Origin of the sequence: Bradyrhizobium sp. SZCCHNS1022 (genome assembly GCF_032484835.1) — a bacterium.
Lineage (GTDB): Bacteria > Pseudomonadota > Alphaproteobacteria > Rhizobiales > Xanthobacteraceae > Bradyrhizobium.
The window spans coordinates 114,606-171,193 of sequence record NZ_JAUETT010000001.1; the positions used below are offsets into that span (position 1 = coordinate 114,606).

Annotated in this window: 55 protein-coding genes, 1 tRNA gene and 1 riboswitch (1 of these 57 only partly in view); of the genes, 22 read left to right on the forward strand and 34 right to left on the reverse strand. The window is 64.2% G+C overall.

What is annotated here, in order from left to right; genetic code table 11:
* Positions 1–63: 63 nt before the first annotated feature.
* A complete protein-coding gene (locus QX071_RS00505) occupies positions 64–825 on the reverse strand; it encodes an MBL fold metallo-hydrolase (protein ID WP_315702793.1) in 762 nt (253 codons plus the stop codon).
* The gene (locus QX071_RS00510; RefSeq protein WP_315702792.1) at positions 822–1,754 is read right to left on the reverse strand and encodes a DMT family transporter; all 933 of its coding nucleotides are present in this window, start codon (positions 1,752–1,754) and stop codon (positions 822–824) included. The genes QX071_RS00505 and QX071_RS00510 overlap by 4 nt, the downstream gene beginning before the upstream one ends.
* Before the next feature lie 96 nt (positions 1,755–1,850).
* On the opposite strand from QX071_RS00510, the gene QX071_RS00515 reads away from it, so the two are divergent.
* Complete coding sequence (locus tag QX071_RS00515; RefSeq protein WP_315702791.1) at positions 1,851–2,717, forward strand: LysR family transcriptional regulator; 867 nt, start codon at positions 1,851–1,853, stop codon at positions 2,715–2,717.
* A gap of 184 nt (positions 2,718–2,901) precedes the next feature.
* Here the strand turns inward: QX071_RS00515 and pdeM are convergent, their stop codons facing one another.
* From pdeM to QX071_RS00535, 4 genes are all read right to left on the reverse strand, one after another.
* On the reverse strand, positions 2,902–3,597 hold the full coding sequence (gene pdeM / locus QX071_RS00520; protein WP_315702790.1) for a ligase-associated DNA damage response endonuclease PdeM: 696 nt from the start codon (positions 3,595–3,597) through the stop codon (positions 2,902–2,904).
* Between the two features lie 174 nt (positions 3,598–3,771).
* Complete coding sequence (locus QX071_RS00525; protein ID WP_315702789.1) at positions 3,772–6,456, reverse strand: ligase-associated DNA damage response DEXH box helicase; 2,685 nt, start codon at positions 6,454–6,456, stop codon at positions 3,772–3,774.
* Between the two features lie 187 nt (positions 6,457–6,643).
* A complete protein-coding gene (locus tag QX071_RS00530) occupies positions 6,644–7,873 on the reverse strand; it encodes an ABC transporter substrate-binding protein (protein ID WP_315702788.1) in 1,230 nt (409 codons plus the stop codon).
* 114 nt (positions 7,874–7,987) lie between these two features.
* Positions 7,988–8,914 carry a class I SAM-dependent DNA methyltransferase gene (locus QX071_RS00535; protein ID WP_315702787.1) on the reverse strand — a complete coding sequence of 309 codons (927 nt, stop codon included), beginning with the start codon at positions 8,912–8,914 and terminating at the stop codon, positions 7,988–7,990.
* A 59-nt stretch (positions 8,915–8,973) separates the two neighbouring features.
* Here QX071_RS00535 and QX071_RS00540 point away from each other — a divergent pair, with 59 nt between their 5' ends.
* From QX071_RS00540 to QX071_RS00560, 5 genes are all read left to right on the forward strand, one after another.
* The gene (locus QX071_RS00540) at positions 8,974–10,014 is read left to right on the forward strand and encodes a ligase-associated DNA damage response exonuclease (RefSeq protein WP_315703180.1); all 1,041 of its coding nucleotides are present in this window, start codon (positions 8,974–8,976) and stop codon (positions 10,012–10,014) included.
* Entirely contained in the window at positions 10,011–11,888 is a 1,878-nt protein-coding gene (locus QX071_RS00545; protein ID WP_315702786.1) for a cisplatin damage response ATP-dependent DNA ligase, read from the forward strand. Before QX071_RS00540 ends, QX071_RS00545 begins: the two co-directional genes overlap by 4 nt.
* 108 nt (positions 11,889–11,996) lie before the next feature.
* Positions 11,997–12,302, forward strand: coding sequence for a DUF6460 domain-containing protein (locus tag QX071_RS00550; protein WP_315702785.1), 306 nt, complete (start codon positions 11,997–11,999; stop codon positions 12,300–12,302).
* A gap of 13 nt (positions 12,303–12,315) precedes the next feature.
* Positions 12,316–13,050: an MBL fold metallo-hydrolase gene (locus tag QX071_RS00555; RefSeq protein WP_315702784.1), complete on the forward strand. Its 735-nt coding sequence runs from the start codon at positions 12,316–12,318 to the stop codon at positions 13,048–13,050.
* A gap of 141 nt (positions 13,051–13,191) precedes the next feature.
* Entirely contained in the window at positions 13,192–14,454 is a 1,263-nt protein-coding gene (locus tag QX071_RS00560) for an MATE family efflux transporter (RefSeq protein ID WP_315703179.1), read from the forward strand.
* A gap of 53 nt (positions 14,455–14,507) precedes the next feature.
* Here the strand turns inward: QX071_RS00560 and QX071_RS00565 are convergent, their stop codons facing one another.
* Both QX071_RS00565 and QX071_RS00570 read right to left on the reverse strand, forming a co-directional pair.
* Complete coding sequence (locus tag QX071_RS00565; RefSeq protein WP_315702783.1) at positions 14,508–15,602, reverse strand: quinone-dependent dihydroorotate dehydrogenase; 1,095 nt, start codon at positions 15,600–15,602, stop codon at positions 14,508–14,510.
* A complete protein-coding gene (locus QX071_RS00570) occupies positions 15,599–15,943 on the reverse strand; it encodes a DUF952 domain-containing protein (RefSeq protein WP_315702782.1) in 345 nt (114 codons plus the stop codon). Before QX071_RS00570 ends, QX071_RS00565 begins: the two co-directional genes overlap by 4 nt.
* Before the next feature lie 284 nt (positions 15,944–16,227).
* Here QX071_RS00570 and QX071_RS00575 point away from each other — a divergent pair, with 284 nt between their 5' ends.
* Both QX071_RS00575 and QX071_RS00580 read left to right on the forward strand, forming a co-directional pair.
* Complete coding sequence (locus tag QX071_RS00575; RefSeq protein ID WP_315702781.1) at positions 16,228–16,986, forward strand: carbonic anhydrase family protein; 759 nt, start codon at positions 16,228–16,230, stop codon at positions 16,984–16,986.
* Positions 16,987–17,150: 164 nt separating this feature from the next.
* Complete coding sequence (locus tag QX071_RS00580; protein WP_315702780.1) at positions 17,151–18,092, forward strand: 2-dehydropantoate 2-reductase; 942 nt, start codon at positions 17,151–17,153, stop codon at positions 18,090–18,092.
* Between the two features lie 27 nt (positions 18,093–18,119).
* Here the strand turns inward: QX071_RS00580 and QX071_RS00585 are convergent, their stop codons facing one another.
* The 6 genes from QX071_RS00585 to QX071_RS00610 form a co-directional block, all read right to left on the reverse strand.
* The gene (locus tag QX071_RS00585) at positions 18,120–19,763 is read right to left on the reverse strand and encodes a lysine--tRNA ligase (RefSeq protein WP_315702779.1); all 1,644 of its coding nucleotides are present in this window, start codon (positions 19,761–19,763) and stop codon (positions 18,120–18,122) included.
* Between the two features lie 195 nt (positions 19,764–19,958).
* Positions 19,959–20,867, reverse strand: a complete 909-nt coding sequence (locus QX071_RS00590; RefSeq protein ID WP_315702778.1) for a transporter substrate-binding domain-containing protein — start codon at positions 20,865–20,867, stop codon at positions 19,959–19,961.
* Positions 20,868–20,965: 98 nt separating this feature from the next.
* On the reverse strand, positions 20,966–21,565 hold the full coding sequence (locus QX071_RS00595; protein ID WP_315702777.1) for an SCO family protein: 600 nt from the start codon (positions 21,563–21,565) through the stop codon (positions 20,966–20,968).
* An 18-nt stretch (positions 21,566–21,583) separates the two neighbouring features.
* Positions 21,584–21,778: a hypothetical protein gene (locus tag QX071_RS00600; protein WP_315702776.1), complete on the reverse strand. Its 195-nt coding sequence runs from the start codon at positions 21,776–21,778 to the stop codon at positions 21,584–21,586.
* A 109-nt stretch (positions 21,779–21,887) separates the two neighbouring features.
* On the reverse strand, positions 21,888–22,412 hold the full coding sequence (locus QX071_RS00605; protein WP_315703178.1) for a hypothetical protein: 525 nt from the start codon (positions 22,410–22,412) through the stop codon (positions 21,888–21,890).
* Between the two features lie 588 nt (positions 22,413–23,000).
* The gene (locus QX071_RS00610; protein ID WP_315702775.1) at positions 23,001–23,414 is read right to left on the reverse strand and encodes a hypothetical protein; all 414 of its coding nucleotides are present in this window, start codon (positions 23,412–23,414) and stop codon (positions 23,001–23,003) included.
* 135 nt (positions 23,415–23,549) lie between these two features.
* On the opposite strand from QX071_RS00610, the gene QX071_RS00615 reads away from it, so the two are divergent.
* Both QX071_RS00615 and QX071_RS00620 read left to right on the forward strand, forming a co-directional pair.
* On the forward strand, positions 23,550–23,915 hold the full coding sequence (locus tag QX071_RS00615; protein WP_315702774.1) for a nuclear transport factor 2 family protein: 366 nt from the start codon (positions 23,550–23,552) through the stop codon (positions 23,913–23,915).
* Positions 23,916–24,184: 269 nt separating this feature from the next.
* A complete protein-coding gene (locus tag QX071_RS00620; protein ID WP_315703177.1) occupies positions 24,185–26,047 on the forward strand; it encodes an AMP-dependent synthetase/ligase in 1,863 nt (620 codons plus the stop codon).
* A 26-nt stretch (positions 26,048–26,073) separates the two neighbouring features.
* On the opposite strand, the gene QX071_RS00625 is transcribed toward QX071_RS00620, so the two are convergent.
* Positions 26,074–26,147, reverse strand: a tRNA-Gly gene (locus QX071_RS00625).
* Between the two features lie 231 nt (positions 26,148–26,378).
* On the opposite strand from QX071_RS00625, the gene QX071_RS00630 reads away from it, so the two are divergent.
* From QX071_RS00630 to QX071_RS00655, 6 genes are all read left to right on the forward strand, one after another.
* A complete protein-coding gene (locus tag QX071_RS00630; RefSeq protein ID WP_315702773.1) occupies positions 26,379–26,804 on the forward strand; it encodes an SPW repeat protein in 426 nt (141 codons plus the stop codon).
* 136 nt (positions 26,805–26,940) lie between these two features.
* A complete protein-coding gene (locus QX071_RS00635; protein WP_315702772.1) occupies positions 26,941–27,513 on the forward strand; it encodes a methylated-DNA--[protein]-cysteine S-methyltransferase in 573 nt (190 codons plus the stop codon).
* A 9-nt stretch (positions 27,514–27,522) separates the two neighbouring features.
* A complete protein-coding gene (locus tag QX071_RS00640) occupies positions 27,523–28,362 on the forward strand; it encodes a helix-turn-helix transcriptional regulator (protein ID WP_315702771.1) in 840 nt (279 codons plus the stop codon).
* 51 nt (positions 28,363–28,413) lie between these two features.
* Positions 28,414–28,773, forward strand: a complete 360-nt coding sequence (locus QX071_RS00645; protein ID WP_315702770.1) for a VOC family protein — start codon at positions 28,414–28,416, stop codon at positions 28,771–28,773.
* 15 nt (positions 28,774–28,788) lie between these two features.
* On the forward strand, positions 28,789–29,187 hold the full coding sequence (locus QX071_RS00650) for an SRPBCC family protein (protein WP_315702769.1): 399 nt from the start codon (positions 28,789–28,791) through the stop codon (positions 29,185–29,187).
* Positions 29,184–29,711 (forward strand): hypothetical protein, encoded by a 528-nt coding sequence (locus QX071_RS00655; RefSeq protein WP_315702768.1) that lies wholly within the window; start codon positions 29,184–29,186, stop codon positions 29,709–29,711. The genes QX071_RS00650 and QX071_RS00655 overlap by 4 nt, the downstream gene beginning before the upstream one ends.
* 18 nt (positions 29,712–29,729) lie before the next feature.
* Here the strand turns inward: QX071_RS00655 and QX071_RS00660 are convergent, their stop codons facing one another.
* On the reverse strand, positions 29,730–30,836 hold the full coding sequence (locus QX071_RS00660) for a 2'-deoxycytidine 5'-triphosphate deaminase (RefSeq protein ID WP_315702767.1): 1,107 nt from the start codon (positions 30,834–30,836) through the stop codon (positions 29,730–29,732).
* 113 nt (positions 30,837–30,949) lie between these two features.
* Positions 30,950–31,029, forward strand: a riboswitch (SAM riboswitch).
* A 73-nt stretch (positions 31,030–31,102) separates the two neighbouring features.
* Between QX071_RS00660 and QX071_RS00665 the strand changes: the two genes are divergently transcribed.
* The gene (locus QX071_RS00665) at positions 31,103–32,305 is read left to right on the forward strand and encodes an O-succinylhomoserine sulfhydrylase (RefSeq protein ID WP_315702766.1); all 1,203 of its coding nucleotides are present in this window, start codon (positions 31,103–31,105) and stop codon (positions 32,303–32,305) included.
* A 111-nt stretch (positions 32,306–32,416) separates the two neighbouring features.
* On the opposite strand, the gene QX071_RS00670 is transcribed toward QX071_RS00665, so the two are convergent.
* The 3 genes from QX071_RS00670 to QX071_RS00680 form a co-directional block, all read right to left on the reverse strand.
* Complete coding sequence (locus tag QX071_RS00670) at positions 32,417–33,496, reverse strand: GDSL-type esterase/lipase family protein (protein ID WP_409977459.1); 1,080 nt, start codon at positions 33,494–33,496, stop codon at positions 32,417–32,419.
* 74 nt (positions 33,497–33,570) lie between these two features.
* On the reverse strand, positions 33,571–34,356 hold the full coding sequence (locus QX071_RS00675; RefSeq protein WP_315702764.1) for an SGNH/GDSL hydrolase family protein: 786 nt from the start codon (positions 34,354–34,356) through the stop codon (positions 33,571–33,573).
* The gene (locus tag QX071_RS00680; RefSeq protein WP_315702763.1) at positions 34,356–35,618 is read right to left on the reverse strand and encodes an OpgC domain-containing protein; all 1,263 of its coding nucleotides are present in this window, start codon (positions 35,616–35,618) and stop codon (positions 34,356–34,358) included. Before QX071_RS00680 ends, QX071_RS00675 begins: the two co-directional genes overlap by 1 nt.
* 326 nt (positions 35,619–35,944) lie before the next feature.
* Here QX071_RS00680 and apaG point away from each other — a divergent pair, with 326 nt between their 5' ends.
* On the forward strand, positions 35,945–36,337 hold the full coding sequence (apaG, locus tag QX071_RS00685; protein ID WP_315702762.1) for a Co2+/Mg2+ efflux protein ApaG: 393 nt from the start codon (positions 35,945–35,947) through the stop codon (positions 36,335–36,337).
* A 425-nt stretch (positions 36,338–36,762) separates the two neighbouring features.
* On the opposite strand, the gene QX071_RS00690 is transcribed toward apaG, so the two are convergent.
* Entirely contained in the window at positions 36,763–37,863 is a 1,101-nt protein-coding gene (locus QX071_RS00690) for an IS4 family transposase (protein WP_315701243.1), read from the reverse strand.
* 644 nt (positions 37,864–38,507) lie between these two features.
* Here QX071_RS00690 and QX071_RS00695 point away from each other — a divergent pair.
* Positions 38,508–40,835 carry a molybdopterin-dependent oxidoreductase gene (locus QX071_RS00695; protein ID WP_315702761.1) on the forward strand — a complete coding sequence of 776 codons (2,328 nt, stop codon included), beginning with the start codon at positions 38,508–38,510 and terminating at the stop codon, positions 40,833–40,835.
* Positions 40,836–40,986: 151 nt separating this feature from the next.
* Here the strand turns inward: QX071_RS00695 and QX071_RS00700 are convergent, their stop codons facing one another.
* Together QX071_RS00700 and QX071_RS00705 are read right to left on the reverse strand one after the other, a co-directional pair.
* A complete protein-coding gene (locus QX071_RS00700) occupies positions 40,987–41,985 on the reverse strand; it encodes an Hsp33 family molecular chaperone (protein ID WP_315702760.1) in 999 nt (332 codons plus the stop codon).
* Positions 41,986–42,127: 142 nt separating this feature from the next.
* The gene (locus QX071_RS00705) at positions 42,128–42,328 is read right to left on the reverse strand and encodes a DUF559 domain-containing protein (protein WP_315759777.1); all 201 of its coding nucleotides are present in this window, start codon (positions 42,326–42,328) and stop codon (positions 42,128–42,130) included.
* On the opposite strand from QX071_RS00705, the gene QX071_RS00710 reads away from it, so the two are divergent.
* Positions 42,269–42,409: a hypothetical protein gene (locus tag QX071_RS00710; protein WP_315703202.1), complete on the forward strand. Its 141-nt coding sequence runs from the start codon at positions 42,269–42,271 to the stop codon at positions 42,407–42,409. The two genes, QX071_RS00705 and QX071_RS00710, sit on opposite strands and share 60 nt — an antisense overlap.
* On the opposite strand, the gene argF is transcribed toward QX071_RS00710, so the two are convergent.
* The gene (gene argF / locus QX071_RS00715; RefSeq protein ID WP_315702759.1) at positions 42,406–43,332 is read right to left on the reverse strand and encodes an ornithine carbamoyltransferase; all 927 of its coding nucleotides are present in this window, start codon (positions 43,330–43,332) and stop codon (positions 42,406–42,408) included. The genes QX071_RS00710 and argF overlap by 4 nt on opposite strands.
* Positions 43,329–44,537, reverse strand: a complete 1,209-nt coding sequence (locus tag QX071_RS00720) for an aspartate aminotransferase family protein (protein ID WP_315702758.1) — start codon at positions 44,535–44,537, stop codon at positions 43,329–43,331. The genes argF and QX071_RS00720 overlap by 4 nt, the downstream gene beginning before the upstream one ends.
* A 487-nt stretch (positions 44,538–45,024) precedes the next feature.
* Between QX071_RS00720 and QX071_RS00725 the strand changes: the two genes are divergently transcribed.
* Positions 45,025–45,537, forward strand: a complete 513-nt coding sequence (locus tag QX071_RS00725; protein WP_315702757.1) for a GcrA family cell cycle regulator — start codon at positions 45,025–45,027, stop codon at positions 45,535–45,537.
* 266 nt (positions 45,538–45,803) lie between these two features.
* Here QX071_RS00725 and phoB read toward each other — a convergent pair whose 3' ends face one another.
* From phoB to QX071_RS00775, 10 genes are all read right to left on the reverse strand, one after another.
* A complete protein-coding gene (gene phoB / locus QX071_RS00730) occupies positions 45,804–46,508 on the reverse strand; it encodes a phosphate regulon transcriptional regulator PhoB (RefSeq protein WP_008972608.1) in 705 nt (234 codons plus the stop codon).
* Between the two features lie 15 nt (positions 46,509–46,523).
* A complete protein-coding gene (gene phoU, locus QX071_RS00735) occupies positions 46,524–47,240 on the reverse strand; it encodes a phosphate signaling complex protein PhoU (RefSeq protein WP_315702756.1) in 717 nt (238 codons plus the stop codon).
* A 105-nt stretch (positions 47,241–47,345) separates the two neighbouring features.
* Entirely contained in the window at positions 47,346–48,167 is an 822-nt protein-coding gene (gene pstB, locus QX071_RS00740) for a phosphate ABC transporter ATP-binding protein PstB (RefSeq protein WP_315702755.1), read from the reverse strand.
* Positions 48,164–49,039: a phosphate ABC transporter permease PstA gene (pstA, locus tag QX071_RS00745; protein ID WP_315702754.1), complete on the reverse strand. Its 876-nt coding sequence runs from the start codon at positions 49,037–49,039 to the stop codon at positions 48,164–48,166. Before pstA ends, pstB begins: the two co-directional genes overlap by 4 nt.
* Before the next feature lie 28 nt (positions 49,040–49,067).
* Positions 49,068–50,066, reverse strand: coding sequence for a phosphate ABC transporter permease subunit PstC (gene pstC / locus QX071_RS00750; protein ID WP_315702753.1), 999 nt, complete (start codon positions 50,064–50,066; stop codon positions 49,068–49,070).
* A gap of 155 nt (positions 50,067–50,221) precedes the next feature.
* The gene (gene pstS, locus QX071_RS00755) at positions 50,222–51,232 is read right to left on the reverse strand and encodes a phosphate ABC transporter substrate-binding protein PstS (protein ID WP_315702752.1); all 1,011 of its coding nucleotides are present in this window, start codon (positions 51,230–51,232) and stop codon (positions 50,222–50,224) included.
* Positions 51,233–51,375: 143 nt separating this feature from the next.
* Positions 51,376–52,686 carry an ATP-binding protein gene (locus tag QX071_RS00760; RefSeq protein WP_315703175.1) on the reverse strand — a complete coding sequence of 437 codons (1,311 nt, stop codon included), beginning with the start codon at positions 52,684–52,686 and terminating at the stop codon, positions 51,376–51,378.
* A 147-nt stretch (positions 52,687–52,833) separates the two neighbouring features.
* On the reverse strand, positions 52,834–53,889 hold the full coding sequence (locus QX071_RS00765) for a UPF0104 family protein (protein ID WP_315702751.1): 1,056 nt from the start codon (positions 53,887–53,889) through the stop codon (positions 52,834–52,836).
* Positions 53,890–54,419: 530 nt separating this feature from the next.
* A complete protein-coding gene (locus tag QX071_RS00770; protein WP_315702750.1) occupies positions 54,420–54,725 on the reverse strand; it encodes a hypothetical protein in 306 nt (101 codons plus the stop codon).
* A 5-nt stretch (positions 54,726–54,730) separates the two neighbouring features.
* Complete coding sequence (locus tag QX071_RS00775) at positions 54,731–56,125, reverse strand: OmpA family protein (protein ID WP_315702749.1); 1,395 nt, start codon at positions 56,123–56,125, stop codon at positions 54,731–54,733.
* Between the two features lie 327 nt (positions 56,126–56,452).
* Here QX071_RS00775 and QX071_RS00780 point away from each other — a divergent pair, with 327 nt between their 5' ends.
* Positions 56,453–56,588: the beginning of a polysaccharide deacetylase family protein gene (locus QX071_RS00780; RefSeq protein WP_315702748.1), read on the forward strand. 923 nt of this gene lie beyond the right edge of the window; the window shows 136 of its 1,059 coding nt (coding positions 1–136); the start codon lies at positions 56,453–56,455; the stop codon falls past the right edge of the window.

The window sequence follows — 56,588 nt, forward strand, 5'->3', positions numbered from 1 at the left end:
TCCTGTCCATCGTTGCCAGCGAGGCTTCGTCGCTGACGCTCCTCGACATGACGGAATCGACCACTACACCTCGATCGCGGTCCGCACCCCCGGCTCCAGCAGCTTCAACCGCGGGCCGAAGCCGAGTGCATCGAAGGTGGCTCGCAGGTCCTGCGCGCTCTGCCGGAAATGCGCCCAGCCGTCGGTGTGAACGGGCACGATCAGCGCGTCGGGAAAGACGCGTGCCGTCTCGATCGTGTCGTTGGTATCCATCGTCAGATGAAACGGCCCGCGGGTCTGCGCCGCGCCCGCGAACGGCAGCACCACACCCGCCTTGAAGCGACGCGCGACTTCGGCAACTCCGTCATAGAACACCGTGTCGCCGCTGACATAGATCGGTGCGCTTTGCTGCGGCTGCAGCACGAAGCCGATGACGTCGCCGGCGAACGGCTCGATACCGGCCGGACCGTGACGCGCTGGCGTCGCGGTGACCGTCAGCGTCTTGCCCTCCTTGGTGAGTTGCGTCGTTGCCCAGGGCGCAAGCCCCTCCGCATGACCTTCCAGCCGCTTGGCGCCGATCTCCGTGGTCAGCACCCGGGCTGCTCGCCTGAGAAAATCGCGGCCACCATGATCGAGATTGTCCGAATGCTGGTCATGGCTCAACAGCACCGCATCGATCTCACCGACCGTATCAGGCCCGAGCGCCGGACCGATCAGCTTCTCCAGCTTCACGTGAGGCAGTTGATAACTGCCCGGCTGGTCGAAGGTCGGATCGGTGAGAAGGCGAAAGCCGTCGATCTCGATCAAGGCGGTCGGGCCGCCGATCAGCGTGATGGAAAGGTTCATGCTTTGACTCCCACAGCTTGGACCGCCCGAGCCGGCGCGCGCGTCACCAGATAGATGCCGAGCGCGACGGGAACGACGCCGAACAGATCCTGCAACGCGACGTGCTCCCCGAGCACGAGGAAGGCGAAGATCATCGCCAGGGGCGGCATCAGGAAGTGATAGGCGCTGGCGGCGATCGCGCCACACACTTTCAGGAGATGGAACCACAGCACATAGGCGAGGATTGATCCGCCGAAGACGAGGAAGGCGAAAGCGCCGATCAGCTGCGGGTTCAGCGTGACCGCATCCGCGCTGGAAAAGGCATACGCAAACGGCCACAGCACGATGCCGGCCGAAAGGTTCTGAATGCCGTTGCCGATCCACAGGCTTCCCTTCGGCGCGAGCTGCTTGAACAGGATGGTGCCGGATACGATCGAGGCCAGCGCAGCCAAAGTGTAGAGGATGCCGTCAAGCTGGTCGGTGCCGACCGACATCCGGTGCCAGACGATCATGGCGACGCCGACGATGCCGAGCGTGAGGCCTGCGACCTTGCGCCAGGTGAGTGCCTCGCCGAGCAACAGTGCGGCGAATACAGCGGTGAACACTGGATTGGCCGATACGATGAGGCCGCCGAGCCCGGCCGAGACCGTCTTCAGGCCGGTATAGCCGAGACCGAGATAGAGCGCGTTGTTGGCGATGCCGATCACGGCGAACACGATCGCATCGCGCCAGGACATCGCCCAGGCGTCGCGGCGGATGGCCGAAACCACCAGAATCAAGATGCCGGCCAGAGAGAACCGCGCGGCCAGCAGCAGCAGCGGCGGGCAATAGGTCACGCCGATCTTGCCGGCGACGAAGGCAAAGCTCCAGAGCAGGCAGAACAGGCCGATCTCGACCGGCAGGTAATTCAACCCAGAGCGCGAGATGGGAACCGAGGGGGCAAGCGACACCGGCATTCTCCTTTACCCACCCATGTACGGCCGCCGCTTCCCATTTGGAAATTAAATGATAAACTTAACTCCAGTGGTTTTTTGAATGGGGCAGATATGCTCGATCTCGACCTGCTTCGCAGCTTCGTCTCGGTGGTGGAAGCCGGCGGCTTCACCCGGGCGAGCGAGCGCGTCCACCGCACCCAATCGACCGTCAGCCAGCAGATCAAACGCCTAGAGGAGGATCTCGGCCAGATCCTGCTCAACCGCAACGGCAAGGACGTCACCCCGACCGAAGCCGGCGAACGGCTGCTGTCCTACGCGCGGCGGCTGCTGGCGCTGGCCGAAGAGGCCCGCGACGTGGTCGGGCGGCCGGGGGCCGATGGCGCGGTGAAGCTCGGCATCCCCGAGGATTTCGCCGCCTACCGGTTGGCGAGGCTGCTGGCCTCGTTTTCCCGCGCGCATCCTCACCTGCGGCTCGACGTACGGGCCGACCAGAGCCTCTATCTGAAACGCGATCTCGAGCGCGGCGATCTCGATCTCGCGCTGCTCAAGCGCAGCGCCGACGACGAAAGGGCGGCGATCGCGGCCTGGCCGGAAGAGGTCTACTGGGTGACGAGCAAGGGCCACCCGGTCGACCTCGACAGCCCGTCGCTGCCGCTGATTGGGTTCCCGCCCGGCTGCCTTTATCGCAGGCGCGCCATCCACGCGCTCGAAACCGCCGGCCGCGCCTGGCACATGGCCTATACGTCGTCGAGCTTGGCCGGCATCCAGGCCGCGGTCGCCGCCGGTCTCGGCTTGGGCATTCTCAGCGACATGTCGGTGCAAGCCGACCATCGCGTGCTCACCACCAAGGAAGGCTTCGCGCCGATCGAGCACACCGAACTCGCGCTGGTCGCCTCGCCCGATGCGAGCTCGGCGACCTTGCGTTTGGCTGAGCGGCTGGCGGAGTTCTGCGACAAGGCCCAGGCCAAGGCGGCGTAGGCCGTTGCCGACGATCGCGAGCGTCGCGCCCCACGGACAGTAAGTTCCCTCTCCCGCTTGCGGGGGAGGGTTAGGGAGGGGGCCGTCACACGAGCGGTGCTAGTGGCGCCCCCACTCCGACTCTCCCCCGCAAGCGGGGGAGAGGGCGCACCGGATTCGCGGGCGCTTACGATAAACCCTAATTCTAATAGCACCGCGCCGCGGCGATGCTGTGCAGCCTGGTGTCGCCGAGCACATGGGCGATGAAGGATCGCTTCGGAAAAATCTTTGCAAATGCCGCGTCGCGCACGCTCAGGCCGCCGGCATAGGCGCCGAAGGCCGGCATCACCGCGCGCTCGCCGTCGGAGACGAAGCAACGCCGCTCCACGCTGCGCGCCCGAGTCGCCACGCGTGCCTTGGGATGCAGGTGCCCCGCGATCTCGCCTCGCGCGCCGGTCGGCTCGTGGCGGAAGGTCACTGCGCCGATCGCGATTTCATCCGCCACACTGCCGCCGACATCGCGCGGCGAAGGATCGTGATTACCCGCAATCCAGAGCCAGTCGCGCCCGACCTGCAGATCGGCGATCAAGGCGCGGTCATCGCTCGATAGCCGCATGTGCGCATCGCGATCATGAAAGCTGTCGCCGAGTGCGATCACGAGCTTCGGATTGTAGCGCGCAATCGCGCCAGCGAGCCGCGCGAGAGTGGCTGCGGTGTCGAAGGGCGGAAGCAAAGTGCCGCGCGCGGCGTAGCTTGAGCCTTTCTCCAGATGCAAATCGGAAACGACGAGCAGCCGCTCGTCGTCCCACCACAAGGCGCCGGAGAGATCGGCGAGCAGCGAGACGCCAGCGACATCCACTCTGCCGGAGGAAACAACCGGTCGAACCACAGAGTTCGTCATGGCCGGGCTTGGCCCGGCCATCCACGTCTTTGCTCGGCAAAGAAAGACGTGGATGCCCGGCACAAGGCCGGGCATGACGATGTGGATGAATTATCGCCCCGCAACTTCATTGTTCCCTGCCGTGCTTCTCCAACGGCTCTTTCGTGCCGCGAAGCGACGCTTGGAGCAATGCGCTTACCCCATCGCTTCCCTGACCAGTTCGTCGGCGGCTTCGGCCAGGAGCTCGTCGGCCGCCTCGCCATAGACCGACTCCCGGCCGATTTCCAGCATCACCGGCACTGCGAGCGGCGAAACGTGATCGAGTTCCCGATGGGTGATTCGCCCCTCGATGCGTTTGAGCATATCACCAAGCCGGCGCAGGTCGAGCAAGCCCGTCGCGGCATCGGCGCGCGCAGCCCGCAGCAGCACGTGATCCGGCTGATGCTTGCGCAGCACGTCATAGACGAGATCGGTCGAGAACAGCACCTGGCGTCGCGTCTTCTCCTCCGTGGTGGAGCGGCGCGCGATCAGGCCGGAAATGATCGCACACGATCGAAACGTGCGCTTCATGAGCGCCGATTCGGCAAGCCAGGCCTCGAGATCGTCGCCCAGCATGTCCGGATCGAACAAAGCGGCGAGATCGAGTCGGCCGTCGCGAACCATCAGCGACATGTCACCGAGCCCCCAGACCGCAAGCGCATATTCGTTGGCGACGAAGCCGAGCGGACGCACCCGCGCCCGCTCCAGCCGACGCGTCAGCAACATGCCGAGCGTCTGATGCGCGAGCCGGCCTTCGAAGGGATAGCAGACCAGGTAGTGCTTGTTGCCGCGTGGAAAGGTCTCGACCAGGAGCTCGCGTCGCGCCGGCACGCGCGAGACATCCTTCTGCAGCGAGAGCCAGTCGCGCACCTGCTCCGGCAACGCTCTCCACGAGCTGCTATCATCGAGCAGCCGGCGCACGCGATCGGCGAGATAGGTCGAGAGTGGAAACTTGCCGCCCATATAGGACGGCACCTTGGGATCGCTGTCATTGGCCCGGCTGACATAGACCTGATCCTCGACCAGCGCCTCGTAACGCACGATCTCGCCGCTGAACACAAAGGTGTCGCCGAAGGTGAGGCCTTCGATGAACGCCTCCTCGATCTCGCCAAGCAGTCGCCCGCCGCGCGCAATCGCGCTCGCCGAGCCGGCAGCGCCTCCGCGCGATCGCACCAGCCGTACCTTCAGCATCGCTTCTTCGACGATGGTGCCGACGTTCAGACGATAGCTCTGCCGCACCTTGGGATTGGCGACGCGCCAGCGACCCTGGCTGTCCTGCTTGATGCGCGCGAAGCGCTCATAGGTCTTGAGCGCGTAGCCGCCGGTGGAGACGAAATCGAGCACGTCGTCGAAATCACTGCGCGACAGCGCCGCATAGGGCACAGCCGTGATCACCTCCGAATAAAGCTCGTCGGCGAGAAACGGCTCAGCGCAGGCGCACCCCAGTACATGCTGCGCCAGCACGTCGAGGGCGCCGGTGCGCAACGGCGGCGTATCTTGGGCATTGTCGGCGATCGCATCGATCGCGACGCTGCATTCCAGCACCTCGAAGCGGTTGGCGGGCACCAGAACAGCGCGGGAGGCCTCGTCGAGCCGATGATTGGCGCGGCCGATTCGTTGCATCAGCCGCGAGCAGCCCTTCGGTGCGCCGACATTGATGACGAGATCGACGTCGCCCCAGTCGACGCCGAGATCGAGCGAGGAGGTACAGACCACGCCGCGCAACCTGCCGGCCGCCATCGCCTCCTCGACCTTGCGGCGCTGCGCGACGTCGAGCGAACCATGATGCAGCGCGATCGCAAGATTATCGTCATTCATGCGCCAGAATTCCTGGAACAGCATCTCGGCCTGGCTGCGGGTGTTGACGAAGATCAGCGTGGTCTTGTTGGCCTTGATCAGCTCGTACATCTCAGCCAGTGCGTGGCGCGCGCTGTGGCCGGCCCACGGCAGCCGCTCGCGCGTATCGAGCATCTGTACGACCGGCGGCGCGGCGCCGCCGGCGAGCACGACATCGGCGGCCTCGGACCTTCCGGCCGGCTGCGGCATAAGGAAGCGCGCCAGCTGCTCCGGTTCGGCCACCGTCGCCGACAGGCCGATCATGCGCAACTCAGGGGCAATCCGCCATAAGCGGGCGAGACCGAGCGACAGCAGGTCGCCCCGCTTGGACGTGACGAGCGCGTGCAGTTCGTCGAGCACGACTCGCCTGAGCGAGGAAAACAGATAGGGCGCGTCCGCCGACGATAGCAGCAGCGCCAGCTGCTCCGGCGTCGTCAGCAGGATGTCCGGCGGATAGCGGCGCTGGCGCTGCTTGCGCGAGGCCGGGGTATCGCCGGTGCGGGTCTCGACCTTGATCGGCAGGCCCATCTCGGCGATCGGAGTCTGCAGATTACGGGCGATGTCGACCGCAAGCGCCTTCAAAGGCGAGATATAGAGCGTATGCAGGCCGCTGCTACGGATGACACCGCGGCCGGTGCTCGTGACGCCTCCCCGCTCTTGAGAGCGAGAGCGAGCTTCGCTCGCCTCGGAGCCCACAAGGGGTGACGCAGCGGAAAGAGCAGGCTGTGCGGCGGGCGAGGCTGCGGCTCGGCGATCCGCTCGCGGGTCCAGCTCCACCAATGTCGGCAGAAATCCCGCCAGTGTCTTGCCGGCCCCCGTCGGCGCGATCAGGAGCGCCGAGCGGTTTGCGCGCGCCTTCTCCAGCAAGGCCAGCTGATGCGCGCGCGGCGCCCATCCGCGCGTCGCAAACCATTTCAGGAAATGGTCCGGCAACGGCGCGGCGGCGTCATCGGTCAGCACTGGTTTGACGCGGAGCGGCACCTGCAACAGGTAAGCCGTCCCCATGGTTTCGTCGAGGGCAGACTGGTCACGGTCTTCCGGGTCGCGTTTCGCGCTTTCCCCTCACCCTGAGGAGCTCACCAATTTGGCGGGCGTCAAGGGTGAGGCCGCATCGAGACCTCATGGTTCACGAGGCAATGCGCAGCATCGTCCGGAGACGCGCTGACGCGCTCCCCACCATGAGGATCACTCATTATTCCGTCACCGGCCTGTCCGAGATCTGCCAGTCCTTGCCGTCGAAGATGGAGATATAGAGCGTCTTCATCGGTGTGTAGTCGTCCGGCGTGTAGTCGTAATTGATGCCGTCGATGAAGAACGGCGAGTGGAATCCTGCCAGGGTCGAGGCCTGTTTCAGCACATTCTCGCGGGTCAGCGTCTCGCCGCAGCGGCGCAGGATCTCGGCCATCGTGGCCGCCTGGCCGTAGCCGGCATAGGCGATGGTGTTGTCGGGATCGATATTGGGCAGGTATTTGGCCCGCAGCGCCTCGAAGCCTTTCACCTCCGGATCGCCCTTCCAGCGCGGCACGCCGGCATCCTTGGAGTAGCGGATGGCGACGATACCGGCCGCGTTCTCGAAGCCGGCCGCGCTCAGGATGGAGCGTCCCGTCGAACCGGCCGACAGCAGTTGCAGCGGCTTCCAGCCGAGCTCAGCCACCTTGCGGATCGATTGCGACGTCGCCTTGCCGGTGGTGATGTTGTAGAAGACGTCCGCGCCCGATTTCGACAGGTTGATCAGCTGCGAATCGATGGTCGGATCGGTGAGATCATAGGTCTGCTCCATGATCACCTCCGCCTTGCCGCCGGCATCAGCCAGCACCTTCTTGAATGGCCCCAGAAAATCGCGGCCGAAATCATCGTTCTGATAGAGGATGCCGATCTTGGCTTCGGGCTTCACGCTGATCACGTGCCTGGCGAGGATGCGCGCTTCGGTCGGATAGAGCGGCAGCCCGGCCATGGTCCATTTGTAGTTCTTCGGATCGTTCCATTTCGAGGCGCCGGTGTTGAGCAGAAGCTGCGGCACGCCCTTGGCGTTGAGATATTTGTGCACGGCGGTCTGCGGTGCGGTGCCGAGCGAGCCGTACAGCGCCAGCACCTCCTCCTGCTCCACCAGCCGCCGCGTCGCCTCGACACATTTCGGGGCACTATAGGCATCGTCCATGGTGAGGAACTTGATCTTGCGACCGTTGATCCCGCCCTGTTCGTTCAGCATCTGAAAATAGGCTTCGCCGACGCGCCCAAGCACGCCGTACAGCGAGCCGGGTCCGGAATGCGGCACGGTCTGCCCGAGCCGGATCTCGGTGTCGCTGGCGCCAGCGTCGTATTTCTTCTCGGCAGCCCAGACGCAAGGGGCGGCAATGGTCGCAACACCAACGGCAGTAAGTGCGGTCGCGCAGAATTGGCGCCGTGTCTGACGATTTTTCATTTGTTGTGTCCTCCCTAGGCGCTCATCCTTCGACATCGGGAAGCACGCGGCAAGCATGAAGTTGCCGCACGTCGCAGAGTGCAGTGCGATCAACTCATGATGTCGCGCAACAACTCAAGCTTTCGTCGCGACCACAACGAGGCCGCGCACCGGCACTTGATCTTCCGTGCGCGGGCTCGCCGGCACGAGATGTGAAAGCGTCAATCCCGCTGACGCGGTCGCATTGCGGATATATTCCGCAGCGTGGGCATAACGCAGCCCACCGCCCATGATCACGCCATCCCCGTCGTGAGACTCGACGGTAAAGGCAAGCAGACCGCCGGGCATGAGCACGCGCTGCACCTGCTGCAGAACCGGCGCGAGCTCGCCGACATAGACCATCGCGTCGGCTGCGAGCACGAGATCGGCGCTTGCATCCCGCTGCCTTAGCAAGGCCGCGGTCATGTCATCGACGTCGAGCTCGGCATAGAGGCCGGTGGCTCGGGCCTGCTCGATCATGCCCGGAGACAGATCGACGCCGATGAACGTATCGACATTCTTGGCGAAAGCCGCAGCGCCGAGGCCGGTGCCACAGCCGAGATCCACGGCGCGTTTGAAAAAGGCGGTCTTCTTCTGCGCCGCGCGCACCGAAAGCACCGCCTTGAACAGGATCTCAGGCGCGCAGTAGTGCAGCCGCTCGATCAACTCCTGTTCGAAGCGCGGGGCATATTGATCGAACAGCGATTGCACATAGGCCTTGGGCATGTCCGAAAGCGGCTTGGCGCCAAGACGCATCAAGCGCACGCCGGCGCCGTGATGATCATCCGGATCGGCGACGCAGGCCTTCTGAAAGGCGGCGATCGCCGCATCGGCTTCGCCCATGTCGTCCCGGATTTCCCCCAATGCAAACCAGGCGGACGCGAAATTCGGCGCCACCTCGAGCGCCTGCTCCAGCACCTCGGCCGCGGCGGCGAGATCCCCCTTCAGCTGCAGGTCACGCGCGAATTCATAGCGGCGATCGGCGATCAGATCGCCGGAGGACAGGAACAAGCGGCCGGGCATGACGGAACTGAGTTGAGGCGGTCTCGATTGATGCATCGAGGTTCCTATATATGATCGACATGCGCCCGCAAGACATCCTGATGCCCGTCCCCGCCGGCCTGTGCTGCAAGGCCGGCGGCTTCCATATCGATCCGACGCGACCGGTCGAACGTGCCCTGATCACCCACGGCCATTCCGACCATGCCCGCGCCGGCCACGGTGCGGTGCTGGCCACGCAGGAAACCCTCGACATCATGCGGCTGCGTTACGGCGATCATTTTGCCGGCTCGACGCAGGCGATACGCTATGGGGAGACGATCAAGCTCGGCGATGTCACGGTCAGCTTCCACCCGGCCGGGCATGTGCTGGGCTCGGCCCAGATCAAGGTATCGTGCAAGGATACCTGCATCATCGCCTCCGGTGACTACAAGGATGCGCGCGACCCGACCTGCGCACCCTTCGAGCTCGTGCAATGCGATGTCTTCATTACCGAAGCAACGTTCGGCCTGCCGGTGTTCCGGCATGGCGATGCCGCGGCGGAGGTGAAAAAGCTGCTGGCATCCGTCGCACTGTTTCCGGAGCGCGCCCATCTCGTCGGCGCATACTCGCTTGGGAAAGCCCAACGTGTGATCGCGCTGATCCGCGAGGCCGGCTACGATGCGCCGATCTATCTGCACGGCGCGATGGAGAAGATTACCCGCTACTATGAGGCACAGGGCGTCCCGCTCGGCGAGTTGCGTCCCGTGAAGGGCAGGAAGAAGGCCGAGCTTGCCGGCACGATCACGCTGGCGCCGCCGAGCGCGACCTCCGATCTGTGGACCCGGCGCTTTCCCGATCCGGTCACGGCCTTTGCGTCTGGATGGATGCGGGTGCGCGCCCGCGCCCGGCAACGCGGCGTGGAGCTGCCGCTGGTGATTTCGGACCATGCCGATTGGGACGGGCTGACTGCGACCATTGCGGCGACCGGCGCCCGCGAGGTCTGGGTCACGCATGGGCAGGAAGACGCGCTGGTGCATTGGTGCCGATCGCAGGGGCTCGCCGCACGGCCGCTCGATCTCGTCGGCTATGGCGATGAGGAAGAGACCGAGGTGCTGACAGCGGCAGAGGAAGCAGAGGCATGAACCGCTTTGCCGAACTGCTCGACCGTCTCGCCTACGAGCCCGGGCGCAACAACAAGCTGCGCCTCATCACGTCCTATTTCCGCGAGGTCGAGGATCCCGATCGCGGCTATGCGCTGGCGGCGCTGACCGGCGCGCTGTCGTTCAAGCACGCCAAGCCCGCACTGATCCGCGACCTCATTGCCGCCCGCACCGACCCGATGCTGTTTGCGCTGTCCTATGATTATGTCGGCGACCTCTCCGAGACGGTGGCGCTGATGTGGCCGAAGGGCGATCATGGGCAATCTTTCCTGAGCCCTCCTCCCCACCCCTCCCCCGCAAGGGGGGAGGGAGCCGCGTTGCGTACGGAGTTTCCATCTCGGACAATTTCGAGCACGGGCTCGACCAACACGCATTCCGCCTCGATCACTGCTCTCACCGTTCCCTCCCCCCTTGTGGGGGAGGGTCAGGAAGGGGGGTACCGCGAGTCCGATGCGAGTGAAGAACCGCGGCCACCCTACTTCCACAACAGCCCTCCGCCACCGACTCTCACCGACGTCGTCACCACGCTGCGCACGCTCGGCAAGACCGACCTGCCGCGGCAGCTGGCGCGGTGGCTCGACGAACTCGATGAGACCGGACGCTGGGCGCTGCTGAAGCTCGTCACCGGCGCTCTGCGGATCGGCATCTCCGCGCGGCTCGCCAAGACCGCGGCCGCCGCGCTCGGCGACAAGGACCCGCACGAGATCGAGCTGATCTGGCCCGGCCTGTCGCCGCCTTATCTGGACCTGTTCGCCTGGCTCGAAGGCCGCGGCGAGAAGCCGGAGAACCGTGATCCCGCACCGTTCCGCCCGGTGATGCTGGCCCATGCGCTGGAGGACGAGGACTTCACCAATATGGATCCCACTGACTACATCGCGGAATGGAAGTGGGACGGCATCCGCGTCCAGGCCGTCAGCGGACGTGACCCACAAGGCCACATGGTCACGCGGCTCTATTCGCGCAGCGGCGAGGACATCACCGGCAGCTTCCCGGACCTCTTGCCCTCGCTGCATCTGCCGGCCGCTATCGACGGCGAATTGCTGGTGCTTCGCGACGGCCGTGTGCAGAGCTTCAACGTGCTACAGCAGCGGCTGAACCGGAAAACGGTCTCGCCGAAGCTGCTGAAGGAGTATCCCATCCATCTGCGTGCTTACGACCTGCTGGCCGACGAGGAGAACGACCTGCGCGAACTGACCTTCGCCGAACGCCGCGAGCACCTTGAAGCCTTCGTCAAGCGGCTCGACGATATCAGGCTCGATCTGTCGCCGACCATTGCGTTTGCAAGCTGGGGCGAGCTGAAGGCGGCACGCGCCAATCCCGCCGCGGCCGGCGCAGGGGAGGACGCCGACGCGGTCGAAGGCGTCATGCTGAAGCGGCGTGACGCGGTCTATCTGCCGGGCCGGCCGAAGGGACAATGGTGGAAGTGGAAGCACGATCCCGATATCATCGACGCCGTGCTGATGTATGCGCAGCGCGGCCACGGCAAGCGCTCATCCTACTACTCCGACTACACGTTCGGCGTTTGGACCGCAGGCGATGACGGCGACCAGTTGGTGCCGGTCGGCAAGGCCTATTTCGGCTTCACCGACGAGGAGCTATTGCAGATCGACCGCTTCGTCCGGCGCAACACGGTCGAGAAGTTCGGCCCGGTGCGCGAGGTCGTGCACGAGCCCGACCAGGGGCTGGTCCTCGAGGTCGCCTTCGAGGGACTGCAGCGTTCGGCGCGGCACAAATCCGGTATCGCCATGCGCTTTCCGCGCATCAACCGGCTGCGCTGGGACAAGCCGCCGCGCGAAGCTGACCGGCTAGAGACGCTGGAGCGGATGCTGAAGGCAGAAAGCGTGGCCGCACCATGATCTCGCATTAAAAGCCGGTAAGCCGCTTGCGGCGACGCGGCGGGTTCCCCACCTGCTCCGCGTTGCCTATAATGGGCTTCACGCATTTGCCCCCGGGGAGACGATGGCATGTCGAACGACGTCAGGGATTATCCGGCTCGCAGCAGCCAGGATGGCCTCTACCGCTTTCTCGGCGGCTCGCCGCTGTCGGTCGCTTTCCGGCTCATTCTCCTGTCGATCCTGGTCGGCGTCGTGCTGTCGGCGATCGGCTTCGATCCGCTCAACATTCTCAACAGCATTCGCCTCCTGGTCCGGCGGCTCTATGAGCTCGGCTTCGACGCGATCAACTGGCTTTGGCGCTATTTCCTGCTCGGCGCCGTCATCGTGATCCCGATCTGGCTCCTGTCGCGGATCTTCACGCCGCGCGGCAGATGAGGGATCGTTGCCGATGCAGCTCCGCTTTGTCGGCTGCGGCGATGCCTTCGGCTCCGGCGGCCGCTTCAACACCTGCTTCCATCTCACCGGCGAAAGCACCAACCTGCTGATCGATTGCGGCACGTCGTCATTGGCGGCGCTGAAGCGGCTCGACATCGTCCGCAACGATGTCGAGCTGATCCTGATCACGCATTTCCATGGCGATCATTTCGCCGGCCTGCCCTTCTTCCTGCTGGATGCGCAATTTTCGCGCCGAACGAAGCCGCTCGTCATTGCCGGCCCGACGAGCATCGCAACGCGTCTGACGCAGGTCATGGAGGCGCTGTTCGAGAATTCGTCCAAGACTCGGCAGAAATTCGAACTCTCGGTCGTGAGCCTCGAACCCGAGCAGACAGTCCGCTTCGGCGAGGTCGCCGTGACGCCTTACCCCGTCGTCCATGGCGAATCCGGCGGTCCGTTCCTGGGCTACCGGATCGAGGCTGAAGGCCGCATCGTCGCCTACAGCGCCGACACCGAGTGGACGGATACGCTGGTTCCGCTTGGGCGGCAGGCCGACCTGTTCATTGCCGAAGCCTATACTTACGACAAGGCCGTCAAGAATCATCTCAGCCTTGCCACCTTGGAAGCGCATCTCGACGAGATCCGTCCCAAGCGCCTCGTCCTCACCCATATGAGCGACGACATGCTGTCTCGCCTGGACGCGCTGCCCTACACAGCCGCGCATGACGGCATGAGCATCGCGCTCTAGCGGCGGTAGGGAATCGCCGATAAACGAGCGCTCACGCCGCAAGAGTCCGGCGAACGAACAAGCGAGCGTCCATTGCATTCCCCGGGACTCACAAAGTCCAACGTGACCAGCGCGCAGGTATTCGCGATCGCGGGCCCGGCCATGGTCGCAAACCTGACCACGCCGCTGATCGGCATCGTCGCGACATCCGCGATCGGACGTCTCGGCGAAGCCAGCCTGCTCGGCGGCGTCGCCATGGCTTCCGTGATCTTCGATTGCCTGTTCTGGCTGTTCGGCTTCCTGCGGATGAGCACGCTCGCCTTCACCGCGCAAGCGCTCGGAGCTGGCGAACGCGACGCATTGCAGGTGGTGCTGGTGCGCGGTCTCGCACTCGCTACGGGGATCGGCAGCATCCTGATCGTGCTGCAATTGCCGCTCTTCGGCGTGCTTTTCAGCGCGATGGGCGGAAGCGAGGCGGTGACCCGCGCCGGCAGGACCTACTTCACCATCCGCATCTGGTCATCGCCGCTCGCCCTCGCCAATTACGTCGTGCTCGGCTGGCTGATCGGCCAGGCCCGCGCGCGGCTGGCGCTCGCGGTACAGATCGCCATTAACCTGACCAATGTCGCGGTGACCTTGCTCCTCGTCCTGGTGCTGGACGCCGGGATCGCCGGGGCCGCGATCGCCGCCGTGGTCGCGGAAGCGGTCGGCCTCATCCTGGGCGTCGCATTGGCGCGACGGCTGTTGCCGGACGGCATCGCGCTATCGCGGAAGGCGCTGCTCGACGGCGACGGCGTGAGGCGGATGCTCGCGGTGAACCGCGACATCATGATCCGCACCGCAGCGCTGATCACGGTGTTCTTGTTCTTCAATGCCCAAGGCGCGCGCGCCGGCGATATCACATTGGCTGCCAACGCGGTGCTGAACAATTTCCTCCTCGTCAGCGCCTTCTTTCTCGATGGTCTCGCCAACGCCGCCGAGCAGCTCTGCGGCTACGCCATCGGCGCCCGCGACCGGCGCGCCTTCAGCGGCGCGACCCGGCTGATCCTCGCCTGGGGTTTTGGCTTCTCGCTCATGGTCAGCACGACCCTGGCCTTGTTCGGCCCGGCGCTGATCGAGCTGATGACGGCGAGTCCTGCTGTGCGCTTCGCCGCCCGCGACTTCCTCGTCTTCGTGATCGTATCGCCGCTGCTCGCGGTGTTCGCCTTCGCGTTTGACGGAATCTATATCGGCGCGACCTGGGTGCGCGACATGCGCAACCTCATGATCGCGTCGCTCGGCATCTTCCTGCTTACCTGGTTCGCACTGCGCAGCACCGGCAACACCGGGCTATGGTTCGCCTTCCTCGCTCACTACGCCGCGCGCGGCGGTTTGCAGGGCCTGCGCTATCCGGCGCTGATGAAGGCATCGTTTGGGAAGGCCTGAACTCTCGCCATCTCCAGCGCTTGTCGGGGAATGGCAGCGGAATAGGACGGAGGCTAAACTGGCCAATCTTCCGCAGTAATGGTCGCCGCGTCGGCACCGACGATCTCCGACAGCGACTCTCGTCCGGTGCGCAATAAGGTCGAGGCGAGGTCGGCCTTGATGCTCTCGATCAAACCCAGCCCTTTATAGACCAGCGACGAATAGAGCTGGATCAGGCTGGCCCCGGCACGAATCTTGGTCAGCGCCGCGCCGCCGGAATCGATGCCACCGACCCCGATCAGCGGAAACGCGCCCTCCGCGCGCACGAACGTCTCTGCGACCATCCGCGTCGACAACCGGAACAGCGGCCGTCCGGACAGCCCGCCCTGCTCCTTGGCCCGCACCTGCTCACGCAGGCTCTTGGGCCGCGACAGCGTCGTGTTGGAGACGATCATGCCGTCGACCTTCCGCGAACGCGCAACATGGACCACGTCGTCGAGCTCGGCGAGGCTGAGATCGGGCGCGATCTTCAGCAGTACCGGCGTATCGCCCGCCTTCGCCTTCACGCGATCGCGCGCCTCCAGCACTTTGGCCAAGAGATCGTCGAGTTGCGCTGCCTGCTGCAGGTTGCGCAGGCCCGGGGTGTTGGGTGAGGAGATGTTGACCGTGAAGTAGCTCGCGACCGGCGCGAAGGTCTCGATCAGCCGCACATAATCGGCCACACGGTCCGTGGAATCCTTGTTGGCCCCGACATTGACCCCGACGATGCCGCCCTGATGAGCGCGGCCGGCAAGCCGCCGCAGCACGAGCTCAGCGCCGTCATTGTTGAAGCCCATCCGGTTGATCACCGCTTCGTCCCGCTCCAGCCGGAATAGCCGCGGCCGTGGATTGCCGCTCTGCGGCTTCGGTGTCACCGAGCCGATCTCGACGAAGCCAAAGCCGAGCCGCAGCAGCGCGTCCGGCACCTCGGCGTTCTTGTCGAAGCCCGCGGCCATGCCGACCGGGTTGGGAAAGTTCAGCCCAAAAGCGCGCACCGCCAGCTTGGGATCGTCAGCACGCGGCCGGATCGCCGGCAGCAGCTTCAGGCCCTGGATCGCCAGCCGATGCGCATCCTCGGCATCGAGCCAGCGCAGCAGCGGTAATGACACGGTATCGAAGGCGCGAATCACGGCACGAGCCCGGAAATGTCGTGGGTGCCGTCCGGACGCGCATGCATCTGGTGCACCGCGGTAACCGCGACGAGATCGAGCTCGCCATAGAGATGCGGAAACAGCTCGTCATTACGCGAAGGCTCCCAGCGCAGGCGGTCGCCGAGGGTATCCGCCTCGACCTCAACCAGGAACAGCGCCGTCTGCCCGAAGAAATGCTTGCGCGCCGTCTCCGGCACCTGCGCCGCGGTGGAAAAATGGATGAAGCCATCGCGCAGATCATCCGCGCTGCCGCGATAGACGCCCTGCCGCTCGGCCTCGCGCCAAGCAGGCGCGGGACAGATCTTGTAGATTTTGGGCATCTCGCAGCGGTCCTGCCGGGGTGTTGAGTTCGTTGACGTTTTTGTCGAGCCGGGACCGTATCGGCAGGTGCGACCGAACTCAAGAACCGTTTGCCCGGGTGGCTGCCTAAAAACGCTCGCAGAGATTGTCCCCTGTCCTCACCATGGCGGGAGGACGAGGATGGCCCGATCAGCAAAGATTAACGCGTTTCATGCGTTCCTGGGACCGGCGATTCGCCCAATGGCGGGCCCCGCTGATGTCGCCCCCTTTATTTTTTTCATCACACTTCGTCCGGAGATTGCCCATGAACCGTCGTCACGCATTGAAGGCCCTTGCCGGCCTCGCGCTCTGCCCCGTCTGCGCCACGCCCGGCTTCGCAGCGGAAGGCGAACATTGGAGCTATGAGGGCAATACCGGCCCTGCGAAATGGGGCGACCTCGACGCGGCCAGCAAGGTCTGCGCGGTCGGGACCCAGCAATCCCCGGTCGATATCGAAAACCCGACCAAGGCCCGCCTGCCGAACCTGAAACTCTCCTGGGGCAAAACCGCGGAGACCATCGTCAACAACGGCCATACGATCCAGCTCAATTTCGCCGACGGCAGCAGCACGCTGAAGCTCGATGACACCACCTACAAGCTGCTGCAGGTGCATTTCCACCGGCCGAGCGAACATCAGATCGGCGGCAAGAATTTTCCGATGGAAGCCCATTTCGTGCACCGGGCTGCGTCGGGCGGCCTCGCCGTTGTCGGTGTGCTGATGACCACGGGACGTCCCAATCCTGCCTTTGCGCAGATCGTCGCGACGATGCCGCAGCAGGAAGGGCCCGCGATCAAGGCGGATGCCCGCATCAACCCGAATGCGCTGTTGCCGATGCGGCGCTCATATTATCGCTACGCCGGCTCGCTGACGACGCCGCCTTGTTCGGAAGTCGTCGAGTGGCTGCTGCTGACCGATCCGATCGAGGTCGCGGAGGCGGATGTGGCGAAATTCGCAAAGCTCTATCCGATGAACGCGCGCCCCGTGCAGCAACTCGACCGTCGATTCGTGCTGCAGATGATCTGAGCCAAGCGGCTTCGCCCAGGCGGCCAGCGCTGCGCTCGTCAATCGCTCCACTGGCCGCCTGCGTAGTCACCCAGCTGTGAGTGCGGTTGGCTGAAATTGCCCTCGAATTCCCGTCGGGATTCGCGACGATACCCCTCCGGAATGCAATGGGAGGGCCGCGCGACATGGCAAGCACTGGAGATTCTGAACGGACGGTGGTGGCCGTGATCGGTCTCGGCAGCATCGGTGGCGTGATCGCGGGACAGCTGGCGGCGCTCGATCGCCACGACGTCATCGCCTGTGTCAGGCGGCCGATCGACCGCCTCGTCGTCGAGCACTCGGAAGGAGCGATTGAGGTCCCGATCCGCTCACTGACCGATCCTGACCAAGGCAAGCCGGTCGATTGGGTTCTGCTGTGCACGAAGACGCAGGACACCGAAACCGCCGCAGCCTGGCTGCAGCGCCTCTGCGGTCCCGGCACCCGCATCGCGACCCTGCAGAACGGCATCGGACATGCGGACCGGCTGGCGCCATTCGTCGGAGATGCGGCCGTGGTACCGACCATCGTCTATTACAACGGCGAACGCCTCGCGCCTGATCGCGTGCGCCTCCGCCGCGCCGGCAACCATGAATTTGCGGTCAGCGATGACGAAGACGGCCGCGCTTTCGCCGCACTGCTCGACGGCACCGGCATGCGAATTCTCGTGACCTCGGATTTCAAGACGCTGGTCTGGCGCAAGCTGCTGCTCAACGCGATGGCCAATCCCGTCACGGCGCTGACCTTGCAGCGACAGGCGGTGTTCCGGCGCGGTGACGTGAAGGCGCTGTGTCTCGATATTCTGAAGGAAGCCGCAGCCGTGGCGCGTGCCGCTGGCGCGCGCTTTCCGGACGATGAGCCGGAGCAATTGTTGGCAACGCTCCTCACCTATCCGCCTGAGGCCGGCACTTCGATGTATTTCGACCGGATCGCCGGCCGGCCGCTCGAAATCGAGGCGCTAACAGGCGCCGTGGTCGCGGCCGGCGAGCGGCACCGGATTCCGACACCGATCAACCGCGTGCTGCTGACGCTCGGCCGCGCCGTGAGCGACGCACCGGCGCGGATGACGCTGACAGTGCCCGGGACCTGACATCAAGCGCCGGTACGGTCCCTGCGACTACGCCGAGCGCGCCAGCGCGCCGTCGATCATGGCAACGGCATTGGCGATGCCGTACACGGCAACGAAGGAGCCGAAGCGCGGCCCCTTCTCCTGGCCGAGCAGCACCTGATAGAGCATGTTGAACCAGTCGAGCGAGACGCCGGGACGGCCGTCCTTGCCCTTCTTGGCGTGATCGAGGAACGGCTCGCGGCGGCCGATCTCATAGACCACGTTCTGGATCTCCTCGGCAGGCGCATCAGCCGGCAGGTTCGACAGCGCATCGCGCAGGTCCTGCAGCGCGGCGCGCTCGCTCTCGGTCGGCTCGCGGAACACCTTCGTCGGCGCGACGAAATCGCGGTAGTAGTTGATGGCATAGCCGACCATCGCATCCAGCTTCGGATGCGTCTGAGGCGTCACGCCGGGGCGGTAGCGGCCGATGAAGCCCCACAAGGTCTCGGCATTCTCCGCATTCGACGACGACACCAGCGTCAACAGCAGCTGGAAGGTGACGGGCATATCAGCCTTCGGCGGATGGCCGGAATGGATGTGCCAGACCGGATTGCCGAGCCGCTGCTTGGCATCCTGGCGCGGAAAGCCCTCCAGGAACTGCTGATACTCGTCGACATTGCGCGGAATCACGTCGAAATAGAGCCGCTTCGCCGCCTTCGGCTCGCGATACATGAACAGCGACAGCGATTCCGGCGAGGCGTAGCGCAGCCATTCGTCGATGGTGAGCCCGTTGCCCTTGGACTTCGAGATCTTCTGCCCCTTCTCGTCGAGGAACAGTTCGTAGTTGAAGCCCTCCGGCGGCGTGCCGCCGAGCGCCGCGCAGATCTTGCCCGACAGCTTCACCGAGTCGATCAGGTCCTTGCCGGCCATCTCATAGTCGACGCCGAGCGCATGCCAGCGCATTGCCCAATCCGGCTTCCACTGCAGCTTGCAGTGTCCGCCCGTCACCGGCAACGTGACACGCTCCTTTGTCTCCGGGTCGTCGTAGGAGATCGTGCCCGCCTTCACGTCATGCTCGACGATCGGCACGTAGAGCACGAGCCCGGTGCGCGGGCAGACGGGGAGGAACGGCGAATAGCTCGCTGCCCGCTCCTCGCGCAGGGACGGCAGCATGATCGCCATCACTTTCTCCAACCGTTCCAGCATGCGCAAAAGCGCGGCGTCGAAACGGCCCGACATGTAGTACTCGGTCGATGAGGCGAACTCGTAATCGAAGCCGAACCGGTCGAGGAAGGCGCGCAGCCGCGCGTTGTTGTGCGCGCCGAAGCTGTCATGCGTGCCGAACGGATCGGGCACCTTGGTCAAGGGCTTGCCGAGATGCTGCGCGAGCAGCTCCTGGTTCGGCACATTGTCCGGCACCTTGCGCAGGCCATCCATGTCGTCGGAGAAGGCGAGCAGGCGGGTCTTGATCTTGTCTTCGGTCAGCACGCGGAAGGCATGGCGCACCATGGTCGTGCGCGCGACCTCGCCGAAGGTGCCGATATGCGGCAAGCCCGAGGGACCGTAGCCGGTCTCGAACAGGACCTCGTCTTTCGGGTGCTTCTTCAGCCGCGCCACGATCGCTTTCGCCTGCTCGAACGGCCAGGCGTTGGATTGTTCTGCGAGCGCACGCAGGTCGCTCGGGCTCATGGTGACGAGGTCGATCGTGGACATCTGAAGTACCGGCTTCCAAAAGAGCAGAAAATTAACACAAGCGTCATCGCGAGCGAAGCGAAGCCATCCAGCCTCGAAGGGCATCTGGATGGCTTCGTCGCTCCGCTCCTCGCAATGACGGGGGAGCGCAGCGACATTCTTGGCCGTCATTCCTGGGCGGCGCGAGCTTCGCGTGCCCCCGAATGACGTCCGTGATCAGAACGGACTGATCGAGAAATAGCGCAGCCACAGATCAGTATAGCGGCCCTTTTCCCAGACCCGGAACAAGGCCCAGTTCAGCGCCTGCCGCAACAGATCGTTGCCCTTGCGGACCGCGATCCCGACGCCCTCGCCGAAATAGCGGCTTTCGACAAAGGGACCACCCGAGAAGGCGCAGCAATCGGCCGAATCGGTGCCGTTGATCCAGAACGCCAGCGATATGCCATCGCCGAAGATGAGATCGACCTCGCCGCGGCGTAGCGCCTGGCGCAGGGCTTCGTCATTCGGATAGGACTTGATCTCGGCGTCGGTGAACATCGCCTTCAGATAGGCCTCATGCGCCGAACCGGCGACGGCACCGACCTTCTTGCCTTCGAGATATTCCGGCCTGATATCCGTCATCACCGCGTCCTTACGCGACACGAACCGCGCCGGCGCGCGGTAATACGGATCGGAAAAATCCACCCTGGCGCGCATCTGGGGCGTCACCGCGATGGAGGCGATGATCGCGTCGCCCTTGTTGGAGGCGAGCGCATCGAGCAGGGTGTCGAACCGGCGCATCTGAATGGTGCAGGTCACCTTGATCTCGTCGCAGATCGCCCGCGCCAGATCGACGTTGAAGCCGGCCGGGTTACCGTCAGGGCCGGTAAAGTTGAACGGCGGATAGTCGGTTTCGGTCAGGAAGCGGATCACAGTCAGGCGCGACAGATCCGGCCGTTCTGGCCGTCGCCTGGGGTCCCAGAAGCCGGGCACCGCCTGCGGCGCGGCCTCCACCGGTGGCTTGGGCAAGGTCTGGGCGCAGGCCTGCCGGCTGCCGGACGCCAGCACGACGCAGACGACCACGACCGCCATAAGGGCGCAGCTCGACAGAGAATGGTATGCGCGTTGGAACAAGGTCGTCAGCATCGGCGATATCGGGGATCACCGGCCTTATAGACCATCTTGTCGCATTTTCGAGGGCTGATTGCGCGGCCGGAATCGGGCTCGTGCGGCGTTAACCGGACCTAAAGGTATTTCTTGAGCTCGGATGCGGCTTCGTCCGGGGTCCGCTTCAGGTTGAAGGGGGCGACGAACCGGCCGTCGTGGTCCATCAGATAGACCAGGGCGGTATGATCCATCGTGTAATCGCCGTCCTTCAGCGGCACCTTCTTGGCGTAGACCCGGTATTCCGAGATGACCTTGGCCATCACTTCGGGGTCTCCGGTCAGGCCCCTCAGGTGTGGATCGAAGCTCGAGAGATAATCCTTCATTGCCGACGGCGTGTCGCGCTCGGGATCGACCGAGATGAAATAGGCATTCACCCGGTCGGCATCCTGGCCCATCGCCCGCAGCACTTCGGATATCTCGAACAGCGAGGTCGGACAGACGTCCGGGCAGTGCGTAAAGCCGAAAAAGATCAGCGTCGGGCGCCCCTGCAGGCTCTTTTCAGTGACCGTCTGCCCGTTCTGGTCGGTCAGCTGGAACGGACCGCCGATCGCGGCCGGTGCGGCGATGTTCCGACCTCCGCCCATGACCAGAAACAGCAACGCGAACCCGACCAGCAGGCTGGCAGCGAAGGCGCCGACGATCACCAGCGGACGGGCCGCGCTACGCTCGATGCTCATGACGGCTTCACCTCCGACTCAGAAACAGGCCTCAAGGCCGGAGACGATCGTCTCGAAGAACACAGCGGTTCCATACCGGGCCCACAGCACCACTGCGCCCGCGACCAGACCGACGGCTACGATGCCGGCGGCAAGCCCGGCCGCTTGCGCTCCGCGCCGCGCGCCAGGGAGTGTCGACGGCATCTGTTGTGGCGATGAAACGGGCTGGATCATGGCGTGCTCGCAAGACCGATGCCTGAGATCATCGGCCGCTGCCCCCGAGATAGGCCCGCCAAGCCCCCGGGGCAAGCGTCACGGATCACGTCGTGCTGAACGAGCCCGATTAGTGGGATGCCGACGCCTTGGCCGCCGCCGGCGAGAGCGCCGGCACGTTGGGCGCGGTGCCCTGGGGCGCGCGCGATGAGGCCTGGGCGTCCATGTAGCAGGGCCGATACATCGTCTGCAGCTCCCTCCCCCGCAGGAAGATCATCCGTGGGGTGAGGCCGCCGCGCTGGGAGATCCAGCGCCGGATCGGTGACGGATACATGGAATAGAGCATCTGGGTGGCTTCCGGGTTGGTGACGGCCCGGCCATTGGAACCGAAATCCCAGGCCGCATGGAAGCCGAGGCTGGCATGGGAGGTGACGCAAATCCTGTCATGGGGGATCGCACCGAGAACGATCGTGCAGGCCGACGCGCAGAGCCCATCAATGATGACGTATTCCCCCGAAGACCGCAGGCCCTGGTATTTGTCGACGTAGGTTCCAATCCGGCCACCACGGTCATCGGCAATGCGGACCACGGCTTGACTGGCGCTCATCCCCGCCAGCAAGAGGACAACCGCAAGCAACCCCGTCAAAAATTTCATGTCGAGCCCCAGTTCAATCCCGTCGAAACCGATCTGACCGACTGTGATGCGCTTCTTGTGCTGCGTGGACCGCAACGGACTTAAATTCGCTTGCCGCTCCCCAGAGCGGTGCACGAAGCCAAATCCCGATCGCACGTGCAGCGTGTTTCGAGATCATGGTTTTGTCCAGGACAGCTCTGTGGCTCACAGTAAATTCAGCTCAAGTGTTGCAGCCTCGCTGCACCTTGAGCTTGTCGTGGCCTGACGGGCTCGCGGTCGGGTTCCCCAGTGTCGGCGATCGCAGGGTCTGAGCGTCCCAAGAAGGCTGGCCTACTTCGACGGCAGATAGCCATGTCGCGGTCGCAAAAAAGCCCCGGGTTCTCCCGGGGCTTGCTTTGGTCGACAATCCGTTCCGCGCCCTTGCCGCCGTGGCCGGCGCGACCCTTTAGTCGCAATCGCGCTCGTGGATGATGATCCTGCTGTCGGGCTCCACACGCTCTTCGTCACGAAGCACGTTGGTGCGCTCGTCCGCCTCATCGGACCGACGCTTGGTCCGAAGATCGCAGCGAAACGATCCGCGCCCAGATGCGGGCGCTCGATCGAGCAAGGCTAGTTATCCGGCAGCCGGATGCTCGCACCAAACGTGATTCGCGACGCGTCGTCCGAGGTCAGCTGAATCTGCTTGTCCGGCAGCGCCTGATAGCTGCCGTCGTCACTCTTTCTTAACGCGTATTGCCAAACCGTTAACGGCTGTCCTTGCGCCAGCGCCTGCTGAAGGCGGCTGGCACGGAAGCCCGGCAGTCTGAAAAGATCATCGCGCATCATGCCGATCATGGTCGGGCTATCGCCCCGACGCAGTTCGAAAAACACCATATGATTGGGCTTTTCCGGCGACTTCAACACGGTGTCGGCCGCAAACAGCGCAAGACAAAGTCCGACAGCGATCCATCTCCATGTGTCGGGTCTCATCAGTCGTCGTCCTTTGCGGCCAAGCATCACGGCACGATTTACATGCGCGCGCATCAAATAGTCTCCGTATTATGGAGCGGCAACTTACAGTTTCGTTATCGCGGCCGCGATGACCTGCGACGTAATCGCATATGTGTGCGGGAAGCGCGATGATCACACCATTCTCGCTTCACAAGATGGAGAGCACCGATGACCGATACCGCTGCGATCGCAAACGCCTACATCACGCTCTGGAACGAGCGCGCGCCACAGAGGCGGCGCGACCTGCTTACCTCCAACTGGACCGAGGATGCCGTCTATGTCGACCCCTTGATGCGCGGCGACGGCCACGACGGCGTCGATGCACTGATCGCAGGCATCCAGACGCGCTTTCCTGATTTCCGATTCCGTCTGATCGGTCAAGCCAACGGCTTTGGCGACAACCTGCGCTTCTGCTGGGGCTTGGGCCCGGATGGCGCCGATTGTCCGATCAAAGGCACCGATTTCGCCGAACTCAAGGACGGTCGTATCCGCCGTATCACCGGCTTCCTCGATCAGGTGCCCGACGGCGTCTGAGGTCCACCCATTATTGGACCGATCGTGATGGACTGCGGCCGCTACCTGGCCCCCGGGGGCGGCCGCAAGGCTTTGCGCAGAGCGTGACAGCACGGTGCCTCCAATACCGCTCCTTTTATGCAAGTGCTTGGCTCCCATGTCGGAGATGAATGGCCGGACCGCTCCCGCTTGCGCTAGGTCAACATCAAGGCCACGGCCCTGCAAGAACTTGAGCTTCAAGCCGAGCGCCGCATCATTTCGAGGCAAGCGTGCAAGTCGAGACAAAACCGATCGCCCATTCATCCGAACCGGCTGACGATATCGACGGATTTTCCGGTGTCAGGACGCTGCCCGAATTGCTGCACTGGCGCGTGCGCCTGACGCCGGACAAGGAAGCCTATCGGCAGTTCGATCCGGACCAGGGCCGGTGGATGAGCTTCTCCTGGCGCGAGATCGACCGCGAGTTCGATCGCTTCAGGCGCGCGCTCGCCGCCGAAGACCTCGGCAAAGGTGAACGCCTTGCGATCCTGATGCCGAACGGGATCGCACATGTCGCGATGGATCAAGCGGCGCTGTCGCGCGGCCTGGTCCCAGTGCCGATGCACGCGATCGATAACCCGGACAGCATCGCCTACATCCTCGCAGACTCGGGCGCACAATTACTGTTCGTGGATTCCGGCGCGCGCTGGAACGAGATCGTAGCGGTCGGCGATGCGCTTCCGACTCTCAGGCGAGTCGTGTGCGCGACTCTCGAGTCCACGCCGGAGCTTGCGAAGACCGACCCGCGCGTCATCAGCTTGGACGCTTGGCTTGCCGCCGCAGCGCCGACCGCCTTGCAGCCTCAAGAGGTTGCGGCGCAGCCCAGCGATCTTGCCGCCATCGTCTACACCTCGGGCACGACCGGGCGGCCGAAGGGCGTCATGCTCTCGCACCATAACGTCGTGGCGAATCTCAAGGCCATCCACCAGCTGCTCTCAGCCGAGCAGGACGATGTCTTCCTCTCGTTCCTGCCGCTGTCGCATACTTTCGAGCGCACCTGCGGCTATTATTATCCGATCGCGCTCGGCGCCTGCGTCGCCTATGCGCGTTCTGTGAAGCAGCTTCCCGAAGACCTGATCGCGGTGCGGCCGACGCTTCTGATCTCGGTGCCGCGAATCTATGAGCGCATCTATTCGCTGGTGCTGCATCATCGCGCGAGCGCCGGGCCGGTCGAGCGCGCCTTGCTCGATCTGACGCTCTCGATCGGCGGCCGGCGCTTCGATGCGCGCCAGTCCGGGGGCAAGGCCGCGTCATTGTTGGACCGTTTGGCGTGGCCGCTCCTGAACCGGCTCGTCGCCACCACCGTGCTCAAGCAATTCGGCGGACGCCTGCGCGTGGCCGTCAGCGGCGGCGCACCGATCGCCGAACCCGTGGTGCGGCTTTTCCTCGCGCTTGGGCTGGACGTGCTGCAGGGCTATGGGATGACCGAGACATCGCCCGTTGTCGCCGTCAACACGCCGGACGACAATGATCCACGCACGGTGGGACGCGCACTGCCGGGCATCGAGGTCAAGCTCGGCCAAAATGACGAGCTCCTGGTCCGCGGCCCCAGCGTGATGCTCGGCTATTGGCGCAAGCCGGAGGAAACCACCCGGGTCAAAGAGGCCGACGGCTGGCTGCATACCGGCGATCAGGCCCGCATCGAGAGCGGGCGCATCACCATCACTGGCCGGATCAAGGACATCCTGGTCACCTCGACCGGAGAGAAGATCGCCCCTGCAGATCTCGAAACCGCGATTCTGACCGACCCACTGTTCGATCAGGCGCTCGTCATCGGGGAAAATCGCCCATTCCTGGCCGCTCTCGTCGTGCTTAACCCAAAGGGCTGGGCCGAGCAGCAGAAGAAGCTCGCCGTGCATGGCCTGCGAGGCCCGGAGGTCGAGGCGGCGTCGCTGCTTCGGCACATCGCCCGCACCGTGAAAAGCTATCCGGCCTATGCGACGCCGAAAGCGGTGTGGTGGACGCTCGAGCCCTGGACCATCCATGCCGGACTGATCACCCCGACGCTCAAGAACAAGCGCCCGGCGCTGGAGCGCCACTTCGCCAAGGAGATCGACGCCATGTACGCCAAACGGCCGGGAGCGGACAAGCCACTGTCCGGGCCCAAAGGCTAGGCCGGTCAGGGCCATCCGGGGCAAATTGGAGCGGGCGAAGGGAATCGAACCCTCGTATGCAGCTTGGGAAGCTGCCGTTCTACCATTGAACTACGCCCGCGCAGGCCCATGATTAGCCGAGACCGCGCTCTCCGCCAAGCGGCTTGTTGGCGGCGCGAACTTCTGCCCTTTCGAACACCCGGCGGCGGGACAGACGCCCCGCCGATCGCCTGATCTTGATCCGCCACATTACGAGGCGCTGGAACCAAAGTGGGACGCGGCGCTTGTGTAGCGTGAGGCCGTAAGCGGCTCTGTGTCATTGCCGCGATCGGCCGGGCACGGAGCCATATCCATGATCAGCCCCCTCATCGCCCGCAAGACCCGGGCCACGCTGTGGAGCCCATCGGCGCTCGACCTCTACACTTTGCTCTGCGGCATCTTCCTGGCGGCCTCCCCGTGGCTGTTCGGCTTCACCCGGGCGTCCGGGCGGCTGGATGCCGAAATCGGTGGCTACGCCCTGATCGCGCTATCCGCCGCCGGCGTCCTCGCCTTCGCAGATTGGGAGGAGTGGCTGAAGCTGGCGCTCGGTCTCTGGCTCATCGCCGCGCCTTGGCTGCTCGGCTTCGTCCACAGCTCCGCGATGCATGTCAGCATCTCGATCGGCCTGATCGTGACCTTCCTGACTCTCCTTGAGCTCTGGCTGGCCCACGACCCGGACTTTGCGGAGGACGCGCGGGCGGCTCGCGCCGCTGAGGCCGGGACATCACATCCAGATTGACACCACGCCGGTGCGGTTTAGCGGTCGCCCCCGATTGAGCCGCGCCCTGTCGCGGCGCATCATGTTTACAACTCGTACAAACCCGATGCGGCCAATCGTGACGATGATATGATCCGTTCCAGGGTGGGGTGGCGTCATGGGGCGTGGGTATACGATCTTCGATACGGCGATCGGCCGCTGCGGCATTGCCTGGAGTGATGCCGGTGTCGTCGGAGTGCAATTGCCGGAGGCACGCGAGATCGAGACACGCCGGCGGCTATTCAAGCAATTTCCCGAAGCGCGCGAGCTTCGTCCGCCCGAAAATACCGAACTTGCCATCGAGGGCATCGTCCTCATGCTGCGCGGCCAGCAGGCCGAGTTCGCCGATGTCAGCCTCGACATGACCGGCATCACGCCGTTCAACCAGCGCGTCTACGATTATCTCCGCCGCATCCCGCGCGGCGAAACGCGCAAGCCGGACGAGATCGCAGCCAGCCTGCATGTCACGGGCGCGCTGTATTCGGTCGCACAGGCGCTGACGAGGAATCCATTTCCGCTGATCGTGCCTTGCCATCGCGTGCTCGCCGGAGGAGGGATCGACAGGATCTCGCCCAACTGGGGCGCGATCTCCCAGCGTCGGCTGCTGTCGCTTGAAGGCGCAGCGCCGCAGACCGGCCTCACTTTGTTCGACGCCCTGCTCAAGGTTGATCACTCGCGCGCCGCTCACTAGGTTCGGGGGATGGCAACTTCCATCCTGCTCACTGGCCGTTCGGTTACGGTTTCCGCGTTCCGCTGCACCGCGGCTCCGGGCGAGCGGCCCTATGTCGAGCAGTTCGAAAGCCATTCCGTCTCCTACGTGCGCAAAGGCAGCTTCGGTTGCCACCACCGCGGCCGGTTCTTTGAGCTGGTCGCAGGCTCGGTCCTCATCGGACATCCCGGCGACGAGTTCATGTGTACGCATGACCACGTCTGTGGCGACGAATGCCTGTCGTTCTTTCTCGCACCCGAGCTGGTGCAGGAGATCGGCGGCAGCAAGGACGTCTGGCAGGCCGGCGCCGCACCTCCGCTGCCCGAGCTGATGGTGATCGGCGAACTCGCCCAGGCCGCGGCCGCGGGGAACAGCGACCTCGGCCTCGACGAGATCGGCCACGTGTTCGCCAGCCGGTTCGTTGCAAGCATCTCCGGCAAGCCGGCGAAACCAGCGGCGGCGACCGCGCGTGACCGCCGCCGTGCGGTTGAGACCGCGCTGTGGATCGATGCCAATTCGCATCGTGCCGTCGACCTCGAAAGCGCCGCGTACCAGGCTGGGGTCAGCCCATTCCATTTCCTCAGGCTGTTTGCGGCCGCACTCGGCGTCACCCCGCATCAATACCTGTTGCGCTCTCGGCTGCGCCATGCCGCGCAGAGGCTCAGCGAGGACGAGGCGCCCGTGACCGACATCGCCTACGATGTCGGCTTTGCCGATCTCTCTAACTTCACCCGCACATTCACCCGCGCAGCCGGCGTTTCGCCATTGAAGTTCCGCCAAGCATCAAGGGGCATGCGCAAGATTTTCCAAGAACGCCTGAGCCGCCATTGACTAGGTGATCGCCATGGCGCGCGACCGTTGCGCGCAACATGGAGATCATTGATGTACGATCATGTCGGTTTGCGGGTGAACGACCTTGAGGCAAGCGTGCGGTTCTACACGTCCGTGTTGGCGCCGCTTGGCCATGTGCTGTGCTCAAAGGATGAGACTTCGGCGGGCTTCGGCCCGAAAGACGCTCCGGCGCTGTGGTTGCACCTCACCAGAGCCGAACGGCATGGCGGCGCACATGTCGCCTTCCGCGCGCCTGATCATGCAGCGGTGAGTAAATTCCACAGCGAAGGGCTCAAGGCCGGCGGAGCCGACAATGGCACGGCCGGACCGCGTCCCGATTACAGCCCGACCTATTACGCCGCCTTCCTGATCGATCTCGACGGCAACAACATCGAAGCGGTCTGCGTTTGAGCGGGAGGACGCATTATGGCATCCATTCACAAGGATATTCCGATTGACGCGCCGGCTGCTGCGGCATGGGACGCGGTGCGCGATTTCGCGGCGGTGCATATACGGCTTGCTCCAGGTTTCGTGCTCGACGCCAAACTCGACGATGATGTGCGTATCCTGACATTCGCCAATGGGAGCGTGGCACGCGAGAGGCTGGTCGACTGCGACGACGCGCGACGACGCCTCGTCTACTCCGTGGCCCACGAGCGCATCACCCAACACAGCGCCTCGGTCCAGATCGTCCTCGATGGCGAAACCCGCTGCCGGATGATCTGGATCACCGACGTGCTGCCGCATGAGATCGCCCCCTATATCGACGGGCAGATGGAGCTCGGTGCGGCAGCCATGCAGAAGGCGCTGGGAGGCAGCTCATGACCACATCGGCATTTCTCGACGCGCTCGGCGCTGACGGTCCGTCTGCCGATCGTGCCGACAAAATGGGCCTTTATGGCCGCTTCATCGGCTCATGGGATCTCGACGTCGTGCATTTCCCCGAGAATGCACCGATGCGGCGGCGCAATGGCGAGTGGCATTTCGGCTGGGTGCTCGAAGGCCGTGCCGTTCAGGATGTCTGGATCGTGCCACAGCGCGGGCAGCGGGACCGCGGCGATGGGCCGGGCCCTTACGGCACGACGCTGCGGATCTACGACACCAGGCTTGACGCCTGGCGCATCCAATGGTCCGAGCCGGTCGGCCAGATCTTTCTGCAGATGATCGGCCGTGCCGAAGGCGACGATATCGTGCAGCTCGGCACCGACGAGAACGGCCGGATGATCCGCTGGAGCTTTCGCGACATCACGGATCATTCGTTTCTCTGGCGTGGCGACAGCTCCACTGACGGGGGAACGAACTGGCGTCTCGTCACCGAGTTCAGGGCCATCCGCCGCAGCCGAACGTGAGCGCGCGCCCGACGTCGCCTACGGCCGGAAATGCTTCGACAGCTTCAGGCCCTGTGCCTGGTAGTTGGAGCCGATGCGCTGGCCATACAGCGCATCGGGCCGCGCCAGCATCCTTTCATAAACCAGGCGCCCGACGATCTGGCCATGCTCGAGGATGAACGGCACCTCGCGCGAACGCACTTCCAGCACCGCGCGGGAGCCCTGCCCGCCAGCACCGGCATAGCCGAAGCCCGGATCGAAGAAACCGGCATAGTGGACACGGAATTCGCCGACCAGCGGATCGAACGGCACCATCTCCGCGGCATAGTCCGGCGGGACCTGGACAGCTTCTTTCGAAGCGAGAATGTAGAATTCGCCGGGATCGAGAATGAGGCTGCCGTCGGGGCGCGCCTTGATCGGCTCCCAGAATTCCTCCACCGCATAACCGCCGCGGCGATCGACATCGACGACGCCCGTGTGGCGCTTGGCACGATAGCCGACAAAACCGCCCGCGTTCTCGCCGGACAGATCGACCGACAGCGCCACGCCGCCGGCCAGATCGGCATCATCGCGATCGACCAGCCGCTCGGCCTGATGCAGCGCATTCAGCTCATCGGCTGACAGCACCGCGTCACGATAGCGGAAGCGGACCTGCGACAGCCGCGAACCTTCGCGCAACAGAACCGGAAATGTCTTCGGACTGATCTCCGCATAAAGCGGTCCGTGATAGCCGGCGCCGATCATGTCGAAGCGGCGGGTGCCGTCGGCGATCACGCGCGTGAACACATCGAGACGGCCGGTAGAACTCTTCGGATTGGCCGCGGCGACGATGTCCTTGGGCAGCGCGAGGCTTTCCAACAGCGGCACGATGTAGACGCAATTGGTCTCGAGCACCGCGCCATCGGCAAGCGAGAATTCGTGCAGCTTCAGTTCGTCGATCCGTTCTGCCACGGTCGCGCCGGGCCCGGGCAGGAAGCTCGCGCGGACGCGGTAAGCGATGTCGCCCAACCTCAAATCGAGGCTGGCCGGCTGGATCTGGCTCTCGACGAAATCATATTCGGGGATGATCAGGCCGGCGTCCGCCATCTGCGCGATCAAGCGATCGGGCAGGATGCCATTGGCATCGGCGGCGAGCGAAAGCGGCAAAACCTGGTCCCTCGTGACTGGCTGGAATATCAGCCCTGCCCCTAAAACATAGGGGTTCTTACGCGTTATCCGATGGCCGGCTTGACGAAAAGGCTGGAGGCGACTAAGAGCACGACTTATCCCGTGGTGATTTGAGCCGGCCGGCTTGCAGCCACGTTAAACAAGTCGCTAAACAGGCCGGGGACCCATGTGATCCCGGCCGTGAGGAGAGCTCTCCCAGGCCGGTTTTTTGTGACCATTTTCCTGATGGTCATGATGGAGGTCATATGTCCAAATCTGCCGCCACCCCCTCGTTGACCCAATACCGCCCCGAGACCCGACTGGTGCATTCCGGCACGCTGCGGTCGGAATTCGGCGAGACTGCCGAGGCGCTGTTCCTCACCCAGGGCTTCGTTTACGCCAGCGCGGAGGAATGCGAGGCCCGGTTCAAGGGCGAGGATCCCGGCTTCATCTATTCGCGCTTCTCCAACCCGACCACGGCAATGTTCGAGCGCCGCATGGCCGAACTCGAGGGCGCCGAGACCGCCCGCTCCGCGGCCACGGGCATGGCGGCGGTGACCACCGCGATCCTGGCGCCGTTGCGCGCCGGCGACCATGTCGTCGCCTCGAAGGCGATGTTCGGCTCCTGCCGTTACGTGGTCGAGGACCTGCTGCCGCGCTACGGCATCGAATCCACCCTGGTCGACGGCCTCGATCTCGACCAGTGGCAGCGCGCGGTCAGGCCGAATACCAAGAGCTTCTTCCTGGAAAGCCCGACCAACCCGACGCTCGACGTGCTCGACATCGGTGCAATCGCCGAGATCGCGCATGCTCATGGCGCGCGGCTGATCGTCGACAACGTATTCGCCACGCCGATCTGGCAGAGCCCGCTGGCGCTCGGCGCCGACGTCGTGGTCTATTCCGCAACCAAGCACATCGACGGCCAGGGCCGCTGTCTCGGCGGCGTCATCCTGTCGTCGGAGGCCTTCATCGCCGAGCACATCCACAATTTCATGCGCCAGACCGGCCCGTCGATATCGCCGTTCAACGCCTGGGTGCTGCTGAAGGGCCTGGAGACGCTCGCGGTGCGCGTCCGCGCCCAGACCGAGACTGCGGCGAAGATCGCCGATGTCCTTGCGAGCCACCCGAAGATCTCGCGGCTGGTCTATCCCGGCCGCGACGATCATCCGCAGGCCGCCACCGTGAAGAAGCAGATGCGCGCCGGCTCCACGCTGGTGGGCTTCGAGGTCAAGGGCGGCAAGGCCGCGGCCTTCCGCGTGCTCAACGCGCTCAAGCTCGCCAAGATCTCCAACAATCTCGGCGATGCCAAGACGCTGGTCACCCATCCCGCCACCACCACCCATCAGCGGCTGACGCCGGAGGCCCGCGCCGAGCTCGGCATCAGCGAAGGCTTCATCCGCTTCTCCACCGGGCTCGAACATGTCGACGACCTGATCGCCGATCTGGATGCGGCGCTGGCGAAAGCGTGATCGCGAAGGGCGAGTAGGGAGTAGTAAGAAACCCCTATTCGCTGCTTGCCCTGTCGATCGAGATCCCGGGCCCGCGCGCGGACGTGCGCCCCGGGATGACGCCTGACGGCGTCACATCGGCCGATAGGTCAGGACGTCCGCCGGCAGGTTAACGCCGAGCTTGACCTGTCCGACCGACTTGATGATGTCGTCGCCGAGCAACTGCGCGAAACAGGCATAGCCCCAATCGTTCATATGCAGGCCGTCGGCGATGACGAAATCGTTGATCGGGATCGATTGCTGCTCGTGCCAATCGCGCATCACCTCGAAACGGGGAAAGATGCCGACGTGATGCAGCTCGGCGACATGGCTGAGCAGCTTGATCATCTTGTTGGCCCGCTCGGGACGTTCGATCACGCGCGGCGAATATTGCAGGTCGACCAGCACGATGTCGGCGCTCGCGGCCTGGATCTTCGCCACACCGTCGTCGACGAGCTTGGCCGTATCGGCGGGATCGAGATCGCGCAGCACCGCGTTGGTGCCGACCTGCCAGATCACGAGATCCGGATGCCGGTCGATAACCGAGTCCTGCAGCCGCTTCATCATCTCAGGGGCATCCTCGCCACCGATGCCGGCATTGATGACGCTGATGTCTGCCATCGGGTATTGCCGGCGCAACTGCGCGGCCAAGCGGTTCGGATAGGTGTATTCCGGCCCGCTCGATCCGTAACCCTGCGTGGACGAGGAGCCGAAGGCGACGATGACGACCGGCAGGCCGGAGGCGAGCTTGTTTGCCACATGGGGCAGCGAGCCAAACGACTTCGGCCCGCCCTTCGGCGGCAGGCAGGGCACGCGGTTCAGGATATCGCTGGCGGATTTGGCAACCTGCTTGACCCTGTCGATGGCCCTTTCGGTGAAGCTCTTCGGCGCGGCCGGATTGGCAGCTGAGGATGACTGAGGGACCAAGCCGGACGTGCCAGGCGAGGTCGCCGGCTGCGGGTTCGGAGCTTGGACGGCCGGCCCCTGATGCATGACCGCAACCTGCGCCGGAGACGGCTTCTGAGCCGCGCCCGTTGCGAGGTGCCCGATGGTCGGCTTCAGCTCCTGCGTCGGCGACACTTGCGCCTCACCAGACGGCGCTGGCGCGGTCTGGGCCGCAGCCTGGTTCACAGTCTGCGCATGGAGCGATGGTGTCGAAATGGCGAGAGCCATCGCCATGAGAGTCGACGAGGTCAACCCTCGAACTACGCGTTGACAACTCATTAACGTCATAAACCCCAGAGATCCTAATTCTGCTGCGCCGGTCCCAGTTGGGCCGCATCGATGATGAATTTCGAGAGCGCCCGGCCGATGCAATCGTGAACCTGTTTGGCAAGCTCGATCCCGTGCGTCGGATTGAACAGGTCGAAATTGCCCTGCTCGTTCCACTGCCGCATGATCGCGAACCGATCGAACAGCGGCACGTCGCGCTCCTGCGCGACGACGCGCATGTTGTCGATGTAAGGCGGCACGGAAATCATGGTTTCGGTGCGCGGACTATATTGCAAATTCATCAAGACCACGTCCGCCCCCGCGTTCTGCAGCTCCGTCACGCCCTTGTTGACCGCCGCGCGAAAGTCATCCGGATCGATGGCTCGCATGGCATCGACCGTCCCCGTCTGCCAGATCACCAGATTAGGCTTTTTTCCTTCCAGCACCTTAACGAAGCTGCCGGCCATCTCCTCGGCCGTCCTCTTCGGCTGCAATTCGACGGCAAGATTAACGGTGACCAAAGGAAGTTTTTCCTTCAGGGCAGCCTGCAGCCGAAAGGGATAGGCGTTGTTGTCCGATGTGCTCACGATCGCCGAGGAGCGGCTGCCGAGCACCAGGATATCGAGCGGCTGGCCGTTCTTCACCGCATCGGCAACCTTCGTCAGCCGGCTTTCGGTGGCGAGCAGATAGGGCGGTACCTCGCAGTTCGGGGCGGCGTTTTCCTCGGCGCGCGCCGCCGTCGCCAGCATCATCGCCAGCGTCAGGAGCACGAGCCTCGCGAGCCCGTCCATTGGTCGCCTTAACCACGAGACGGACTGCATCAGCCCCCTCCCGCCATATCGGCATTCGCAAGCGCAGCCTTTCGCGGTGCGCTCTTGTCCGCAACGTTTTTGTACCATGAAATCAGCGAGGCAACCCCCCACATGATGAGGATCCCGCTGAGACTAATCAGCGCGTGCATGAGCGGGCCCCCGGACACTTCGGCAAGAATGAAGTGCCCTGCGAATGCAAGGAACACGCCGAGGCAGAAGATCTCCAGCGAATGCTGGCCGCACACGATCAGAGGCTTCAACCACCGCGACTTCAGGCCAGGCCAGTCCCTCGGCAAGTAGTGCACGGTGAGTGCGGCGAGCGCCAGGAAATGCGCAAAGCGCAGCACGTCGAGGTCTGTCTTGTCGATCGGATACATCCACTGCTCGAGCCGGCGCGGCAATAGATGGCCGAACTGCGGGATGTACCAAGTGAGCGTCACGAAGAACGCCGCCAATAGATAGGCAGCGCAGATCCAAAGTGTAATGGGCGAATTCAGAATGCGGGTCATGCGTCTGGCGCCGCCGAGCGCGCACCAGGCCCCGAACACGAACAGCAACTGCCAAGCCAACGGGTTGAACGCCCAGAAGCCGTTCGGATAGGCCGACAGATACAGGTCGAATTCCCAGGTCACGGCATAGAGCACGGCCGATAGACCTAGCGTCAGGTCCGGCTTCCAGCGCATCAGCGACAGGATCAGCGGCAGGAACAGCATCAGCACGATATAGAGCGGCAGCACGTCCATGTTGACGGGACGAAAGCGCAAGATCAGCGCCTGCACGATCGTCACATCGGGCTGCTTCAAGAAATCCATGATCCCCATCTCTTCGGTGTAGAGCGGGTTCTCGAAGCTGGTCGCGACGTAGGAGATTTCGGCCAGAAAGATCGTGAACAGGAAGACATGCGCGACGTAGATCTGCCAGACGCGGCGCAGGATGCGTGCAGTCGCGACCACGACGCCGGACTCCTGCATCGCCCGCCCGTAGACGAAAGCGGCGGTATATCCGGAGATGAAGATGAAGATCTCGGTGGCGTCGGAAAAGCCGTAGTTCCGGATCGTGAACCAAGTCAGAAGATTGGGCGGCAGGTGATCGATGAAGATCAACCACAGTGCGAGTCCACGAAACAGATCCAACCTGAGCTCGCGCTCGCCGGCCGGGGGAAAGGTGATCGCGGGCGCCGACGAGGCGGCCGGCATCGCCGGCGCCAGCGCGGGCGCTGCAGCCGCTTCGGGAACCGTAGGTCCGGCAAGGCGATCAGCAATCGACGTCATCAGGCACCGCGTCAACTCGTGCTCCGGCAGCGGGAATGTAGGCTTGCGCAATTTTTGCGCAAGCGATGAAGGGCTTATTGGGCGGCGACGCACCCGGCTGCGGTGCAGTCGCCACGGGATTGTTGCGATCCCGTCACGCAACACCAGGGGGATACCGTCGCCGTCAGCCCTCGCCGCGTGTGGCGCCCTGGTGCCACCGTGGCGGCCCGGGCTCGCCCTAAGGCTGCTACGGTTTCTACACCATAGGTCTCATGATCCGGAACTGTGGTCAACGCGCGTTCGCACGGTGTTTGGTTCCCGCCCAACTTTCCGCTAAACTGATTTGCATGTACCGCGCTGTGACTCGCCAGATCGAAGTGACCGTCGAACCGAACTTCTTGCCGGAAAAGTCGTCGGCCGATGATGGCCGCTATTTCTGGTCCTATACCGTCGTGATCACCAATACCGGCGAGGAGACGGTCCAGCTGCGCGGCCGGCACTGGATCATCACCGATGGCTCCGGGCGGCGGCAGGAGGTTCGTGGCGAGGGCGTGGTCGGCGAGCAGCCCGTGCTCGCGCCCGGCGAGCATTTCGAGTACACCTCCGGCGTACCGCTCACCACGGCTTCGGGCTTCATGGCAGGTCACTACGAGATGGAGAGCGAAAGCGGCGAGCGCTTCGAGATCGAAGTGCCGGCTTTCTCCCTCGACAGTCCCTACGGCAAGCGAGTGTTGAATTAGCTCGCGGTCTTCGCCGAGCCGTCGTCGTCCGGCTTGACCGGGAGATTCAGTATTCGAAAGAGCGCAGTTATCGACCGAGAAGCTCGGCGTCACTGGATGCGTTGCCTTCGCGGGGCATGACGAAAGAGCACAGGTCGGCTTCATTGTACTTTCCGACGAACATGCACTCGCATTCTCGCGGCGCATCGCGTCCGAGCTTTACTGATCAGGTCACCCTCTTCATAAGCAGAGGGCACAGGGAATGCCGCATAGGCGTTAAGGTAGCGCGAGCATCGATTGATACTTGCGTTTTCGAGGAGGCTCGCGAAGGTGGCGCCCCAACGCGCGTTTTCTGCGGCGCAAGCAACGGATGGTTGGTTGTGGAATGATTGCTTGCAGCAAGGATGCAACGAGCTGCTGCAGGACCCGCCAAGCGCCAGGCGTCGTTAAGCGGCCTGCGTCCAGTGGGGAGAGTCCTCGAAGTCGCTGGCAAGCGGCTCGAGCAACAGGATGATCAGGAGGTGGGCCAGCAGGTAGGGCTTGGCAGAGCGCGGATCGGTTCCTGGCGGCGTCTTGAGGCCAATCAGACTCTTCAGTCGCTTGAACCCAAGCTCGATCCGCCATCGCAATCGATAGAGCGCAAGCACATCTTTGGTGGAGAACTCGTCCCGCGCGAGCGACGTGATCAGAATGACCCAATCCGCAGCCTCCAAAGTTTCTTTGGAGATGATGCGGTTTTCATCTTTTGCGTCTTGCCGGGCTTTACGCCGAGAAGCAGCAGCCGCACCGGTGGGCTTCTTGATTGCGACCAGACGCATAGCCAGAGGCGCGCCGCCCTTGCGCTTGATCCAAATCTCCCGATCGACCAGTCCGCGCGCCTTCGCGGCACGCAATTGGGCCATCAGATCGAACGGAAGGCCTTTGGCGTCAAGCCAACGTGCGTTCTTCCAGCCCGCTCGGATCAAAACGTCGGCCCCGGCTTCGCGGACGGCCGCAATGCGGTCAGGTTGCAGATAAGCGCGGTCAGCAATGCGGATCTCGTTCTTGACCACTGGTATCCGGTCAAACGTTTCGCCCTCTTGCTGATCTGTCAGCTCGAAGTGACCAAAGCGCTCATAGGGCAGATCAAATGCGCTATGAACGCGCCAAAGCTCACTGTTCTTGCGCGCAGCCGGTCCCGCCTGAGGCACTGTCGTCGCATCGATGATGCGGATCAGGCGGCCTTGGCTCGCCTTCGGAGCTGCCGCAGCGAGCAAGCCCTCCACCAGCACCGCAAACCAATCACCACATTGACGCAGCCGATAGAACAACGCCACGCTGGTGAGGTCGGCAAGGCCAACAGAAGCCGCCCATGCGGCTGTCGATCTCAGCCCTCTTTCACCCAAACAATAGGCCAGCATCAGCCGAAGTAACGTCACCGCATCTGGAATCTGCCGCCGACGCGCGAAGGCCTTCGTCTGGCGCGCAGTTTTCTCGAGCTGCGCAGCCCCGCCCAGCTGCGCAACCACTCTCGTCCAGTCCTCGTTCAGGAGCGATTCGTCTGCCATCCCCTGTTCGAATCACGGCGGATTCCAACACTCAAGCATAAACTTAACGCCTATGGGGAAGGCCGGGAGCTCGCCGCCCCCATGGCCCGCCTGCAGAAAGAAATGCAGGCGGCAGTCACCACAGGTTCGGCTGAGGACATCCCGGCCTTCCCTGCGCAATGGTTTTAACGGCTGCTTCGTACTCTCCCTGGTGCGCCGGGCTTTTTGGCCACCATTTCCGCGCGAAGCGAAGCTTCGTCGCGTCCGCGACAACGCGTAAGACGCGTTGCGCGGGGCATCAGCGTCGGGATGCCAGGACCATACGACTTGACCGTCCGCCGCACCGCCAGTCGTCTTGCGCTTCATAGCGCCCGACGATGCCACGTCCATCGCATCCCGCACTCGACGTTCGTGACGACGCGTACGCCCCTCTTGTGAGGCGGGACGCGGGAGAATGTGAACTTGATTTGCCCGACGACACAAGCGGACGCGCGTGCGGCAGATTGGCACGACGGGCAGTGGCCGGAGAAACGCGATCACAGAACCTCGGCCTCCCGCAAGTCCCCGATCAAATGCTCGATGGCCGTCGGAGGCGGCTTGTTGATATGACGATCATCATGTAAAATGATCCGCGTCCGCATGGAAAACAGCGGTGGAGGAGCGCGATGTCCAAGCCCCAATGGCAAAAATCCGCCTGCAATATCTGCTACGTCAATTGCGGCGTCGAAATTCTGGTCGAGGACGGCCGCATCGCCAAGGTGCGTGGCGATCGCGAGAACCCGAAATCGCAGGGATACATCTGTAACAAGGCGGCGCGCATTCCCTATTATGCGCATCACAAGGACCGGCTGACTTCCCCGCTCCGGCGGCGTGCGGACGGCGGGTTCGACGCGATCGACTGGGACACGGCAATCACCGAGATCGCGGCGCGCCTGCGCGAAATCGTGGACCGGCACGGCGGCAAGAGCATCGCGCTCTATGGCGGCGGTGGCCAGGGCAACCACGCCGGCGGCGCCTACGCCAACGCGGTGCTGCGGACGCTGGGATCGCGCTCGGTGTTCAACGCGCTGTCACAGGAGAAGACCGGGGACTTCTGGGTCAACGGCCACATGTTCGGCAGCCAGATCTGCCACACCGCGGAGGACGTGCATCATTGCGATCTTCTGTTCGTGATCGGCGCCAATCCGTGGGTCGCCCACGGCTTCCCCAACGCGCGCGACCATCTGAACCAGATCCGCAAGGACCCGAATCGCAAGCTGATCGTGATCGATCCGCGCCGCACCGAGACCGCCGAGATGGCCGATCTGCATCTCGCACTGCGCCCAGGTGCGGACGCGTTCCTGCTCGGCGCGATCCTGGGCACGCTCGTCCGCCGCGATGCGCTCGACCACGACTTCCTGCAGCATCACACGACAGGCTTTACCGAGGTGAAGGCCGCGCTGGCACGCATTCCGATCGCCGAATGGGCCGCAGCCGCCGAGATTCCGCTCGAGCAGATCGAGCGCTGCGTCGACATGATCGTGACGGCGAAGGCGATGACCGTTCGCGTCGAGCTCGGCATCCAGCAAGGCGTCAACTCAACGCTCAACTCCTATCTGGAGAAGCTTCTGATCATGCTGACCGGCAGTTTCGGCCGGAAGGGCACCAACCAGTTGCATTCGTGGCTGCAGCCGCTCTGGAGCAATTCGCCCAACCAACGCTATGCGCCGGCCGACACCGAGATCATTGCCGGGCTGTTGCCGCCGAACCTGCTGCCGCAGGCAATCCTGAGCGATCACCCGGAACGGCTGCGCTGCCTCTGGGTCGACAGCTCCAACCCAGCCAACACCGTAGCCAACACAGCAGAAGTGGAGAGGGCCTTGTCCGCGCTCGATCTCTGCGTCGTGGTCGACGTCGCGATGACCGAGACAGCGCGGCTGGCGCATTACGTGCTGCCGGCTTCCTCGCAATACGAGAAGACCGAGTTCACGCTGTTCAATTTCGAATTCCCGACCAACTACCTCCATGTGCGCGCGACCGTGCTGCCGCCGCTGCAAGGCACGCTGCCGGAGCCCGAGATCTACAGTCGCCTCGCCCGTGCGCTCGGCCTCTTGCCTGGCGACAATGTGCTGGCACCGCTGCGTGAGATCGCGAGGCAATCGCGAAGCGACTTCGCCACGGCACTGCGCAGCTTCATCGGCGCCAATCCGCAAGCCGCATCGCTCGGCGCGCTGATCCTGTATCACACGCTCGGCGCCACACTGCCCGACGGCACGGCCGCGGCGGCGCCGCTCTGGCAGGCGGCACAGATGTGCGCGAAGCGCGACCCGCAAGTCGTGCGGCGCGCGCTTGGCCCTGACAGGCCGATCGCAGATCATGAGCTGGGCGATGCGCTGTTCGATGCCATCGTCGGCTCGCGCAGCGGCGCCGCGATCACCACGCACGCTTACCAGGAGGTGTGGTCGCTCGTTGCCCATCCCGACCGCAAGATCCGGCTGGCTATCCCGGCGCTGCTGGATTGGCTCGATCGGCTCGATCCTGCTCAGACGACCGCGCCTGAGGACTATCCGTTCGTGCTCGCGGCCGGGCAGCGGCGCATGTTCAACGCCAACCAGATCTTCCGCGATCCGGCTTGGCGGCGCGCCGACCCGGACGGGGCGCTGTTGGTCAATGTGCACGATCTCGAGGCGCTCGGGGCCGGCGATGGCGAATGGATCGCGGTCCGCTCACCGGCGGGACGGGTGGTGGTCCGCTGCAAGGCGGACGACAGCATTCGCCAGGGCCAGCTCGCGCTACCGCACGGCTATGGCCAATCCTATCCCACGGACGACGGGGAGCGACTGAGCAACGGCCCGCGCATCAATACGCTGACCGACAGCCTCAACCGCGATCCAATCGCCGGCACGCCTTATCACAAGCACGTCGCGGTGCGGCTGGAGCGGCTGACCCCGGCCGAAGCCGCGGCCGCCGAGGCGCGCTCGCAACGAATTCATGGAGCGGGGACGACGATGTGACGATGCCATGAGCTGGGCTGCCTCCGCGTCGTTGCGAGGAGCCGGAGGCGACGAAGCAATCCAGAATCGCGGAAGCGGGTCTCTGGATTGCCTCGCTCCGCTCGCAATGACGAAGGCAGCAGCGCGCGGACTCATTCGCGCAAAGCGCGAACTAATTCTCCGTTACGCCGGCTTCGTGCGGCGTGAACTGATAGACCGAGGAGCAGAACTCGCAGGTGACCACGACCTTGTCGTCCTTCACCATGTCGGCGCGGTCCTGGGCTGAGAAGCTCTTCAGCATGTTCGCCACCGCATCGCGCGAGCAGGAGCAGCGCGCCTGCAAGGGATGCTCCTTGAACACGCGCACGCCACGCTCGTGGAACAGCCGATACAGCAGGCGTTCGCCGGACAGCGCGGGATCGATCAGTTCGACATCCTCGACAGTCGCGACCAGCGACTGGCCCTCGACCCAGGCCTCGTCCTCCTCGACCGTGTGGACCTCGGTACCCTCGGGCGCATCGCCCGGATGCAGATCGGCCTGCCGCGCACGCTCCGGCGCCTTCGGCAGAAACTGCGTCAACAGCCCACCGGCGCGCCAACGATGCTTGCCGCCGCTCCATTCCTCGCCGACCGCAAGCCGCACGCGGGTCGGGATCTGTTCGGAGCGCAGGAAATATTCGTGCGCGGCCTCTTCCAGGCTGCCGCCGTTGAGCGCGACCAGACCCTGGTAGCGGCTCATGTCCGGCCCCTGATCGATCGTCATCGCCAGATGGCCCTTGCCGAGCAGGGAGCCGGAATCCTTGGCCTCGGACAGCCGGGCTTCGTCATAGCGCGCATAGGCGCGCAGCCGGTCAGGCGCCTGGAAGTCGACCACCAGGAACGAGACCGGGCCGTCGGTCTGGGTCTGCAGGATGAAGCGACCCTCGAACTTCAGGGACGAGCCGAGCAGGGTCGTCAGCACGATCGCCTCGCCCAGCAGCTTGCCGACGGGCGCGGGATAAGCGTGCTTGGTCAGGATATCGTCGAGCGCCGGCCCCATGCGGGTCAGCCGTCCCCGCAGATCCAGCGCTGCGACCTCGAACGGCAGCACGGCGTCGTCGACCGGCACGGCCGACGGCGCGCGGATATCGCTTTGAAGTTTGATTTCAATGTCGGGAGAATTGGCCATCATGGGCCTCTAGATGGGGTCGATGATAGTAAATGGAAAGGGGCGATGGACCTCTGCTCTCGCGCCGAGCTCAGTGCACCCTCTCCCCTTGTGGGAGAGGGTGGCGCGATGACGCGCAGCGACAGCGCGCCGGGTGAGGGGTCTTTCACGCCGCGCCGAGCCTTGCGAGAATATCTTCCATGACAGCCGTTCGACGCTGCAGCACATCATTGTTCCAATACCGCGCAACAGCGAACCCCTCGAGCGCGAGTACATGATCTCTTGCGACGTCAGTCGCCGATGACGCGTGCTGGCTTCCATCGATCTCGATCACGAGCCGCCGTTCGAAACAGACGAAATCCAGAATATACTGCTTGAACGGGCGGCTCGTGATGAATCGCGGCGCACCTACGGCGAGATCGTTCGTCAGCTCGTGGAGCGGCCTTAAGCTCCCGCCCCAAAGCACCAGGCCAGAATGCCCTTCTGGGCATGCAGGCGGTTTTCGGCCTCGTCGAACACCACCGATTGCGGGCCGTCGATCACCTCGTCGGTGACCTCCTCGCCGCGATGGGCGGGCAGACAGTGCATGAAGATCGCGTCCTGCTTTGCCAGCGACATCAGCTTGGAATTGACCTGATAGGGCTTGAGCAGATTGTGGCGATGCTCGCCGTCCTTGTCGCCCATCGACACCCAGGTATCGGTGACGACGCAATCAGCGCCCGCAACCGCCTCTTCCGGATCATGGCCAAGGCGAATATCCGCGTTCGTGGCGCGGATGAAATCCTTCATCACCTTGCCCGGCGCGAGCTGCGGCGGGGTCGCGACATTGAGCCTGAAGTTGAAGCGCTCCGCGGCGTGGGCCCAGGAGGCCAAAACGTTGTTGTCGTCGCCGCTCCAGGCCACGGTACGGCCCTCGATGGACCCGCGGTGCTCCTCGAACGTCATCACGTCGGCCATCACCTGGCAGGGATGCGAGCGCCGCGTCAGCCCGTTGATGACGGGCACGGTGGCATACTCCGCGAGCTCGAGCAGCGCATCGTGGCTCAGGATCCGTATCATGATGGCATCGACATAACGCGACAGCACGCGCGCGGTGTCGGCGATGGTCTCGCCGCGGCCGAGCTGCATTTCGGCGCCGGTCAGCATGATCGACTCGCCGCCGAGCTGGCGCATGCCGACGTCGAAGGAGACGCGGGTGCGCGTCGAGGGCTTCTCGAAGATCATCGCCAACACCTTGCCCTCGAGCGGCTTCTTCGCCGGCTCGTGCGCCTTCAGCTTCTTCTTCATGTCGCTGGACAGCGCGAGCATGGAGCGCAGCTCGGGTAGCGGAACCTCAGATATGTCGAGGAAATGACGGGGGGTCTTACTCATGACGCGGCTGCCTGCTTCGACTGACCGCTCGATAGCGCCGTACAGGCGCGATCGAGCCGCTGCACCGACTCTTCGATCTCGGTTTCGTTGACGATCAAGGGCGGCAGGAAGCGCACCACGTTGTCGCCGGCGCCGACGGTCAACAGCTTCTCGTCGCGGAGCGCCGCGATCAGATCGGCCGACGGAACCACGGCCTTGATGCCGATCAAGAGACCTTCGCCGCGGACCTCGGAGATCACCTCCGGGTGGCGATCGATCACGGCGGCGAGCTTCTGCTTGAGCAGCAGCGACATCTTGCGCGCGTGCTCGAAGAAGCCCGGCGCCAGCATCACGTCCAGCACCGCATTGGCCGCGGCCACCGCCAGCGGGTTGCCGCCGAAGGTCGAACCATGCGAGCCCGCCGTCATGCCGGCCGCAGCATCGGCCGTGGCGAGGCACGCGCCGATCGGGAAACCGCCGCCGAGCGCTTTCGCCAGCGACATCACGTCGGGCTCGACCCCGAGCCAGCGATGCGCGAACAGCTCGCCGGTGCGGCCCATGCCAGTCTGCACCTCGTCGAACACGAGCAGCAGGCCGTGCGCGTTGCAGAGCTCGCGCAGGGCCTTGTAGAAGCCCAGCGGCGCGGTGCGCACGCCACCCTCACCTTGCACCGGCTCGATCAAGATGCCCGCGGTGTGCGGGCCGATCGCCTTCTTCACCGCTTCGAGATCGCCGAGCGGGACTTGGTCGAAACCATCCATCGGCGGGCCGAAGCCGTCGAGATATTTGGCCGAGCCGGTGGCCGCGAGCGTCGCCAGCGTGCGGCCGTGGAACGCGCCCTCGAACGTAACGATGCGGTAACGTTCCGGATGCCCCTTGGCGGCGTGATGCTTGCGCGTGATCTTGATCGCGCATTCCATCGCTTCGGCGCCGGAATTGGCGAAGAACACGTAGTCGGCGAAGCTCTGCTCGCACAGCCGCGCCGCAAGCCGCTCGCCGTCCGGGCTCTTGAACAGGTTCGACATGTGCCAGAGCTTGGTCGCCTGCTCCTGCAGCGCCTTCACCAAATGCGGATGCGCGTGACCCAGCGCATTCACGGCGACGCCGGAGGTGAAGTCGAGATAGCGCTCGCCATTGGTCGCGATCAGCCAGGCGCCCTCGCCGCGCTCGAAGGCGAGATCGATCCGGGCAAATACGGGGAGCAGATGCGACGCGACGTCCGTCATGGCTGATCACTTGAGCTGACGGGCCGGTCAAGACGCGCACGAGGAGGCGCAAAGCAGCGCCATCGCGCACCCGGGACCCGGCCCTGGAAAACAAAATGTGCCGCCTTTTCAAGGCGGCACGGACAACTATTGTATGCGCAGGACGTTCGCTGTCAACACGCGTGAGCCAGCCGCCTCAGCGCGGAACAGGTGGGGTTTCCGGTCGATGACAGTGCTAAGCGTTCCCGGTCCACATCGACGGAAGGTGTGGACGGTGGCCCCCGACTCTTGCGCGGGAGTCACGGCATATTGTAGCGTTTTTCGCATCGAGTACGACATCTCGTGCAGCAGGTCTGATCCTTAAGAGTTCGGTGGTTCGGCGTACACGTCCGGGCGCGCATCTCGCGCCCGGCGAGGGCTAAGGGATTCTGCGAGCAGGGATTTTCGTGAGTTTGGCACCGCAGCGCTGTCCCGAAACTGGCCAGCGAAACGCGAAGGGAAAGGTGCGATGACGGTATTGACCTGGTCAGACGATCGCGTCGAGCAGTTGAAAAAGCTCTGGGAGGCCGGACTGTCGGCCAGCCAGATCGCAGCGGAGCTCGGAAATGTGACGCGCAACGCCGTGATCGGCAAGGTCCACAGGCTCGGCCTCTCCGGTCGCGCCAAGAGCCCTGCCGCCGCCGCTCCGCGTCAGCGCAAGGCGCGCCCCGCTCAGCCGATGATGCGGGTGGCCCGCCCGGTGGCGCGCGGCAATACCGCGCTCGCCCAGGTGTTCGAGGTCGAGACGGAGCCCGATCCGATCACCTTCGACAATGTGGTGCCGATGAACCAGCGGCTGTCGCTGCTCGAGCTCCGCGAAGGCACCTGCCACTGGCCGGTCGGCGATCCCGCCAGCGCGGACTTCTTCTTCTGCGGCGGCAAGGCGCTGAACGGCCTGCCCTATTGCGCGCAGCATTCGCGCATCGCCTATCAGCCCGCGGCCGATCGCCGTCGTCACCCCGGCAAGAGCCCGGCACGTTGATCTGTTGCGCATCTTGGACGCGCTGTTAGCTCAGCCATCAGCTGTCGTCCCCGCGAACGCGGGGACCCATAACCACCGGCGGGCGTGGTTATGATGGATGTTAGCTACAGCTGCAGCTCTATCATCAGCATTTGCGGTTATGGGTACCGGCGTTCGCCGGGATGACGGCGGCGCACGTTGCAAGCGCGCTTGTCATGACAAAAAAGGCGGAGCCGAAGCTCCGCCTTTGATCGGTCGCTGTTTGTCGCTGCGCGATCGCCCTCAGCTCACGATTCCGCCTTCGCGAAGCGGTCGTCGAGCGCATAGCCCGCGCCACGCACGGTGCGGATCGGATCCTGTTCGCGTCCCGGATTGAGCAGCTTGCGCAAGCGTCCGATGTGCACGTCCACCGTACGCTCGTCGATGTAGATGTCGCGGCCCCAGACGCTGTCGAGCAGCTGCTCGCGGCTGAACACGCGGCCCGGATGTTCCAGGAAGAACTCGAGCAGCCGATATTCGGTCGGCCCGAGATCGATCGGCCGGCCGGAGCGGGCGACGCGGCGCTTCTCGCGATCGAGCTCGATGTCGCCATAGGCGAGCACGGTGGCGAGCCGTTCGGGGCTCGCGCGACGGAGCAGACCCTTCACGCGGGCCAACAGCTCGGGCACCGAGAACGGCTTGACGATGTAATCGTCCGCCCCGGTGGCGAGCCCGCGGACCCGCTCGCTCTCCTCACCGCGCGCCGTCAGCATGATGATCGGCAGCTGCTTGGTCTCGGGCCGGGCGCGCAGGCGCCGGCACAGCTCGATGCCGGACAGCCCCGGCAGCATCCAGTCCAGCACCACGAGATCGGGCACCCGTTCCTTCAGTCGCGTGTCGGCGTCGTCGCCGCGCGCAACCGTCTCGACCTCGTAACCTTCGGTCTCGAGATTGTAGCGCAGCAGCGTCGTCAGCGCTTCCTCGTCTTCCACAACCAGAATGCGCGCACTCATCGCTCAGCTTCTCTCTCAGTTTCCGGGGGCGGTGGCCGCGAAGGACGTCATGTCGCCCTTCGGACGCTTGTCGATCATCGGCTGGCCTTCGATCATGTAGAACACGGTTTCCGCGATGTTGGTCGCATGATCGCCGATCCGTTCGATGTTCTTGGCGCAGAACATCAGGTGAATGCAGAACGAGATGTTGCGGGGATCTTCCATCATGTAGGTGAGCAGCTCGCGGAACAGCGAGGTGCAGATGGCGTCGACCTCCTCGTCGCCCTTCCACACCGTCATCGCCGCCGGCAGATCGTGGGCGGCATAGGCGTCGAGCACCGACTTGACCTGCGACTGCACCAGGTCGGTCATGTGCTCCAAACCGCGGATCAGCTTCAAGGGATGGAAATCGCTCTCCAGCGCGGCGACGCGCTTGCCGATGTTCTTGGCGAGGTCGCCGATCCGCTCGAGGTCGGTCGCAACCCGCATCGCGCCGACGATCTCGCGCAGGTCCACCGCCATCGGCTGCCGGCGGGCGATGGTGAGCACCGCGCGCTCCTCGATCAGCCGCTGCAGACTGTCGATCTCGGCGTCCGTCTGGATCACCCGCTCGCCGAGCGCGACGTCGCGCCGCACCAGCGCGTCGACGGAATCCACGATCAGCCGCTCGGCCAAGCCGCCCATCTCCGCGACCAGCCGCGTCAGCTCCTGCAGGTCGCTGTCAAACGCCTTGACGGTATGTTCACTGGCCATCTCTATCTCCTCGGCAATGCCGTCGTAGTCCGGCGCGTCAATTCGGGTCTCGCTGCCTCAGCCAACTGCCCCTTGCCGACCGATGCAAGGGGTCCGTTTCCGGCATCAGCCGAAGCGGCCGGTGATGTAGTCCTGGGTCCGCCGATCGCTCGGCGAGGTGAAGATCTTGCTGGTATCGTCGAACTCGATCAGCTCGCCGAGATACATGAAGGCGGTCTTGTCGGAGACGCGGGCCGCCTGCTGCATGTTGTGGGTCACGATCGCGATCGTGTAGTTGTCCGACAGCTCCTGGATCAACTCCTCGACCTTGGCGGTCGAGATCGGATCGAGCGCCGAGCACGGCTCGTCGAACAGGATCACCTCGGGACGCACCGCAACGGTGCGGGCAATACAGAGACGCTGTTGCTGGCCGCCGGAAAGGCTCAGGCCCGAGGCGTTGAGCTTGTCCTTGACCTCGTTCCACAGCGCGCCGCCGCGCAACGCCTTCTCGACCCGGTCATCCATCTCGGATTTGGAGATCTTCTCATACAGGCGGATGCCGAAGGCGATGTTCTCGTAGATCGTCATCGGGAACGGCGTCGGCTTCTGGAACACCATGCCGACGCGCGCACGCAAGAGGTTCAGGTCGAGCTTGGGGTCGAGGATGTTGGTGTTGTCCAGCATCAGCTGGCCTTCGGCGCGCTGGCCCGGATACAGATCATACATCCGGTTGAAGATGCGCAGCAGCGTGGACTTGCCGCAGCCGGACGGTCCGATGAAGGCCGTCACCCGGTTGGTTCCGAGCGACAGGTTGATGTTCTTCAGCGCATGGTGATCGCCGTAATAAAAGTTCAGGTTCCGGACCGTCACCTTCGCCGGAGCGTCCGGCAAGGATTTGTTCGGAATGACGCCCGCCGGACTTGAGACGGAAACAGACATGTCGGTCATTTTGCGCTCCTCTCGGCGCCCAGAATGCGGGCCCCGATGTTCAGGGCAAGTACGGTCAAGGTAATCAAAAGGGCCCCGGTCCAGGCCAGCTGCTTCCAATAGGCATAGGGGCTCTGGACGAAGTTGTTGATGGTCACCGGCAGGTTGGCCATCGTGTGGGTAAGATCGAGGCTCCAGAACTGGTTCGACAACGCAGTGAACAGGAGCGGCGCGGTCTCGCCGGCCACGCGAGCGGTCGCCAGCAGGACGCCCGTGATCAAGCCGGAGCGCGCCGCGCGATAGGCGATGCGCCGGATCACCAGCGAACGCGGCAGGCCAAGTGCGGAGGCGGCCTCACGCAGCGGATTGGGCACCAGCAGCAGCATGTCCTCGGTGGTGCGCAGCACGACCGGAATCACGATCACGGCAAGCGCCAGACAGCCCGCGATGGCCGAGAAGCCGCCCATCGGAACCACGACCGCGCCATAGATGAACAGGCCGATGATGATGGATGGGGCAGAGAGCAGGATGTCGTTGATGAAACGGATCACCGAAGTCAACCGGTCATGGCGACCATACTCGGCGAGGTAGGTGCCGGCGAACAAGCCGAGTGGAGCACCGACGCCGACGCCGAAGACCGTCATGATGATCGAGCCTACGATGGCGTTGCGCAGGCCGCCGTCGCTCGATCCCGGCGGCGGCGTATCGGTCGCGAAGACCTGCACGGTCAGGCCAGCCAGGCCCTGGTAGAGCAGATCGATCAGGATCAGTGCGAGCCAGGTCACGCCGAACAGCGCGGCAAGCACGCACAGCGCACGGACGAAGATGTCCTTGCGGCGGCGGCGGCCATAGATCCGGTTGGCCGGATTGATGGGCGTATCGGTAGACGTCATGCGATCTCTCCTGCCCTATCCATCCGGCTTATTTTCCGGCCTTGGCTTCGAGCCGCAGCAGCATCAGGCGCGCGCCGGCGAGCACGAAGAAGGTGAGAACGAACAGCAACAGTCCGAGCAGAATCAGGGCCGACTGGTGCAAACCGTCGCTCTCCTGGAATTCCGATGCGATCGCCGCCGAGATCGTGGTGCCCGGCGCGAAGATCGACGAGGAGATGCGGAACGAGTTGCCGATGATGAACGTCACTGCCATGGTCTCGCCGAGCGCCCGGCCGAGCGCCAGCATGATGCCGCCGATGACGCCGACCCGGGTGTAAGGGATCACCACGCTGCGCACGACCTCCCAGGTGGTGCAGCCGACGCCATAGGCGGCCTCCTTCAAGACCGGCGGCACGGTCTTGAACACGTCCACCGAAATCGAAGTGATGAAGGGCAGCACCATGATGGCCAGGATCAGCGAGGCATTGAACAGGCTGAGATAGGACGGCGGCCCGGCGAAGATGTCCTGCAGGATCGGAATGTTGGCGCACAGGCTGATCATGAACGGCTGGAACGTGTAGGCCAGGAACGGCCCCAGCACGAAGAAGCCCCACATGCCGTAGATGATCGACGGGATGCCGGCGAGCAGCTCGATGGCGATGCCGATCGGGCGGCGCAGCCATTGCGGGCAGAGCTCGGTGAGGAAGATCGCAATGCCGAGACCGACCGGGATGGCGATCAGCATCGCGATAAAGGACGACACCAGCGTGCCGTAGATCGGTCCCAGCGCACCCAGCACGGGCGGATCGGCTGACGGCGCCCAGCGGCGCGTCCACAGGAACTCGAAGCCATATTCCTTCATTGCCGGCCAGGCGCCGATGATCAGTGACAGGATGATGCCGCCGAGGATGAGCAGCACCGAAATCGCCGACAGGCGGGTGATCCAGTAGAAGGTGACGTCGCCAAACTTGAAGGCGCTCAGCGCCCGGGCGCGGTCATAGGGTCCGGCGGCATCGCTGACAGTGCTTGCGTCGCTTTGAACGGCCATCTCTGCCAAGTCCGCCCCCTGTTTCTGATAGACCTGTACTTGCGTACTTGTACTTGCGCACTTGTGCTTGTGTACTCGCACTTCTGCACCAGCACCTGCGTCGTCGACGTCCCCTCTCCCACGCCGGGGAGAGGGGCCACATTCGAAGGAGCGGCTTAGCTCTTGATGTCGGACGACCAGGTCTTCTCGATCATCTTCACGACGTTGTCGGGCATCGGGATGTAGTCGAGCTCCTCAGCCATCTTGGCGCCCTTCTCGAACGACCACTTGAAGAACTTGATGGCTTCGGCGGAGGCCGCCTTGTCGGCCGGCTCCTTGTGCATCAGGATGAAGGTCGCCGCCGTCATCGGCCAGGACTTGTCGCCCGGCTGGTCGGCCAGGACAACGTAATAGCCCGGCGCATGGGCCCAATCCGCATTCGAGGCGGCGGCCTGGAACGCCTCCACGGTCGGCTGCACGGTCTTGCCGGCCTTGTTGATCATGCCGGTGTAGGTCAGCTTGTTCTGCTTGGCATAGGCATACTCGACATAGCCGATCGAGTTCTTGGTCTGGCTGATATTGCCGGACACGCCCTCATTGCCCTTGGCGCCGACGCCGGTCGGCCACTCCACGGCCGTGTTCGCGCCGATCTTGCTCTTCCACTCGGGGCTGACGTCGGAGAGATAGGTGGTGAAGTTGAAGGTAGTGCCCGAACCGTCCGAACGACGCACGACCGAGATCGCCTCGGACGGCAGCTTCACCTTCGGGTTCAGCTTCTTGATCGCCGCGTCGTCCCACTTGGTGATCTTGCCGAGGTAGATCTCGGCGAGGGTCGGACCGTCGAGCACCATCTCGCCCGGCTTCACGCCTTCGAGATTCACGACCGGGACGATGCCGCCCATCACCATCGGCCACTGGACCAGGCCGTCCTTCTCGAGCTGCTCGGCCTTCAGCGGCGCGTCGGTGGCGCCGAAGGTCACGGTCTTGGCCTGGATCTGCTTGATGCCGCCGCCGGAGCCGATCGACTGATAGTTCAGACCGTTGCCCGTCTCCTTCTTGTAGGCGTCAGCCCACTTGGAATAGATCGGGAACGGGAACGTCGCGCCCGCTCCGGTGATGTCGGCGGCAAAGGCCGACGTCGATGCGGCGACCAGGCCGGCAGCGACGATAGCTTTGAAGAAATTCATTGCTGGTCTCCCATTTGGGGAGCGAAGCGCCACGCGCGCCCGACTGCGCTCCCGCCGGCCCCTTTAAGGTGCCTCGTTGCCGCTTTTATAAAGGTTTGATGACAGTCGGATGACATGGATCAAACCATTGCAGCTACAGGCTTTTATGCCCCGAATGGCGGCTTTGGCTGGGGGAAACAGGCGGTGAAAGTTGCTCCATTTTTGGGCACACTTTCGATCAAAAGACGGCCGCGGTGGCGGTTAAGAATGTGTTTCACCAGCGATAATCCGAGCCCCGTCCCGCCCTGCGCGCGACTATCTCCGACATCAACCCGATAGAAGCGCTCGGTCAGCCGGGGCAGGTGCTCGGGCGCGATACCGGGGCCGAAGTCCCGCACCTTGACCCGGATTTCCGGGGTTCCCTCACCTGAGACTGCCGAGGTCAGCGACACAATGACGCGGCCGCCCGAGGCGCCGTATTTCAGGGCGTTCTCGATCAGATTCTCGAACAGGCGGAGCAGCTCCTCCCGGTCGCCGGCAATGGTGACGGGAGTCTCCGGCAGATCGATCTCGACCTTGACCTGACGCTCGCGTGCCAAGGGTTCGAGCCCGTCGGCCACCTGGTGGATGATCGGGATCAGGTCAACGGTCGCATCCGGCCGAACATGCGCGGAGAGCTCGACCCGGGACAGCGACAACAGATCGTCGATCAGGCGGGCCATTCGCCCGGCCTGGGTATGCATGATGCCGAGGAAGCGCTCACGCGCCCTGGGATCGTCCTTGGCCGGTCCCTGCAGGGTGTCGATGAAGCCGGACAGTGCCGCCAGCGGCGTACGAAGCTCATGACTTGCATTAGCGACAAAGTCGGCGCGCATCTCCTCGACCCGGCGCAGCGGCGTCAGGTCATGGAACGTCATCAGCATGCACTTCTCGGTGCCGCCGAAGGCGGTCGGAACCGGGACCGGCGTGATGATCAGCTCCATCCAGCGATCGACCGGCACATGGTCGTGATAGGTGGCGCGACGGGGCTCGGTGGTGGCAATGGCTTCCCGCAACGCCGTGATGATTTCGGGAGAGCGCAGCGCGAATTGAGCGAGCTCGTTCTTGCGCAGCGCCGGCGCCAGCTGCGCCGCCGCCTCATTGAGGTGGATGACACGACCGGCGCGGTCGAGCAGCACCACGGGATCGGGCATGCCGGCCACCACCGCATTGACGGCGGGGGCCTCCACGGGATTGCTGCCACGGAACACATCCTCCCGCGTTGTCACGGCGCTGTGCAGGCGCCAGGGCACCAGCGCAGCGGCGGCGATGCAGAGGAACACCGCAGCCGCCCGGAACGGCAGGAGCTCGTCGCGCAACACGAGCACGCCGAGCGCGAGCGCGGCCACCAGGAGGATGATTGCGGAGTGCCGGAGCCGGTCCGGCCAGGGCGAGAAGGCGGCCGGAGAAGACGGTGATGGACCGTCCAGTGCTATCGGGCTGTCGCTGTCAGATTTCTGCACCGCGTCCTGCAGCTCTCATTGAGGATTGGAGAAGCGATATCTGCGCTTCATCTGCGCGCCTCTTGACCAAGATTTTCCGGATCACTGTTCCCTCGGCCTGCGGAGCATCCCGCGGCCGGGTCACACGCCGGCATCCCTGTGCTCGGTCACATAAGCGGCTTCGTGCGCTCGTCCTGCTTCGAAGTGGAGGGCGGCCTGACGTAGCCGTTTGGACCGGGCACTGATGATAATCTCGCGAAACGTCAGCAAGATTACAGATATGACGAAGGGGGCGAGATAATAGAGCATTCGGAACAGCAGCATGCCGGCAAGCAGCTCCTCCCGGTCCATCTGCCAGAGCCCCACCAGCATGGCGGCATCGAACACGCCGAGCCCGCCTGGCGAATGGCTCGCAAATCCCAGGAGAGTCGCCGAAACGAAGATCACGGCGACCACGACGAAGCCGAGATTGGGCTCGTCCGGGACCAGCACATACATCGCCAGGGCGCAAAAACCGAGGTCAAGGATGCCGATCGCGACCTGGAGGAGGGTGAGCGGACCGCCAGGCAGCATGACCGTCCAGGGTCCGCGGCCGACCATGCGCGGCTTGGTCCAGACCCAGGCCACATAGCCGAACAGCCCCATCAGGATTGCGATCGCGACCACGCGGTTCAGCCAGGGCGGCAGCTGGTCGATGGCGGCGGCAGCTTCCGGATGATAGGTGATGCCAAGCCCGAGCACCGCGGCGTTGCCCAGCCAAAAAGTGAGCCCGGCGAGGAAGCAGATCTTGGCGACATCGATCGCATTCAGCCCCCAGGCCGAATAGATCCGATAGCGCACCGCACCGCCGGTAAAGACGCTCGCGCCGACATTGTGGCCGATCGAATAGCTGGTGAAGGCGGCCAGCGCGTTGATCCGATAGGGCACGTGGCGGTGCCCGATCGCACGCACCGCGAACAGATCGTAGAACGTCAGGGTGAAATAGCCGGCGGCCACGAACAGCGCCGCGAGTCCGATCTGGTAGGGCTCCGTGCTCTTGATCGCTTCCAGCACCTCGCCGGTATCGATGCCCCGCAGCATGTGATAAAGCACGCGGCAAGCGACCGCGATCACAGCAATGCTGACGATCACGCCGAGCTTATGCAGCACCTGTTTCTGGCGCAGGAAAGAGGTCGCTCCGCGGATGGCTTCAAGCATCGACACCTCTGACCGTGATCCGGCGCGCTGCACGGCAAGATCCCTGGGAAACGCGTCCGATCGAGCGGAATAACGCGTGCGCCGCGCCATGACTCATCAGCGCCCTCGTAGCGCGTTTCGCGCCTTTGGGGAACTCGGCAGGTGTGAACAAAACTCGGGCATGCAAGACACTTAGGAGGGATTCCGACCGATACGATGCACCGTTTTGCCGCAGGAGGCCAGGACCTCTATTAGCCCATGCAAGGCTGCCCAGCCTGCGAGTCCCAGGTTAAACTTCTGTGAGCATGCCCGGAAACCGGGGTGGTTTCCGCATGTCGGGGCTCCCAGTGCTCCGATCGCGTCCGAAGTCCGCATCGCATCACGACGACCTGATCGGCAAATTTCCGACCCGGCGAGCACTGGAGATCGAACAGCAGAGATAACGTCGGCGAATGCGGTTAGCAGGTGGCCATGGTCAAACCTTCGTGTCGGATTGCCACAGCACCTTTTTCGGATTTCACACCTGACATCTGCGCGGTCGCGGGCCACGATCAGGCCGCCGGCTTGGCGCGCATGCTGCGCAACAACACCCACGCCCGTAGCCAGGAACCGACCGTGCAACCCGCCAGATATGGCACGAACAGCAGGAGCAGCAGTTCGAGCCAATAACCGGCGCGCCCCGGAAGCACCCGGGTGACAGCAACGGCGACCAGAACCAGCGCAAGCGCCGACAAGCCGAGCATCAGCCGACGCGACACGCTGGGGCCGCGATGCACCACGGCGACCCAGCCCATCGCCAGCCCGATCAAGAGCGCGCCCAGCAGCCAGCCCCAATGGAATGCGATCAGAAAGGCCATTGCGGTCACCTCACCACGAAATCGATGCGCCGGTTCTGCGCGCGTCCATCGCTGGTATCGTTCGACGCGATCGGCTGCGTGCTGCCGTGGCCTACGGCCGTGAAGCGATCGGCCGGCAACCCTGCCTTGACGAGATAGTCGACAACAGCCTGGGCGCGCTTCTGCGAGAGCGCCTGGTTGGCCGCCTCGTCGCCTTCGGCATCGGTATGGCCGGCGATCTCGATGTTCGCCGACGGGCAACGCAGCGCGATTTCGACGATACGGTCGAGCAGGCCGGTGGAATCCCGGTCGATGTCGGCTCGCCCGGTCTCGAAGCGAATCCTGGTCTTGCCGAGCAAATCCGAGAACAGCTGTTGACAGACCGTCGCATCGACCGGGCCGGCCGCAGGCTTGACGGTTATCTCAGCCTTGACTTGCCAACCCTGCGGCACGTCCTTGGCGAGGCCCGATTGGATCTGCCGCGCCGCCTCGTCATACAGTGCGTCGCCGGAGATCTTGATCTCCCGTTCCGAGACCATGAGCGTGCCGGTCGACAGGCGCGACAACGCACCGAGCGCCGGCACCACCGCATTGACGAAGCCGGAGGGCGCTCCGACGCTGTTCTTGAGATTATCGACGACCTTTTCGCCGAAGAACCGCCGCGATGACGCGCCGACGACCACGGCATGGATGTTTTCATCCGGGACGTTGCCGGACAAACTGACGGTCAAGGCGACCGGATCCTTGTAGGCCTGGAAGATATAAGGCGGGGCCTTCACCTCGTTGCTGGCGATCTTGAAACCATCCGGCAGGTCCTTGAGCGCCGCCGCGATCGCCTCGCGGCCGCCGAGTTCGCGCGCCATGCCCGACAGCGTAACGTCGCCGTCCGAAATCGTGAACTTTCCGTCCTTCAATTTGCCGATCTGGCCGATCAGCAGCAGCGCGGCATCCTCGAAGCGCGGCGGCGCACCGCGGGCGAGCGTCATCTGGTCGGCAACTTCGACGCCCTTGAGCGCCGAACGCGCGGCTTCCGAAAGCTTCGTCTTGAGCGCCGGCAGGGGCGCATTGCCGCCGAGGGTGACCCTGACCACATCGCGCTCGGCGGACCAGACGAAAGGTTTTGCTTCCGCGACCAGACGGGTCTCGTCGTCGACCAGCCGCACACCGGGCACGGCCGCAACAGATGCCAAGGCTGCACGACGGCCCTCGTCCGAGAAGGCGTAGGCGCTCAGGCTGACGTCGCGGCCGTCGGCGGCGATCTTCGTCTTGTCGAGCACCGCCCCCTTCAGGGCCTCCGAGCTCCGTGCGGCGAGATCATTCTCCAGCGGAGCCGTGCTGGTCCAGGCGGCGAAGGCCCAAAGCACGATCAACGGGATGATTCCAGGCCACCATTTGCCGCTCCACCGGAAAAGTCCACGCATTCGTCATCCCGTCTGGTCAGGAAATGGAGACAAAACAAACCCTTGCTGGCCTGTCAAACCGGAAATGCGCCGCCCTTTTCGAGCGCCGCGGGCGGATCGCCCGGCTAACCGTTTCTTCAACGATTCGTCGCTAACGTTACGGTTACACCTCTCGCCTCCTTTCCGATGCCTCACTCGCCGCAGCCGCGGCTGATGATCTCAGATCGAAGGGACGGTGCCAGAACCATAGCATTTGCGAGTGCCCATGACGTTCTGAAGTTCGCGGATGGGCGTTGACGCGACAGGTCGCGAGCTTCAGGAGAGGCACCAGTTGGGCGCACGCTTTCGATGAAGCGATTTCGTAAAACCTTGATTCGGGCGGGTCTCGAAGCGCTCTACTTCAGCGGCGCCCATATCTGGCTGCGACCGATCTTCGCAGGGGCCGGCGCTATCTTTACGCTGCATCACGTGCGACCGCGCCGCG

Bases quoted from the DNA above. Each gene is read 5' to 3' on its own strand.
- phoB (WP_008972608.1), bottom strand. From the start codon at position 46,508: ATGAGTGCGCGCATTCTGGTTGTGGAAGACGAGGAAGCGCTGACGACG.
- QX071_RS00630 (WP_315702773.1), top strand. From the start codon at position 26,379: ATGATCAGCCCCCTCATCGCCCGCAAGACCCGGGCCACGCTGTGGAGC.
- pdeM (WP_315702790.1), bottom strand. From the start codon at position 3,597: ATGACGAACTCTGTGGTTCGACCGGTTGTTTCCTCCGGCAGAGTGGAT.
- apaG (WP_315702762.1), top strand. From the start codon at position 35,945: ATGTACCGCGCTGTGACTCGCCAGATCGAAGTGACCGTCGAACCGAAC.
- QX071_RS00545 (WP_315702786.1), top strand. From the start codon at position 10,011: ATGAACCGCTTTGCCGAACTGCTCGACCGTCTCGCCTACGAGCCCGGG.
- QX071_RS00680 (WP_315702763.1), bottom strand. From the start codon at position 35,618: ATGACGTCGATTGCTGATCGCCTTGCCGGACCTACGGTTCCCGAAGCG.
- QX071_RS00770 (WP_315702750.1), bottom strand. From the start codon at position 54,725: ATGGCCTTTCTGATCGCATTCCATTGGGGCTGGCTGCTGGGCGCGCTC.
- QX071_RS00655 (WP_315702768.1), top strand. From the start codon at position 29,184: ATGACCACATCGGCATTTCTCGACGCGCTCGGCGCTGACGGTCCGTCT.
- QX071_RS00650 (WP_315702769.1), top strand. From the start codon at position 28,789: ATGGCATCCATTCACAAGGATATTCCGATTGACGCGCCGGCTGCTGCG.
- QX071_RS00575 (WP_315702781.1), top strand. From the start codon at position 16,228: ATGAACCGTCGTCACGCATTGAAGGCCCTTGCCGGCCTCGCGCTCTGC.
- QX071_RS00530 (WP_315702788.1), bottom strand. From the start codon at position 7,873: ATGAAAAATCGTCAGACACGGCGCCAATTCTGCGCGACCGCACTTACT.
- pstS (WP_315702752.1), bottom strand. From the start codon at position 51,232: ATGAATTTCTTCAAAGCTATCGTCGCTGCCGGCCTGGTCGCCGCATCG.
- QX071_RS00775 (WP_315702749.1), bottom strand. From the start codon at position 56,125: ATGCGTGGACTTTTCCGGTGGAGCGGCAAATGGTGGCCTGGAATCATC.
- QX071_RS00585 (WP_315702779.1), bottom strand. From the start codon at position 19,763: ATGTCCACGATCGACCTCGTCACCATGAGCCCGAGCGACCTGCGTGCG.
- QX071_RS00595 (WP_315702777.1), bottom strand. From the start codon at position 21,565: ATGAGCATCGAGCGTAGCGCGGCCCGTCCGCTGGTGATCGTCGGCGCC.
- QX071_RS00665 (WP_315702766.1), top strand. From the start codon at position 31,103: ATGTCCAAATCTGCCGCCACCCCCTCGTTGACCCAATACCGCCCCGAG.
- QX071_RS00645 (WP_315702770.1), top strand. From the start codon at position 28,414: ATGTACGATCATGTCGGTTTGCGGGTGAACGACCTTGAGGCAAGCGTG.
- QX071_RS00695 (WP_315702761.1), top strand. From the start codon at position 38,508: ATGTCCAAGCCCCAATGGCAAAAATCCGCCTGCAATATCTGCTACGTC.
- QX071_RS00720 (WP_315702758.1), bottom strand. From the start codon at position 44,537: ATGACGGACGTCGCGTCGCATCTGCTCCCCGTATTTGCCCGGATCGAT.
- QX071_RS00670 (WP_409977459.1), bottom strand. From the start codon at position 33,496: ATGGCTCTCGCCATTTCGACACCATCGCTCCATGCGCAGACTGTGAAC.
- QX071_RS00515 (WP_315702791.1), top strand. From the start codon at position 1,851: ATGCTCGATCTCGACCTGCTTCGCAGCTTCGTCTCGGTGGTGGAAGCC.
- phoU (WP_315702756.1), bottom strand. From the start codon at position 47,240: ATGGCCAGTGAACATACCGTCAAGGCGTTTGACAGCGACCTGCAGGAG.
- QX071_RS00765 (WP_315702751.1), bottom strand. From the start codon at position 53,889: ATGCTTGAAGCCATCCGCGGAGCGACCTCTTTCCTGCGCCAGAAACAG.
- pstC (WP_315702753.1), bottom strand. From the start codon at position 50,066: ATGGCCGTTCAAAGCGACGCAAGCACTGTCAGCGATGCCGCCGGACCC.
- QX071_RS00615 (WP_315702774.1), top strand. From the start codon at position 23,550: ATGACCGATACCGCTGCGATCGCAAACGCCTACATCACGCTCTGGAAC.
- QX071_RS00610 (WP_315702775.1), bottom strand. From the start codon at position 23,414: ATGCGCGCGCATGTAAATCGTGCCGTGATGCTTGGCCGCAAAGGACGA.
- QX071_RS00505 (WP_315702793.1), bottom strand. From the start codon at position 825: ATGAACCTTTCCATCACGCTGATCGGCGGCCCGACCGCCTTGATCGAG.
- QX071_RS00590 (WP_315702778.1), bottom strand. From the start codon at position 20,867: ATGCTGACGACCTTGTTCCAACGCGCATACCATTCTCTGTCGAGCTGC.
- QX071_RS00690 (WP_315701243.1), bottom strand. From the start codon at position 37,863: ATGGCAGACGAATCGCTCCTGAACGAGGACTGGACGAGAGTGGTTGCG.
- QX071_RS00535 (WP_315702787.1), bottom strand. From the start codon at position 8,914: ATGCCCGGCCGCTTGTTCCTGTCCTCCGGCGATCTGATCGCCGATCGC.
- pstA (WP_315702754.1), bottom strand. From the start codon at position 49,039: ATGACGTCTACCGATACGCCCATCAATCCGGCCAACCGGATCTATGGC.
- QX071_RS00675 (WP_315702764.1), bottom strand. From the start codon at position 34,356: ATGCAGTCCGTCTCGTGGTTAAGGCGACCAATGGACGGGCTCGCGAGG.
- QX071_RS00635 (WP_315702772.1), top strand. From the start codon at position 26,941: ATGGGGCGTGGGTATACGATCTTCGATACGGCGATCGGCCGCTGCGGC.
- QX071_RS00570 (WP_315702782.1), bottom strand. From the start codon at position 15,943: ATGCCCAAAATCTACAAGATCTGTCCCGCGCCTGCTTGGCGCGAGGCC.
- QX071_RS00555 (WP_315702784.1), top strand. From the start codon at position 12,316: ATGCAGCTCCGCTTTGTCGGCTGCGGCGATGCCTTCGGCTCCGGCGGC.
- QX071_RS00525 (WP_315702789.1), bottom strand. From the start codon at position 6,456: ATGGGGACGGCTTACCTGTTGCAGGTGCCGCTCCGCGTCAAACCAGTG.
- argF (WP_315702759.1), bottom strand. From the start codon at position 43,332: ATGAGTAAGACCCCCCGTCATTTCCTCGACATATCTGAGGTTCCGCTA.
- QX071_RS00640 (WP_315702771.1), top strand. From the start codon at position 27,523: ATGGCAACTTCCATCCTGCTCACTGGCCGTTCGGTTACGGTTTCCGCG.
- QX071_RS00580 (WP_315702780.1), top strand. From the start codon at position 17,151: ATGGCAAGCACTGGAGATTCTGAACGGACGGTGGTGGCCGTGATCGGT.
- QX071_RS00700 (WP_315702760.1), bottom strand. From the start codon at position 41,985: ATGATGGCCAATTCTCCCGACATTGAAATCAAACTTCAAAGCGATATC.
- QX071_RS00600 (WP_315702776.1), bottom strand. From the start codon at position 21,778: ATGATCCAGCCCGTTTCATCGCCACAACAGATGCCGTCGACACTCCCT.
- QX071_RS00550 (WP_315702785.1), top strand. From the start codon at position 11,997: ATGTCGAACGACGTCAGGGATTATCCGGCTCGCAGCAGCCAGGATGGC.
- pstB (WP_315702755.1), bottom strand. From the start codon at position 48,167: ATGACCGACATGTCTGTTTCCGTCTCAAGTCCGGCGGGCGTCATTCCG.
- QX071_RS00540 (WP_315703180.1), top strand. From the start codon at position 8,974: ATGCGCCCGCAAGACATCCTGATGCCCGTCCCCGCCGGCCTGTGCTGC.
- QX071_RS00560 (WP_315703179.1), top strand. From the start codon at position 13,192: ATGGTCGCAAACCTGACCACGCCGCTGATCGGCATCGTCGCGACATCC.
- QX071_RS00725 (WP_315702757.1), top strand. From the start codon at position 45,025: ATGACGGTATTGACCTGGTCAGACGATCGCGTCGAGCAGTTGAAAAAG.
- QX071_RS00605 (WP_315703178.1), bottom strand. From the start codon at position 22,412: ATGAAATTTTTGACGGGGTTGCTTGCGGTTGTCCTCTTGCTGGCGGGG.